Here is a 47500-nt window from a genome sequence, read left to right on the forward strand (position 1 = left end):
GTAACTATAACGGTCCTAAGGTAGCGAAATTCCTTGTCGGGTAAGTTCCGACCCGCACGAAAGGTGTAACGATTTGGGCACTGTCTCAACCAGAGACTCGGTGAAATTATAGTACCTGTGAAGATGCAGGTTACCCGCGACAGGACGGAAAGACCCCGTGGAGCTTTACTGTAGCCTGATATTGAATTTTGGTACAGTTTGTACAGGATAGGCGGGAGCCATTGAAACCGGAGCGCTAGCTTCGGTGGAGGCGCTGGTGGGATACCGCCCTGACTGTATTGAAATTCTAACCTACGGGTCTTATCGACCCGGGAGACAGTGTCAGGTGGGCAGTTTGACTGGGGCGGTCGCCTCCTAAAGTGTAACGGAGGCGCCCAAAGGTTCCCTCAGAATGGTTGGAAATCATTCGTAGAGTGCAAAGGCATAAGGGAGCTTGACTGCGAGACCTACAAGTCGAGCAGGGACGAAAGTCGGGCTTAGTGATCCGGTGGTTCCGCATGGAAGGGCCATCGCTCAACGGATAAAAGCTACCCCGGGGATAACAGGCTTATCTCCCCCAAGAGTCCACATCGACGGGGAGGTTTGGCACCTCGATGTCGGCTCATCGCATCCTGGGGCTGTAGTCGGTCCCAAGGGTTGGGCTGTTCGCCCATTAAAGCGGTACGCGAGCTGGGTTCAGAACGTCGTGAGACAGTTCGGTCCCTATCCGTCGTGGGCGTAGGAAATTTGAGAGGAGCTGTCCTTAGTACGAGAGGACCGGGATGGACGCACCGCTGGTGTACCAGTTGTTCTGCCAAGGGCATAGCTGGGTAGCTATGTGCGGAAGGGATAAGTGCTGAAAGCATCTAAGCATGAAGCCCCCTCAAGATGAGATTTCCCATAGCGTAAGCTAGTAAGATCCCTGAAAGATGATCAGGTTGATAGGTTCGAGGTGGAAGCATGGTGACATGTGGAGCTGACGAATACTAATAGATCGAGGACTTAACCATATAATATGTAGCAATGTTATCTAGTTTTGAAGGAATATGCCTTCATAGTTTGGTGATGATGGCAGAGAGGTCACACCCGTTCCCATACCGAACACGGAAGTTAAGCTCTCTAGCGCCGATGGTAGTTGGGACCTTGTCCCTGTGAGAGTAGGACGTCGCCAAGCAACTAAAAACACAAGTCATTTGACTTGTGTTTTTTTGTATTGTTAAAAAGAACGGGAAAGAAGTAAGGGTGATACAAACACGTTGCCCAAGAGTTAATCATATTATATAAGAGATGGGTGTATATTTTTCTGTAAATTGTTAAGGATTAGAAGTATAAAATAGGTTCACTAAAATAGGGAGGGAAGGCTATGAAATTACAAAGTGAAGTTTGTATTGTTTGTGAGACAAAAAGAAAAGAAGGTATATATGTTTATAATAATTTAATATGCTATGAATGTGAAAAGGATATGGTGAATACAGAGACAGATGATCCGAAATATATACATTATTTAAAGCAGCTTCGAAAATTAGAAGTATCATATTTTTAAATAGGCATATGCCTATTATTTTTTTTGTTCTGTATAATAGATAGAGAATGAATAATAAGGAAGAGATGTAGATGAATCAAAATCGTATGCCTTTATATGAGGCGTTAATAGAGTTTAAAGAAAGAGGGCCGTTATCCTTTCATGTTCCAGGTCATAAGAATGGTTTAAACTTCCCTCAGGAGGCAATAAGAGAGTTTAAAGATATTCTATCTATTGATGTAACTGAGTTAGCAGGACTAGATGATTTGCATAGTCCGTTTGAATGTATAGATGAGGCACAACAATTATTGGCTGAAGTTTATAATACAAAGAGGAGCTATTTTTTAATTAATGGTTCAACAGTCGGGAACTTAGCAATGATTTTGTCTTGTTGTGGGGAACATGATATTGTTCTTGTACAAAGAAATTGCCATAAATCAATTATTAATGCTTTAAAACTTGCGGGAGCAAATCCCATTTTTTTAGATCCATGGATTGATGAAGCTTATAACGTACCGGTGGGAGTTCGTAACGAAATTATTAAGAAAGCAATTGAAAAGTATCCAAATGCGAAAGCACTCATTTTAACGCATCCTAATTATTATGGTATGGGTATGGATCTAGAGGCAAGCATCGCTTTTGCACATGCACATAAAATCCCTGTTTTGGTAGATGAGGCACATGGGGCACATCTGTGCTTGGGAGAACCATTCCCAAAGTCAGCATTAACATATGGTGCAGATATTGTAGTTCATTCTGCACATAAAACATTACCCGCAATGACAATGGGTTCCTATTTACATATAAATAGTCACTTAGTAGACGAAGAGAAGGTTACTACTTATTTAAGTATGCTACAATCTAGTAGTCCATCGTATCCAATTATGGCTTCCTTGGATATAGCACGCTTTACAATGGCGCGTATAAAAGAAGAAGGTCACAGTGAAATTGTTGAGTTTTTACGAAGATTTAAGGAACAATTACGTTCTATTCCCCAAATCGCCATTTTAGAATATCCGTTGCAAGATGAGTTAAAGGTCACCGTACAAACTCGTTGTCAGTTATCAGGGTACGAATTACAGTCTGTATTTGAAAAGGTCGGTATATATACAGAGATGGCTGATCCGTACAATGTCCTATTTATTTTACCCTTACAAGTAAATGAGGGATATATGAAGGTTATAGAGATGATCCGAGTAGCATTGCAACATTATGAGGTGAAAGACAAGAGGGAATCTATTCGTTATACTTATAAAGGTGAATTCTCTCTTTTACCGTATACGTATAAACAACTAGACGGATATGAAACAAAGATAGTATCTATAGAAGAGGCTGTTGGAATGATAGCGGCGGAAATGGTGATTCCGTATCCACCTGGAATTCCATTGATTATGTATGGAGAGAGAATTACTTCAGAGCATAAAGAGCAAATTATGTATTTAGAGAGAGCAGGAGCTCGTTTTCAAGGTAATACGAAATATATGAAAGTGTATGATATAGAAAGTAGGTTTTAGGATGAAGGGATTATTTGTAACAATTGAGGGCCCAGAAGGTTCAGGTAAAACAACGTTAATTAAAAGCTTATTGCCATATTTTGAAAAAAAAGCACAAAAGGTAATGGCGACAAGGGAACCAGGCGGTATTGCAATTTCTGAGGACATTAGGACGATTTTACATAAACAAGAATATACGATGATGGAAGCACGTACAGAAGCGCTTCTTTATGCTGCTGCGCGCAGACAACATTTAGTAGAAAAAGTTATGCCAGCACTTAATGAGAACTACCTCGTGTTATGTGATCGTTTTATAGATAGCTCTTTAGCATACCAAGGCTATGCAAGAGGATTGGGTATGGATAAGGTATTTGAAATAAATCGTTTCGCAACAGAGGACTGTATGCCTAGTTTAACAATTTATCTAGACATTGAGCCTGAGGTTGGTTTGGCTCGGATTGAAAAAGATGCAGGACGTGAAGTAAATCGACTAGATATGGAAGATATCTCTTTCCATAAACGTGTGCGCGAAGGGTATTTACAAGTTGTAGAACGTTTCTCGGATCGTATTGTATTGGTAAATGCTGATCAGCCGATGGAAAAACTTATAGAAGAAGTTGTTCAGATTATAGAAGATAAATTGTTATAATAGAAGGAAAGAATGAAATAAGTGAGGTATGCATTATGACGAAGACGTGGGAGCAGCTTTCTGCTATACAACCCATCGGTGTAAAAATGTTGATGAATAGCATTGCAAAAGAGCGTATATCCCACGCTTACTTGTTAGAGGGAGGGAAAGGGACAGGAAAGTTTGCGACAGCAATTCAAATGGCAAAGAGTTTCCTCTGTTCTGAGCGGAATGGGGTAGAGCCCTGCCATGTATGTACAAACTGTAAGCGAATTGATTCAGGTAACCACCCTAACTTACATATTGTAAAACCAGACGGATTATCTATTAAAAAGCAGCAAATTCATGATTTACAAGAAGAGTTTTCAAAAACAGGATTAGAGGCAAATAAAAAATTATATATTATTGAGCACGCAGATCGTATGACAGCAAATGCGGCAAATACACTTTTGAAATTTTTAGAAGAACCAAGTAGTGATACAACTGCTATTTTACTTACTGAACAAAGTCATCAAATTTTAAATACGATTTTATCTCGTTGTCAAGTCGTTACGTTTAGACCGTTACCTACGGAATCTTTAATTAGAAGATTACAGGATGAAGGGATTACAGCATCTTTATCGACACTTGCTGCTCAACTTACAAATAGTTTTGATGAAGCTTTAGCTTTATGTAGTGATGAATGGTTTGCACAAGCACGAGCTTTAGTGATAAAATTATGTGAAGCGCTCGAAAAAGATAAAACCTCTATTTTTTTTGTACAAGAAAAATGGGGAAAACACTTTGGAGAGAAAGAACAATTACAGCAAGGTTTAGATATGTTACTCCTTATTTATAAGGATTTATTATATGTTCAACTTGGAGAAGAAGATCGTCTTGTTTTTCATGATCAGAAAGAGATGTTTGAATCGTTTTCCTATGCTCAGAAGCGCATTGTATCAGCTCTCTTTAATATATTAGAGGCAAAAAATAGAATCAACGCTAATGTAAATGCGCAGCTTGTGTTCGAACAGTTAGTGTTGCGGTTGCAGGAGGGATGACCGTTTTGTATGATGTAGTAGGTGTTCGCTTTAAGAAGGCCGGAAAGGTATATTACTTTGATCCAAACCAGTTCGATATCTCTGAAAATGAGTTTGTCATTGTAGAAACGGTAAGAGGTATTGAATACGGAAAAGTAGTTATTACCAAAAAACAAGTTGATGAAAACGACGTTGTATTACCGCTAAAAAAGGTTATTCGTATTGCAAATGAAAATGATCGTACCATTGTTGAAGAGAACAAACATGCTGCCAAAGAAGCATATCAAGTCTGTCAACAAAAGGTAGTAGAGCATAATCTTGATATGAAACTTGTAGATGTAGAGTATACATTCGATCGTAATAAGATTATTTTCTATTTTACTGCGGATGGTCGGATCGATTTCCGCGAACTAGTGAAGGACTTAGCCGCAATTTTTAGAACAAGAATTGAACTAAGACAAATTGGTGTTCGTGATGAAGCGAAGATGCTAGGTGGTATTGGTCCATGTGGTCGTATGCTTTGTTGTTCTACTTTTTTAGGGGATTTTGAACCTGTATCCATTAAAATGGCAAAGGATCAAAATTTATCATTAAATCCTGCAAAAATCTCTGGTTTATGTGGTCGCTTAATGTGTTGCTTAAAATATGAGAATGATGAATATGAGGCAGCAAAGGAACAACTTCCTGATTTAGATCAACGTATACAAACCCCGCATGGTACTGGCCGTGTTATCGGATTAAATATTTTAGAAAGATTAATTCAAGTGGAACTAGTAGACAAGGAACGGATAGTAGAATATACGTTAGATGAGTTAGTGAATAAAGGGGTCGTTTCGAGTCAAACCACAGATTAATGAGGTGGGTGCTTGTGGAGAAAAAAGATATTTTTGAATCGGTTTCTAGTATGGAAGAGCAAATTGGACATTTATATAAACAGTTGGGAGAGTTAAAACAGCATCTTGCAGAGTTGTTGGAAGAAAACCAGCATATAAAAATGGAAAATAACAATTTGCGACACCGTTTTGAAGAAGTGCAGAATAAAGAAAAACAAAAAACTCAAAAACGTAAAGAAGTGAAGCCGAAAACAGATATTGGTGAAGGCTATGACAATTTAGCGAGACTGTATCAAGAAGGTTTTCATATTTGCAATCTACATTATGGAAGTGTACGTAAAGAGGGAGATTGTTTATTCTGTCTGTCATTCTTAAATAAAAAGTGAAATTACCTTTCCAATTATAATTGGAAAGGTAATTTTTTATACATGAAATAGGGTAGGTTAAGGGTAAGAAAAGGAGCAGTATATGAATTTATATGAAGATGAACGTTTAGATTACTTATTAGCACAAGACATGAAGATTATACAAAGCCCATCAGTATTTAATTTTTCTTTAGATGCCGTTTTACTTGCAGATTTTGCATGGGTACCAATTCAAAAGGGGAATTTACTTGATTTGTGTACAGGTAACGCGGTTGTTCCCCTTCTATTAAGTACAAGAACAAAAGGAAATATTACTGGGGTGGAAATTCAAGAACGCTTATATGATATGGGAGTAAGAAGCGTTCAATACAATGGGTTGGAGGAAAGAATTCACCTCATACATGGAGATTTGAAAGATATGCCAGAGAAACTTGGGCGTCATCAATATGATGTTGTTACATGTAATCCACCATATTTTCAAACACCTCAAACTTCAGAGAAAAATATGAATGAACATTTAGCGATAGCTCGTCATGAAATTATGTGTACATTAGAAGATGTTGTATCTGTAAGTAGTCAGTTAGTAAAACAAGGTGGGAAAGTAGCGTTTGTACATCGTCCAGGGCGATTACTAGACATTGTCACATTAATGCGTAAATATAAAATTGAACCAAAGCGCGTGCAATTTGTTTATCCTAAGGTTGGAAAAGAAGCAAATACATTGTTAATTGAAGGAATTAAGGATGGAAATGCAGATTTGAAAATTTTACCGCCTCTCGTTGTATATGAGAACAATAACGAATATACAAAGGAGCTACGTTCGATTTTATATGGAGAAGAATAAGCACTTTTTTTATGTGGTAGAGTGCTCTGATGGAAGTTATTATGCTGGATATACAAACCATATAGAAAAGAGAATTCAGACTCATAATAGCGGCAAAGGGGCTAAGTATACACGCGTCAGGCTTCCTGTTGTTTTAAAATATGTAGAGACCCACGATGATAAGCGTACAGCTATGCAAGCGGAGTATTACTTTAAGCAATTAACGAGAAAACAAAAAGAGGCATATATGCAAAAAGGAGAACGCTATGTGGCAACAAAAAAGCTTTCAACAAAATGAAAAGGGAGTTTTATATTTAGTACCAACTCCTATTGGAAATCTAGAAGATATGACATTTCGTGCAATCCGAATTTTAAAAGAAGTTGATTTAATTGCTGCTGAAGATACGAGACAAACGAAAAAACTTTGTAATTATTTTGAAATTGAAACACCTGTTACGAGTTATCATGAGCACAATAAAGAAGTAAGTGGGAAGAAACTATTAGAGAAATTAGAGGATGGAAAGAATGTAGCACTTGTTAGCGACGCTGGTATGCCGTGTATTTCTGATCCAGGTTACGATATTGTCGTTGAGGCAGTAGCTGAGCAATATCATGTAATTCCGCTTCCTGGAGCAAATGCAGCCCTTACAGCATTAATTGCATCCGGTCTTGAAACAAAGCAGTTTTATTTCTATGGTTTCTTGCAGAGAAACAAAAAGGAACGAAAGATGGAGTTAGAAAAGCTTCGTTATGTACAAACTACAATGATGTTTTATGAAGCGCCTCATCGTTTAGACGATACTTTAATTTCGATGCAGGAAGTGTTGGGAAATAGAGAGATTGTATTATGTCGAGAGTTAACTAAAAAATTTGAGGAATTTATTCGAGGGACAATCGAAGAAGCAATTGAGTGGACGAAGCAAAATGAAGTACGTGGTGAGTTTTGTATTTTAGTAGCTGGTTCAACAGAAGAACCTGCTCCAGAAGAACAATGGTGGGAATCTCTTTCGGTATATGATCATATTGAATATTATATAAATGAAAAAAGTATGAATTCAAAAGAAGCGATTAAAACAGTCGCTAAAGATCGAGATTTGTCGAAAAGAGATGTATATCAAATCTATCATGTCGATAAAAAATAAGCTTCTCATAATTGAGAAGCTTATTTTGCTGTTTCGATATAATCTTGAAGTTCGTTTAAGATTTGCTCAGCGCCTTCTTTGCTTAAGATGATTTTACCTTCAGCTAAAGAAAGGTTACCGTCAGATACTTCACCAGTTACTTGGCAAGTCATGTTTGGTTTATATTTCTTTAAGATGATTTTTTCGTCATCAACATAGATTTCAAGAGCGTCCTTTTCTGCAATACCTAAAGTACGGCGTAATTCGATTGGAATTACTACACGACCTAATTCATCAACTTTACGAACAATACCAGTAGATTTCATAATTTTTTTCCTCCTAAATAAATAGTTTATAAGTTTCGAGTCTATTTTTAGATTCGTCATTTTTCGACAAAATACCCTATGGACATATGATACCAATCATTTACATTTCCGTCAATTCTTAAATTCTATATTTTTTAAAAAGATTTATAGATTTCTTATTTCTTATATATAATAGATTGAGAGGAAATTCCACAATTATTTACATTGTTTTCTGAAAAAATAATAAATTCAAAGTGGAGATTGTATATTTTTGTGAAATATGAGCAATAGATGATAAAGATATCGAGCATTAAGACCTAAATTTAAAATTAGGTTGGCGTAAAGAAGATAAGTTAGATTTGGACTGCTCGTAAAAGCCCAATTAATGTGGGCTAATAATTAGTGGGGAGGAACAAAAACCCTACTGATTAAAGTTTCACTTTATATATGAGTTTTTGATATACTGTTTATAAATACATATGAGGTTATTCGGGAGGTCCAAAACAATGACAGAGGAAAATAAGTCCTTTTATATTACTACCCCAATTTATTATCCAAGTGGAAAATTACACATTGGACATGCTTATACGACAGTAGCAGGAGATGCGATGGCACGATATAAGCGTATGCAAGGTTATAATGTGCATTATTTAACAGGAACTGATGAGCATGGACAGAAGATCCAAAAGAAAGCAGAAGAGTTAAATATTACGCCACAGGCATATGTTGATAACATTGTTGCAGGAATTAAAGAACTTTGGGAGAAAATGGATATTTCTTATGATGATTTTATTCGTACAACTGAAGATCGTCATAAAGATGTTGTCGAAAAAATCTTTAAGCAATTAGTAGATCAAGGTGACATTTATCTTGATGAATATGAAGGTTGGTATTCTGTACAAGATGAGACGTTCTATACAGAGCATCAATTAGTAGATCCAATTATGGAAGGCGACAAAGTAGTTGGAGGAAAAAGCCCAGATAGTGGTCATGATGTAGAACTTGTTCGTGAAGAATCTTATTTCTTTAGAATGGGTAAATATGTCGACAGACTATTAAAGTTCTATGAAGATAATCCACATTTCATTCAGCCGGAGTCTCGTAAAAATGAAATGATTAATAATTTTATTAAACCAGGATTAGAAGATTTAGCGGTTTCTCGTACTTCATTTGACTGGGGAGTTCGTGTTCCTGGTAACCCAAAACATGTTATTTACGTATGGGTTGACGCATTATCTAACTATATTACGGCGTTAGGTTATGGAACAGCAAATGAAGAGAAATATAAAAAATTCTGGCCTGCAGATGTGCATTTAGTTGGGAAAGAAATTGTTCGTTTCCATACAATTTATTGGCCGATAATTTTAATGGCATTAGATTTACCTCTTCCGAAGAAAGTCTTTGCTCATGGCTGGATTTTAATGAAGGATGGGAAGATGAGTAAGTCAAAAGGAAACGTAGTAGATCCAGTTACATTAATCGATCGTTACGGATTAGATGCATTACGTTATTACCTACTTCGTGAAGTTCCATTTGGATCTGATGGCGTATTCACACCAGAAGGATTTGTGGAGCGTATTAATTTCGACTTAGCAAATGACTTAGGTAATTTATTAAATCGTACAGTAGCTATGATTGATAAGTATTTTAACGGAGAAATCCCTGCATTTAAAGCAAATGTGACGGAATTTGATGAAACGTTAGTAGCGTTTGCACAAGATACTTTGAAAAAAGTAGAAGAAGCAATGGAGAATATGGAGTTCTCTGTAGCGTTAGGATCTATTTGGCAACTAGTTAGTCGTACGAATAAATATATTGATGAAACACAACCATGGGTATTAGCAAAAGATGAGAATGATCGTGAAAAGTTAGCTTCTGTAATGGCTCATTTAGCAGAAGTACTTCGTCAAACAGGTATTATGCTTATGCCATTCTTAACAGTAGCACCAAGCAAGATGTTTGCTCAGCTTGGCCTTACTGATGAAGCTCATAAATCTTGGGAAAGTCTATCTACAATTGGCTGCATTCCAGCTGGAACAAAAGTAGAAAAAGGAAACCCAATTTTCCCTCGTTTAGAAATGGAAGTGGAAGTAGAGTACATTAAAGAACAAATGAAAAGCTCTGCTCCTAAAGTAGAAGAGAAAAAAGAAGAAGAACCGAAGGCAGAAGAAATTACAATTGATGATTTCTTTAAAGTAGAATTACGCGTAGCTGAAGTACTATCTGCTGAACCTGTGAAAAAAGCAGACAAGTTGTTAAAAATTCAACTAGACTTAGGCACAGAAAAGCGTCAAGTTGTTTCTGGAATTGCAAAATTCTATTCGCCGGAAGACTTAAAAGGTAAAAAGGTTATTTGTGTAACAAACTTAAAACCTGTAAAATTACGCGGTGAATTATCGCAAGGTATGATTTTAGCGGGTGAAGAGAATGGCGTATTGTCATTAGCATCAATTGACCAAAATCTACCAAATGGTACAAAAATCAAGTAATTAAGACAAGAAAAGAGATGTTTCACGTGTAACATGTGTGAAGCGTCTTTTTTCTTTTTTACACTCTCTATTTTTGCATTAAGATTGTAGTATTGTTATCGTTAAGTTATTAAAGAACTTATTTTTGTAGAATAAACTTGATTTCAATATAAAAGGAGTTATGTATTATGTTGTTTGATACACATTCACATTTGAATGCAGAGCAATTCGAAGAAGATTTGCAAGAGGTTATTGCCCGAATGAAAGAAGCGGGAGTTACTTATACAGTTGTTGTTGGTTTTGATGAAGTAACGATAAAAAAGGCGATGGAATTAGCTGAAGCCTATGATTTTATTTACGCTGCGGTTGGCTGGCATCCAGTTGATGCAATCGACATGACAGAAGAACATTTAGCTTGGTTAGAAGAACTTGCTTCTCATCCTAAAGTCGTTGCACTTGGAGAAATGGGCTTAGATTATCACTGGGATAAGTCTCCAAAAGAAATACAGAAAGAAGTATTTCGTAAACAAATTGCATTAGCGAAAAAAGTAAATTTGCCGATTATTATACATAACCGCGATGCAACTCAAGATATTGTTGATATTCTAGAAGAAGAGAATGCAGCTGAAGTAGGAGGCATTATGCATTGCTTTAGCGGTAGCGTAGAAGTAGCAGAGCGATGTGTTGATATGAACTTTTTAATTTCGTTAGGTGGACCAGTTACATTTAAAAACGCTAAGAAACCGAAAGAAGTTGCTACGGAGATTCCATTAGAGAAATTGTTAATAGAGACGGATTGTCCCTATTTAACGCCGCATCCATTTCGCGGGAAACGAAATGAACCGAGTTATGTAAAACTCGTAGCAGAAGAAATTGCGAATTTAAAAGGAATTTCTTATGAGGAAGTAGCAGAAATGACAACTAAAAATGCAAAAGTTTTATTTGGAGTTGAATAAAAAGAACGGGTGAAACCTGTTCTTTTTTATTTTGAGAAACACTAGTAGAAGTAATCAAGAAAATAAATGTGAATGATGAAGTGTTACAATAAGGACAGAGAACAAAGATTTTTCTATTCTATTTTTTAAAATATAAGAATGGGGAAAATAATAATGGAAAAGTCGTCATTTTTTTGTTTTACTAAGTAGAGACGAAATGAGTGTGGAGGCAAGCATGAAAATAAAAGAGATTATCGTTGTAGAAGGTAAAGATGATACAGTTGCGATTAAGCGTGCTGTTGATGCGGATACAATTGAAACGAACGGTTCAGCAATCGGTGATCATGTTATTGAGCAAGTTAAATTAGCGCAGCAAAAAAGGGGCGTTATTATTTTCACAGATCCGGATTATCCTGGAGAGCGTATTCGAAAAATTATTTCTGACAAGGTTCCTGGCTGTAAGCATGCTTTTTTACCGAAGGAAGAAGCGCTTGCTAAAAGGAAAAAGGGTGTTGGGATTGAACATGCTTCTAATGAGTCGATTCGCCGTGCTCTAGAGAATATACATGAAGAAATGGAAGCTTACACAAGTGAAATTAGTTGGAGTGATTTAGTCGATGCAGGCTTAGTGGGCGGAGAAATGGCAAAGAGCCGCAGAGAAAGAATGGGTAAGCTATTAAAGATTGGTTATACAAATGCAAAACAGTTACATAAACGATTACAGATGTTTCAAGTTTCAAAGGAATCATTTGCAGAAGCTTATAAGCAAGTAATACAGGAGGAAAAAAAATGAAGGATATCGCAACGCCAAATCGTACAAAAGACATTGTTGAAAAGTATGGATTTTCATTCAAAAAAAGTTTAGGACAAAACTTTTTAATTGATACAAATGTATTAAATCGTATTGTCGATCATGCAGAAATTGGTTCAGAAAGTGGTGCAATTGAAATTGGACCAGGTATTGGTGCATTAACAGAGCAATTAGCGAAGCGTGCTAAAAAAGTAGTGGCTTTTGAAATTGATCAAAGACTATTACCAATTTTAGATGAGACGTTAGCGCCATATGGTAATGTTACAGTTATTAATAAAGACGTACTAAAAGCAGATGTACATGAAGTATTTAATGAGCAATTTGAAGAAGGGCAAGATGTAATGGTAGTAGCTAACTTACCATACTATATTACAACGCCAATTTTATTTAAATTGCTTGAAGAAAAGTTACCAGTTCGTGGATTTGTTGTTATGATGCAAAAAGAAGTTGGAGATCGTTTAGCTGCTAAACCTGGAACAAAAGAGTATGGTTCTTTATCGATTGCCATTCAGTACTATACAGAGGTTGAAACAGTTATGACTGTACCGCGTACAGTGTTTGTACCACAGCCAAACGTTGATTCTGCAATTATCCGCCTTCTAAAGCGTCCTAAACCGGTTGTAGAGGTGACAGATGAAACGTTCTTCTTTGAAGTAGTACGAGCAAGTTTCGCACAGCGCCGTAAAACTTTAATGAATAATTTATCAAATAATTTAAATGGTTTCCCGAAAGATAAGGAGTTATTGGATCGAATTTTAACAGAAGTAGGAATTGATCCAAAGCGAAGAGGCGAAACGCTATCTATTGAAGAGTTTGCAACATTAAGTAATGCATTAGTTCTTCATAAATTATCATAAGAATATGAAAGGGACAGTTCAAGTTGAACTGTCCCTTTTGTCACCTTTCTCTCTCTAAATTCATACTTTAAAAACAGGTAAGATGGCCTAATGAGTTTGGAGGTAGGAGAATGGTTTTACATGTTGGAGAATTAGTGGAACGATATTCTCATAAGAGGGATATTCTTTTTCGTATTATAGAAATAAAAGGCGAGATAGCTATATTGTTTGGAGAAGAAATTAGACTGGTGGCGGATGCGCCACTTGAAGATTTAATTAGTATAGATCAAAGAGAACATAAAAAAAGGGTGAAGCGTGAGAAAGAAACAATGGAGCGCACGTATCGTTTGTTTCAACAAGATTATGTACTGATGAAACAAAGGCATGAACATACTTCAACTGGTGGATACACAAGTGAGGTAAATTATTTTCAAATGCCGGGACGTGTATTGCATATAGATGGAGACCCTTTATATTTGCGCAAGTGCTTAGATTTATATAATAAAATTGGCGTTCCTGTTCAAGGTATTCATTGTAAAGAAACGGAGATGCATGAAAAAGTAGTAGACTTAATAGATCACTTTCGCCCAGACATTCTCGTTATTACAGGACATGATGCATATACAAAATCAAAAGGAGTGAAGGGAGATTTAGCGGCATATAGGCATTCAAGGCATTTTGTACAGGCTGTTCGTGAAGTGCGAAAAAAATATCCATCATTGGATCAACTTGTTATTTTTGCTGGGGCATGTCAATCACATTTTGAGGCACTAATTCGTGCAGGGGCCAATTTCGCTAGTTCACCATCTAGAATTAATATTCATGCACTAGATCCTGTATATGTAGTTGGTAAAATTAGTTTTACTTCATTTATGGAGAGAGTCAATGTATGGGATGTCGTACGTAATACAATTACTGGTGAAAAGGGACTAGGTGGAATTGAAACGAGAGGGATTTTACGAACGGGATTACCTTTTCAACATTACGAAGAGTAAGCAGGATACATATGTATCTTGCTTTTTGTATGGAAGGATTTAAATGAATTTGGATAAAAAGAGGTAAGAACGTAAAGACTACGTAATGATACTTTTACAATATAGTATTTCTTCTATCTATTCAAACGCAGGATGATATTAGCTGTGAATTGCGGTTAATAATTAGGATAGATATATCGTGCTTTAAGTGTTCAATCTAAATTACAGCGAGGTGTAGCGAAGTATATGTCAAAACGTTTAGATGAAATTAAAAGCGAATTAGATCACCATCTTGGACAGCGACTTATGTTAAAAGCAAATAGTGGAAGAAGAAAAACTGTGGAGCAATCAGGTGTACTAGCAGAAACATACCGTTCCGTTTTTGTTGTACAATTGGATCAACAAGAAGATGCGTTGCAACGTGTATCTTATAGTTATGCAGATGTTTTAACAGAGACAGTAGAGTTAACATTTTATGGAGACCCTCATAATGAGGTCATTTTATAATCCATATATCATTACATATATTCCCATAAATGAAAAGCTATATTATTTTGCATACTAACTATACCGTAGCAAAATAAGGAGGGACTCTGCATTGAGTAGACGAAGAGGTGTCATGTCAAACCAATTTAAAGAAGAGCTAGCAAAAGAGCTTGGCTTTTATGATGTTGTTCAGAAAGAAGGATGGGGCGGAATTCGTGCGAAAGATGCTGGTAACATGGTGAAACGTGCTATAGAAATTGCAGAACAGCAATTAATGAAACGAAACCAGTAGTTGTAAGATACTTTCTGTGCTACGGTAGCCGAGGAGACATTCCTCGGCTTTTTGTACTCTAAAAGGTGCCATCATTTTACATAAGTAGTTTCATTCTGAATGCTTTTCGTTATAATTAGGGAAGTGTCATCGTCTTACTATAAATTTATGGTAAAATAAACGATAAAAGATTGAGTACATAGAGTGGGTGAATAGATTGAAGCTACTAGTGAAAGCACCAGCAAAGATTAATCTGTCGTTAGATGTACTGGGAAAAAGACAAGACGGATATCATGAAGTGAAAATGATTATGACAACCATTGATTTAGCAGATCGTCTAGAACTAACGGAATTAGCAGAAGACCGTATTGAAATTTTATCCCATAATCGGTATGTCCCAGACGACCAACGAAATTTAGCTTATCAGGCAGCGAAATTATTAAAAGAGAAGTTTAATGTAAAAAAAGGTGTATCTATTACTATTGAAAAAACGATTCCAGTAGCAGCTGGATTAGCAGGTGGAAGTAGTGATGCAGCAGCGACATTACGTGGTCTTAATAAATTATGGAATTTAGGGCTTACAATTGATGAGTTAGCAGAGCTTGGTGCAGAAATTGGATCAGATGTATCGTTCTGTGTATACGGAGGCACAGCAATTGCCACTGGAAGAGGAGAGAAAATTGAGCATATAAAGACTCCGCCTTCTTGTTGGGTTATTTTAGCGAAACCACATATAGGTGTATCTACTGCTGATGTGTATGGAAATTTAAAGTTAAATCGAGTTACACATCCAAATGTAGATAAAATGGTTGATGTCATAAATTCTGGTGATTATAAAGGAATTTGTGATACTGTTGGTAACGTTTTAGAAGATGTAACATTTGGAATGCATCCTGAAGTTGCCCGTATTAAATCACAGATGAAGCGATTTGGAGCGGATGCTGTATTAATGAGTGGAAGTGGTCCAACTGTATTTGGACTTGTACACCATGATTCACGAATGCATCGCATTTATAACGGATTAAAAGGATTTTGTGAACAAGTCTATGCGGTACGTTTATTAGGAGAGCGAGAAACGCTTGAATAAAGACGTATAATACGTTATGATTTGTTTAGAATATTCGTGATTTGAGGTGAGAGTATGAAAATTAGAAGAAGTACAAGATTAGTCGATATGACTTATTACTTGCTACAAAACCCTCGTCAGCTAGTATCTCTCACTTTTTTTGCTGAAAGGTATCAATCGGCTAAGTCTTCCATTAGTGAAGATTTAGTTATTATTAAGCAAACGTTTGAACAACAAGGGGTCGGCACATTGCAAACGATACCAGGAGCAGCAGGAGGAGTGAAATATATACCGTATATAAGTGAAGAAGAGGCAGATCTAATTATTGATGAGCTTTGTGGCTTATTTGAAAACCCAGATCGTATTTTGCCTGGCGGTTACTTATACATGACAGATTTATTGAGTAATCCTCGCCATATTAATGGCGCAGGTCGTTTGTTTGCTTCTGTTTTTGCTAGGCAACCAATTGATGCAGTTATGACGGTGGCAACGAAGGGGATTCCACTTGCTTATGCAGTGGCAAATTACTTAGATGTACCAGTTGTAATTGCAAGGAAAGATAATAAGGTAACAGAAGGTCCGACTGTTAGTATTAACTATGTGTCGGGTTCTTCTAAACGAATTCAAACAATGACGTTAGCAAAACGCAGTCTTCCAGAAGGGTCGAATGTTTTAATTATTGATGACTTCATGAAAGCTGGCGGAACAATTCAAGGTATGATGAGTATGCTAGAAGAATTCAAGGCTAATGTTGTTGGTATTGGTGTATTAGTAGAATCCACAGATATTGAAGAACGACTAATTAATAATTTTGTATCATTAATTCGTCTATCGGAAGTTGATGTGAAAGAAAAAACGATTCAAGTGGAAAAAGGGAATTATTCTCTTGCACCATTTGATGAAGGGCTTGTAGAGGCGGAATAAAAGATAGAGCAGATAGCTCTATCTTTTTTATTTTATTTATAGATTATAAAATAGATGGACAAACTGCCTTTCGTACACTATTTTTAAAGAGTAAAATAAATAATAAAAGGGTGAAAAGTATGAAAGTTGTTCAAACAAGCAAGGCACCACAAGCAATTGGACCTTATTCACAGGGGATTATTGTAAATAACATGTTCTATAGCTCAGGACAAATTCCATTGATGGCAAATGGGGAGCTTGTAACAGGAGATGTAACAGTACAAACAGAACAAGTATTTCAAAATTTACAAGCGGTATTAGAGGAAGCAGGTGCTTCATTTGATACAGTCGTAAAAACAACAGTATTTTTAAAGGACATGGATGATTTTAATGCTGTGAATGAAGTGTATAGCTCTTATTTCTCTACTCATAAACCAGCTCGATCTTGTGTGCAAGTAGCAAAATTACCGAAAGATGTTTCCGTTGAAATTGAAGTAATCGCCCTAGTTAAGTAACCTTTTGTAAGCGATAACCTCCACTAATCTCTATATTCAACTACTTTAAAAATTTTTATCTTAAAAATTTTTAAAAAATTAAAGGGAAAATAGAAAATTTGTGGAATTTATACAAATATATCGCTTATTTAGAAAAGGGTGGTGAACACAAGATGGAAGTGACTGACGTAAGATTACGCCGCGTAAACACAGAAGGCCGCATGAGAGCAATTGCCTCTATTACTCTAGACCATGAATTTGTTGTTCATGATATTCGTGTAATTGATGGTAATAATGGATTATTTGTAGCAATGCCAAGTAAACGTACTCCAGATGGAGAGTTCCGTGACATTGCACATCCAATTAATTCTGGTACACGCTCTAAAATTCAAGATGCGGTTTTAACAGAGTATCATCGTTTAGGCGAGTTAGAAGAGGTTGAGTTTGAAGAAGCAGGTGCTTCGTAAAATTCGAATGAAAAGGGCTTTTGACAAAAAGCCTTATAATTTTGTAGCAAACTCCTGTAAGCATTTACAGGGGTTTGTTTTTTTGGCTTTATATTTGGAAACTGTATAATTTATTAACATAAAAAGAAGAAACTACTAATTTTTTCAAAATCATTTTAAATAGTATAGCTTATTTCTTAAAAAAGATACTAAAGAGTAAAACATCTTATAAGAATTATGGTAAAATTTAATAGTTAAAATGTGTTTCTTGAAATATATGATGATTTAGGATAATATCTTTAATGGATAAATAGGTTGCGATGGAGGGTCTATATGTCAAACAGATTTGCAGTGATTCTAGCTGCAGGTAAAGGCACACGTATGAAGTCTAAGCTATACAAAGTGCTGCATCCTGTATGTGGAAAACCTATGGTACAACACGTAGTCGATCAAGTATCTCAATTAGGATTGCAGAAACTTGTAACGGTTGTTGGACATGGTGCTGAAATGGTACAAGAACAGCTAGGGAACGTAAGTGAATTTGCATTACAAGCAGAACAACTTGGTACAGCACATGCTGTAGATCAAGCTGCAAGTGTACTTGCAAATGAAGAAGGAACAACTTTAGTTATTTGTGGTGATACGCCTCTAATAACTGCTGAAACAATGGAAGCATTACTTCAGCAACATAAAGAAGCAGGAGCAATGGCGACGGTGCTAACAGCATACATAGAAGAGCCTGCTGGATATGGCCGTATTGTTCGTAATGAGAATGGTCATGGTCATGTTGAAAAGATTGTTGAGCATAAAGATGCAAATGAGAAAGAATTAGCTATTAAAGAAATCAATACAGGTACGTATTGTTTTGATAATAAGGCTTTATTTGCTTCACTTTCTAAAGTTTCAAATGATAACGTGCAAGGTGAATATTACCTTCCAGATGTTATTGAGATTTTAAAAAATGAAGGTCATATCGTATCAGCTTATCAAACAGAGCAGTTCGATGAAACGTTAGGTGTTAACGACAGAGTCGCTCTATCGCAAGCGGAAATTATTATGAAAAACCGTATCAACCGAAAGAACATGGTAAATGGTGTTACAATTATTGATCCAAGTAACACTTATATTTCTGCTGATGCAATTATCGGTAGCGATACAGTTCTTCATCCAGGAACAATTATTGAGGGGAACACTGTAATTGGTTCTGATTGTGAAATTGGACCGCATACAGTAATTCGCGATAGTGAAATTGGAGATCGTACGACAATTCGACAATCTACTGTACATGATAGTAAGCTTGGTACAGAAGTATCGGTTGGTCCATTTGCACATATTCGCCCAGATTCAGTTATTGGAGACGAAGTACGCGTTGGAAACTTCGTGGAAATCAAAAAAACTGTCTTTGGTAATAGAAGTAAAGCTTCACACTTGAGTTATATCGGGGATGCACAAGTTGGAGAAGACGTGAATCTTGGTTGTGGTTCAATTACGGTGAACTATGACGGTAAGAATAAATTCAAAACTGTGATTGGTAATGGGGTATTTATTGGATGTAATTCAAACCTTGTTGCTCCAGTAACAGTTGAAGATGGTGCTTATGTGGCGGCAGGCTCTACAATTACAGAGAATGTTCCATCAAAAGCATTATCGGTAGCACGTGCACGTCAAGTTAACAAAGAAGACTATGTTGATCAATTGCTGAATAAGAAAAAATCATAATAATGTGGAGGGTTAATCTAGATGTCGACTCAATATCTAAATTCTAATTTGAAAGTATTCTCTTTAAACTCTAATAAGGAACTTGCTGAGCAGATTGCAAAGCATATTGGAGTAGGACTAGGAAAATGTTCTGTTGATCGTTTTAGTGATGGAGAAGTTCAAATTAACATTGAAGAAAGTATCCGTGGTTGCGATGTATTCATTATTCAATCTACAAGCTTCCCAGTAAACGAACATATCATGGAATTACTTATTATGATCGATGCATTAAAACGTGCATCTGCGAAAACAATTAATATTGTTATTCCTTACTATGGTTATGCGCGTCAAGACCGTAAAGCGCGTTCTCGTGAACCAATTACATCGAAACTTGTAGCAAACTTGCTTGAAACAGCAGGTGCAACTCGTGTAATCACTCTAGATTTACATGCTCCACAAATTCAAGGGTTCTTTGATATCCCAATCGACCACTTAATGGGTGTACCGATTCTTTCTGATTACTTTGAAACAAAAGGTCTTAAAGATATCGTAATCGTGTCTCCTGATCATGGTGGTGTAACTCGTGCGAGAAAAATGGCAGATCGTCTAAAAGCGCCAATCGCTATTATTGATAAGCGTCGTCCTCGCCCGAACGTTTCAGAGGTAATGAACATTATCGGTAATATTGAAGGCAAAACAGCGATTTTAATTGATGACATCATTGATACAGCTGGTACAATTACATTAGCAGCAAACGCTCTTGTTGAGAACGGTGCTTCTGAAGTATATGCTTGCTGTACACACCCAGTATTATCTGGTCCAGCAATTGAGCGTATTCAAAATTCAAACATTAAAGAGTTAGTTGTAACGAACTCTATCGTATTACCAGAAGAGAAGAAAATCGACAAAGTACATGAACTTTCAGTTGCTCCATTAATCGGAGAAGCAATCATTCGTGTATACGAAGAAGAATCTGTGAGTGTATTATTCAATTAATTGGATAGAATGAGACGTAACCAAAATTGGTTACGTCTTTTCGTATCGAAAAAAGAAAGTAGTGGTACAAGAATGAAATTGATAGTAGGACTTGGGAACCCAGGTAGAGAATATGAATTAACAAGGCATAATATTGGATTTATGGCCATTGATGAACTTGCGAAGCGTTGGAACATTTCTTTGAATGAACAAAAATTTAAAGGTGTATTTGGTGCAGGGTTTGTTAATGGAGAAAAGGTAATCTTATTAAAGCCGCTAACATACATGAATTTATCTGGGGAAAGTATTCGTCCACTTATGGATTATTATAAAATTGATGTTGAGGACTTCGTTGTTATGTACGACGATTTAGACATTCCTGTAGGTAAATTGCGTCTTCGCATGAAAGGTAGTGCTGGTGGACATAATGGTGTAAAGTCAACGATTTCGCACTTAGGAACACAAGAATTTCAACGTATCCGTATGGGAATTGATCGCCCGAAAAATGGAATGAAGGTAGTCGATTATGTATTAGGACGCTTTACATCTGAAGAGATTCCGGATGTTAACCATTCTATTGAAAAAGCAGCGGATGCATGTGAAGAGTGGCTAAATAAGCCTTTTCTTCAAATCATGAATACTTTCAATAGTTAAAAATGAGATTGGGAATATTTCTCTTTTGTTTTACCCATACTAGTAGTAATTGAATTTTTAGGAGGCTAGTATGGAAGGGTATTATTATTGCAGACACTGCGGAGGTAATGTAGGCTCCATTAACGCAGAAAAAGTATATAGCGACGTTTTATTTCAACTAACGGAGCAAGAAGTAGTAGAAATGATTCATTTTCATGAGAATGGAAATATATATATAAAAACGATTTGTGAATCGTGTCAAGAAACGCTCGCATCTTATCCTGAGTATTATGAGTATGAAAAATTTCTGCAATAAAATGTTGTCGCTTTGGCATGTCCAAAGCATTTTTCTGTTTTCCTTTTCCAAAATATTTGCATAAAATAGAATGACTTGCTCTTTATGTTGAGAGGAGTTTTAAAAATGATAGGTTTATTAGAGCAATTTTATAAAAATGAAGAGATACAATCGGTTATTAATGGGTTAGAAGATGGGTTAAAAGAACAACTTATATCAGGGATGGCAACGTCTTCTCGTTCATTATTAATGGCGGCTTTATATAAAAAAACAAAAAAATCACAATTAATCGTGACACATAACTTATACCAAGCACAAAAAGTACATGAAGATTTAGTGGCGTTACTTGGTGAAAAAGATGTGTGGTTATATCCAGTGAATGAACTGATAGCATCGGAAATTGGAGTTGCAAGTCCAGAATTGAAAGCGCAACGTATAGAAGTGTTAAATCGCTTGGCTGCGGGAGAGAATGGAATCATTGTAGCGCCAGTGGCAGGATTGCGTAGATTTTTACCAATAAAAGAATTGTGGAAGCAAAAGCAAGTTGAAATCAATCTAGGGCAAGAGATTGATTTAGATGCGCTCTTGCATACTTTACATCATATTGGCTATGAACGTAAGTCGATGGTAGAAGCTCCAGGGGAGTTCAGTTTGCGTGGGGGAATATTAGATATTTATCCTTTAACTGAAGAACTACCATTTCGTATTGAATTCTTTGATACAGAAGTCGATTCTATTCGATTATTTGATGTGGATGAACAGCGTTCTCAAGGTAAAAAAGAAAACGTTAGGTTTGGTCCGGCAACAGAGTTTTTATTTTCACAGGAAGAATTAAAATCAGGAATTCAGCATCTTGAAGAAGGCTTGACTAAGACGATGCAAAAACTTTCTGATGATAAACTAAAGACTAAAGTGCTTGAGACGGTAAGTCATGAAATTGAGATGTTGAAAAACGGGCAAAGTATAGAACAGATGTTTAAATACTTATCTATTTTCTATAAAGAACCTGCTAGTCTGATAGATTATTTACCAGAAGATGGTGTTGTAATTTTAGATGAGATTTCCCGTATTCAAGAAACAGCATCACATCTTGAAACAGAAGAGGCGGAATGGTATATATCACTTCTTGGTGAAGGAACAATTATTCAAGATTTATCTTTCTCTCACCCATTCGAGGGGTTTCTTCATCATAAAAAAAGAAGTTTTTTATATTTAACGTTATTCTTGCGTCATATCGCACACACACATCCGCAAAATATTGTTAATGTAACATGTAAAACAATGCAAGATTTCCATGGACAGATGAATTTGTTAAAAACAGAAATTGATAGATGGAATGAAGGGCATTTTACGACTGTTGTACTCGGAACAGATGATGAACGTGTGAAAAAATTACAACATATTTTAAGTGATTATGATATTGAGGCAGATATTGTAGAAGGTACAGATATTTTATTGCCTGGAAGGTTACAAATTGCTGTAGGTGATTTACATGCAGGATTTGAAATGCCGATGCAAAAGCTTGTTGTCATTACTGAAAAGGAGCTTTTTCATAAGAAAGTTAAAAAATCACAACGTAAACAAAAGCTATCGAATGCTGAACGTATTAAAAGTTATTCGGAATTAAAAGTTGGAGATTATGTAGTTCATGTAAATCATGGTATAGGTAAATTTTTAGGTATTGAGACATTAGAGATTAATGGTGTTCATAAAGATTATTTAAATATTAAATATCAAGGTAATGATAAGCTATACGTTCCAATTGAACAAATTGATCAAGTTCAAAAATATGTAGGATCTGAAGGTAAGGATCCGAAAGTTTACAAATTAGGTGGGAATGATTGGAAAAAGGTTAAAACGAAAGTTGAAAAATCTGTACAAGACATTGCGGATGACCTAATTAAACTATATGCTGAGCGCGAAGCTTCAAAAGGCTATGCATATACGCCAGATACGGCAGAACAACAAGAGTTCGAATCATCTTTCCCATACCAAGAGACAGAGGATCAGTTACGTTCTATTGACGAGATTAAAAAAGATATGGAACGCGGACGCCCGATGGATAGGCTCCTTTGTGGTGATGTAGGGTATGGGAAGACTGAAGTGGCTATTCGTGCGGCATTTAAAGCGATTATGGATGAAAAACAAGTTGCAATTTTAGTACCGACAACGATTCTTGCGCAGCAACACTATGAAACAATTCGAGAGCGTTTTCAAGATTATCCAATCAATATAGGCTTATTAAGTAGATTCCGTACGAGGAAACAACAAAATGAAACAATTAAGGGCTTAAAGGATGGAACAGTAGATATTGTAATCGGAACACATCGTATTTTATCTAAAGATGTTACTTATAAAGATTTAGGGCTTCTTATTATTGATGAAGAACAAAGATTTGGTGTGACACATAAAGAAAAAATTAAACAATTGAAGGCGAATGTTGACGTATTAACATTAACGGCAACTCCGATTCCGCGGACGCTTCATATGTCTATGCTTGGTGTGCGCGACTTATCTGTTATTGAGACACCACCAGAAAATCGTTTCCCAGTCCAAACGTATGTAGTCGAGTATAATCCAGCGTTAATGCGAGAGGCGATAGAGCGAGAGCTTGCAAGAGGTGGTCAAGTTTACTTCCTATATAACCGTGTAGAGGATATTGAAAGAAAAGCAGATGAAATTTCGATGTTAGTTCCAGATGCCCGCGTAACGTACGCACATGGGAAAATGAACGAAAGCGAATTAGAGTCTGTTATGCTATCATTTTTAGAAGGACAGCATGATGTTCTTGTAAGTACAACAATTATTGAGACGGGTGTAGATATTCCGAATGTAAATACGTTAATTGTATTTGATGCAGATCGTATGGGATTATCACAGTTGTATCAGCTTCGTGGGCGTGTTGGACGTTCTAATCGTGTTGCATATGCATACTTTGCATATAAACGTGACAAAGTGCTGTCAGAGGTTGCAGAGAAGCGTCTACAAGCAATTAAAGAGTTCACGGAACTTGGATCTGGTTTCAAAATTGCGATGAGAGATTTATCTATTCGTGGAGCAGGTAATTTGTTAGGGGCAGAACAGCATGGATTTATTGATTCTGTCGGATTTGATCTATATTCTCAAATGTTAAAAGATGCAATTGAACAGCGTAGAGGAACAGATGGGACTGAAAATATAGTTAATGTTGAAATTGACTTAGAGGTAGATGCATACTTACCAGATGCTTATATTTCAGATAGTAAGCAAAAAATTATGATGTATAAACAATTTAGAGGTGTTTCTGCAATTGAGGATATTGAAGAATTGCAGGAAGAAATGATCGATAGATTTGGCGATTATCCACAAGAAGTTGGTTATTTATTACAAATTGCAAATATTAAAGTGTTGGCAATGAAAGAACAAATTGAATTAATTAAGCAGAATAAATTTGAAGTAACATTCCTGTTTTCTGAACAAGCAAGTCAAAATATTGATGGTGGAAAATTATTCATGCTCGGAAATAGTTTTGGACGTATGATTGGTTTAGGAATGGAAGGATCACAATTGAAAATTGTTATGAAAACAAATGGCTTAGAGACATCGAAGTGGTTAACGATTGCTGAAAATTTATTAAAAGGCTTACCAGATGTAAAAAAAGAAGTAATAAATGCCTAAAATAAGATAAAAAAATACAATTCGACGTGCATAGAAGAACTAATGTGTAAAATACTATATCTAACAGTTGGTGATTTTTACATGAACAGGTAAATTCACCACTTTGATCATCAGTAGAAAGTGAGGCAGCATTAGAATGAAAGCAACTGGAATCGTACGTCGAATTGATGATTTAGGCAGGGTCGTAATCCCGAAGGAAATTCGTAGAACTTTACGTATTCGAGAAGGAGACCCACTAGAAATATTTGTTGATCGCGATGGAGAGGTAATTTTAAAGAAGTATTCTCCAATTAGTGAGCTAGGTGATTTTGCAAAAGAATATGCTGATGCTTTATATGACAGCTTAGGACATAATGTGCTTGTGTGTGATCGAGATTCTATCATCGCAGTATCAGGCGTATCGAAAAAAGAATACTTAAATAAAAGTGTTGGCGATTTAATTGAAAAAACGATGGAAGAACGAAAGTCTGTTATTATGACGGATGAAAGTGATATTTCCATTATTGATGGTGTAACAGAAAAGGTTCATTCTTATACAGTTGGACCAATTGTTGCAAACGGAGATCCGATTGGAGCCGTCATTATTTTTTCAAAAGAAGCTATTATAAGCGAGATCGAGCATAAAGCGGTTAATACTGCTGCCAGTTTCTTAGCGAAACAAATGGAACAGTAAGGGTATATTGATTTTAGAAGTAGCAATCTTTCCTAATTATGATCTTTCTTTTTGAGAAATCAATTATTTGGAGATATATGTATATTGAATGAAGGTAGCACTTTGCTACCTTTTTTCGTTGAATATTTTTAACGTGTAGGAACTCATTATTACCCGTGTTGGGAAGGGAGTTTGTTCTTTTCTTTATGATATAATACGAGAGGTGAGAATAGAAAAAGGAGTTTTCTTGTATGGAAGCGAAGAAGTATCAAGCCTTTTGGCGTGGGGCTATTATATTAACGATTGCAAGTTTCGTTACAAAAGTATTAAGCGCTTTTTACCGTATTCCATATCAAAATATAGCGGGGGATATTGGGTTTTATATTTACCAACAAATTTACCCGTTTTATGGATTTTGTTTAATTTTAGCTACTTATGGATTTCCTGTTATCATTTCGAAAATGGTTGCAGAACGATTAGAGCGGGGAAAACAAAAAGAAGCAGAAGAAATTATTTGTGTATCTTTTTGGTTCTTATTAGGAATTGGTTTTATAGGCTTCTTTACATTGTTTTTTGGGGCCGAAACAATTGCGGTAGCTATGGGCGATATACACTTAGATAAGTTACTACGTGTTATTTCATTTTCATTCTTATTGATGCCATTTTTGTCTGTAGCAAGAGGGTATTTTCAAGGATTTAATAATATGATGCCAACGGCTGTTTCGCAAGTAATAGAACAAACAATTCGAGTTTCTATTATTGTATTTTTATCGCTATTCCTAATTGCTCACGGATTTGATTTATATACAGTTGGTGCAGGGGCTATGTTAGGCTCAATTGCGGGAGGTCTTATTGGGATTATTGTACTTATATTGTATATGCGTCAAGATTTTCGTTCTATATTCTTCAAAAGTGCAGCGAGAATTAAGGGTAAAAGGAAAATAGTTAAAATCCTTTTTTGGCAGGGGTTAGCGATTTGTGTTAGTAATTTAGTGCTTATTTTTATACAGATGGCTGATTCAGTGTCCTTTTACAGCTTACTTATTGGTGCGGGAGAACAGGCTGAAAATGCAAAGGTATTAAAGGGTGTTTATGATAGAAGTATTCCGCTAATGCAATTAGGTACTGTTGTGACGACTTCTTTCTCGTTGTCACTTATTCCGATTATTACAGCGGCGAAGGAAAGAGGAGATCTTTCCTTTATTCAAGAAAAGGTAAAGTTAGCAGTGAAAATAACATGTGTTATTGGACTTGCAGCAGCTATTGGACTAACTTGTATTATTCAACCTACGAATATTATGTTGTTTGAAAACAGTGATGGATCAGATGTTTTATCTATTTTATCGTTATCTATTTTATTTAGTTCATTGTCAATTACGACAGCTTCTATTTTACAAGGATTGGGGCAAACGTTTAAGCCAGCATTATTTGTTGTATTTGGAGGTTGCTTAAAGTTAGCGTTAAATTATATATTCATGCCTTATTTTGGTGTGAAAGGTGCAGCCTTTGCGACTTTATGTGCGTTAATTATAATCTCTGGACTAAATACTTTGTTGCTTACGAGAGCTGTATCAGGGTCACTTATCAATAAGCGAAATATGTTAGGGATAGTAATTAGTGGTATCTGTATGGGATTTGTATTAATGATGTTCACACGTGTGTTACAGATGTCTGGATTAGTAATTGATACGGAACATAGAGGAAGCGCGACACTTGAAGCGTTGTTAGGTGTAGCCATTGGCGGATTGACATATATGTTTTTTATTTTGAAATTACGTGTATTTACAAAAAAAGAATTAGGAACCGTTATGAAACAAGAGAAAAAAGAAGGTTCATTGAAGAAGAGTGGATAGAGGTGACTGGTTGTGAGTGGAATCATTACTATTTTAGGTTTAGGAGCTGGTGAATTAGATCAGCTAACGATGGGTGTATATCGAAAAATAAAAGAAGCAGACCATCTGTTTGTTAGAACGAAAGAACATCCAGTTATAGAAGAATTGGAGAAAGAAGGCGTACAATATACGTCTTTTGATGCTGTATATGAAGCACATGATACGTTTGAAATTGTATATGAAACAATTGCGAATAAATTGCTAGAACAAGCTGAAGGTACAGAAATTATCTATGCTGTTCCCGGGCATCCACTTGTAGCAGAAAGAACAGTTCAGCTACTGTTGGAAAAAGGAGAAGTTTCAAATGTTGAAGTGCGAATTGAGGGGGGACAAAGTTTCCTTGATCCTATGTTTGCAAGTCTAAAGATTGATCCGATTGAAGGATTCCAATTACTTGATGCTACATCATTTGAAAGAGGGCAATTAGAACTGCGTCAACATTTAATCTTTTGCCAAGTATATGATGCATTCGTTGCATCTGATGTAAAATTAACATTAATGGAGATGTTACCAGATGATTATGAAGTGTATATCGTAACAGCTGCAGGAACTTCATTTGAACAAGTAAAGAAGGTACCGTTGTACATGTTAGATCATGAAACGGAATTGAATAATTTAACGAGTGTGTACGTGCCGCCAGTTCAGGAGCGTGCGTCCTTGTATCAACAGTTTGATGTTCTTAGAGAAATTATTGCGGAACTTCGTGGTCCAAATGGTTGTCCGTGGGATAAAAAGCAAACACATCAATCATTAAAGAAATATTTAATTGAGGAAGCTTATGAAGTGTTGGAAGCAATCGATGAAGAGGATGATGATCACTTAGTAGAAGAATTAGGTGATATATTATTACAAGTTATGCTTCATGCTCAAATCGGAGAAGATGAAGGTTGGTTCTCTATAGATGATATCATTCGAACTCTATCTGAGAAAATGGTTCGTCGCCATCCGCATGTGTTTGGAAATACGGATGTAAACAGCGCTGATGAAGTGATTGCAAATTGGGAAGAAATTAAAAAACAAGAAAAAGGATTCGTGAAAGAATCTGTTTTAAATGGCGTTCCCAAAAGTTTGCCGCAGTTACTACGCGCCTATGAAATTCAGAAGAAAGCTGGTAAGGTTGGATTTGATTGGGTTGATGTGCAACCGATGATAGAGAAAGCTTTGGAAGAATGGCAAGAGTTCCAACAAGAGGTTACAAATATGGATGAGAAAAAGATGCTGGGTGAGTTTGGTGATTTACTATTTGCATTTGTTAATATAGCTCGTCATTACAAAATAGATCCAGAAGAGGCGTTACGTTCAACTAATGAGAAATTTACTGGTCGTTTTTTATACATGGAGGCAAAAGTAGCTGAAATGAATAAAGAGATGAAAGATTTATCATTAGAACAGTTAGATGTTTTATGGGAAGAAGCGAAACAGACAGAGCGCTAATAGGGGGATTTGATATGCGTCTAGATAAGTTTTTAAAAGTATCACGTTTAATTAAAAGAAGAACATTAGCGAAAGAAGTAGCTGATCAAGGAAGAATATCTATTAATGGTCAAGTGGCAAAAGCAAGTTCTGATGTGAAAGTAGCTGACGAATTAACAATTCGTTTTGGTCAAAAAATAGTGACTGTGAAAATAAATGAATTAAAAGAAACAACTAAAAAAGAAGATGCAGCAAATATGTATAGCTTAGTTCGTGAAGAAAAAGTAAAAGCGGAAGAAGGCTTGTTCTAAAATCATTTATCCCCTCATACATTACTATTAGCTAGTAAAAACCTATGGGGGGATTTACGTGAATAATGGTTACTCACCTACGTCTTCTAATCAACAAAATGTTTCTGTAGAGCATGACATTATTATGCGTGGCAGGCGTATAATTGATATTACCGGTGTGAAGCAGGTAGAGAGTTTTGATAGCGAAGAGTTTTTACTAGAGACCGTAATGGGTTTTTTAACAATTCGTGGTCAAAATTTACAAATGAAAAATTTAGATGTGGAAAAAGGTATTGTGTCGATTAAAGGGAAAGTTAATGAGATGCTGTATATTGATGAAAATCAAGGGGAAAAAACTAAAGGTTTCTTTAGTAAGTTGTTTAAATGAGCTTAACAATTCAGTTGTATACAATGCTTTCAATGATTGGAATGGGTGCTTGGATTGGAGCGTCTTTAGATACATATCAACGTTTTTTAAAGCGCCAAGAACGTAAACGTTGGCTTGTATTTATACATGATATATTATTTTGGATTGTCCAAGCATTATCCGTCTTTTATGTATTGCTTCTCGTAAATGAAGCTGAGCTACGTATATATGTGTTTTTGGCATTATTATGTGGTTTTGCGGCATATCAAAGCTTACTGAAGGCACTATACATGAAGCTGTTAAATTTTCTCATCTATATTTTTATGCAAACAACATATTTTTTTGTTCGAATTATACAGCTACTCATGATAAAACCTGTTATTATTATAGCGCAGCTATTTATTGCATTTATATTATTCTTATTTCGTATACTGCTTTCAATTGGACATGTGTTATGGAAAATGGTGATTTGGATATTACTTTTCATATGGAAAGTTTTTTTCTGGCCTGTTCGATTTATTGCTTCGCTCATATGGAAACTTCTCCCTAATCGTGTTAAACTTTTTATAGTGAAACATATAGGGTTCCTGCAATATATAGCAAAATTGAAGGGACATATCTTCCAACTATGGGAGCATATAAAAAAGAAGTTAGGGGGACCTCGGAAATGAGGGAACTGAGACAAAGAACAATCGAAAAACAGAGTCCAAATCCTGTTAAAGAGCATATAATACAAACGGATGAGAACAGGAAGCGACTTTATCGCCGTTTAGCGGTTTTTCTTGTCTTTACTTTTACAATTATTGCGAGTATTAGTGTAACGTTTTATCAACAAAACAGTTCCATTAAAGCAAAAGAAGCAAAAGTTAAGGACATGAAAAAAGAACTGGATTCATTAACGAATAAAGAAAAAAGTCTAAAAGACGAAGTTCAAAAGTTAAATGATGAAGAGTACGTATTAAAGATTGCTAGAAGGGATTATTTCTTCTCTGGTAAAGGGGAGATAATTTTTCCTGTTTCTAAGTAGAGTATGTCTTATTGACACTATATTTTAGGATTATATATAATAAAGTAAAATTTGACTTTTTAACCACTAAGGAGGAGCATTTTTTTTATGTCAATCGAGGTAGGCAGCAAGTTACAGGGTAAAGTAACAGGTATTACAAATTTTGGGGCTTTTGTGGAGCTGCCAGAGGGCTTAACGGGTCTTGTTCATATTAGTGAAGTTGCTGATAACTATGTAAAAGATATTAACGATCACTTAAAAGTGGGCGACCAAGTAGAAGTAAAAGTTATTAATGTTGAAAAAGATGGAAAGATTGGTTTATCTATCAAAAAAGCGAAAGAACGTGAAAAAACAGAAGGAGATCGTCCACGCGGTGAATACCAACGCGGTGGTGATCAACAACGTTCTGGACGTCCACAACGTAATAATCGCTCTTTCAACAGAGATAATCGCGGTGGCGGTAACGACCGAGCTCCGAAAGAAACATTTGAGCAAAAGATGGCACGCTTCTTAAAAGATAGCGAAGATCGTTTAACTTCTTTAAAGCGTAACACAGAGTCTAAACGTGGTGGCCGTGGCGCGCGTCGCGGATAATAAGGACGTTTAGTTTTTAACATATAGAGAGGTACCCAGAGTGATGGCTCAGGGTGCTTTTTTATATGTTAAAAATATTTTTAAAAAAGTTTTTGAGATGTGTTGACTTTAATTAGTATCTGATGTAAGATAATAATTGTCCGTTAAATAAGACGACATGGCGGTGTAGCTCAGCTGGCTAGAGCGTACGGTTCATACCCGTGAGGTCGGGGGTTCGATCCCCTCCGCCGCTATATTTAATTTAACGGCCCGTTGGTCAAGTGGTTAAGACACCGCCCTTTCACGGCGGTAACACGGGTTCGAATCCCGTACGGGTCATCTAAAAAGATCATGCAAATTTGCATGATCTTTTTTTGTTAAATAAATTAAGATATACAACACTTCTACAAAATCACCCTATATTTTCTGAATATTTAATTAAAATCTTAAAAATAACTTACATACCGTGTATATCTGTAGAGTTATTTCGAATAAAAAGTCGAACGATTATAAAAGTGAAAACTGTTGTTTTGACAAAAAAACCAACAATCATCTTTTATAATGACAGTAATTAAACTATGCAGGTGGTGTTAAAAATATGCCTAAAGCAGGAAGGAATACTATGAATACAAGTGCATTGGCAATGAATGAGAGTCAGCTTGGAGGAATAAAGTGGACGAGTAAGTTGCGAATGAAATTTGAGCAAGTTTTCTTTAGATGGGGATTTATTATTGTTGTTATTGGTTTTCTTTTGGGACGAGCATATATATTAACAAATATTTTACCGTTTGCACTGCCATTTTTTGCTGCTGTTTATGTTATGAAGCGGGATAAGATGCCGCTAGCATTTTTAGCTCTAATGGGAGGAGCTCTTTCGGTATCGATAGATAATTTGTTTTTTACCTTTGCATCTATCTTTACCTTCTTCATTTATAATATCTTCTTTAGTCGATTTACACGTAAAACTGTTGGACTTGTTCCATTTCAAGTATTTATCTCCGCATTAACCGCACACTTAGTTGTTGTATATTTTGCGCAACAAACTGTCACCATGTACGATTTACTCGTTAGTACCATTGAGGCTGGGCTTAGTTTCGTATTAACTATGATATTTTTACAAAGCGTCCCGCTTTTAGTGGAAAGGAAAGGAAAACAACAGGCATTAGAGACGGAAGAAATTGTTTGTTTGATTATATTACTAGCATCTGTTTTAACGGGTACAACAGATTGGTTTGTATATGATGCTTCTATTCAACATATTTTTACAAGGTATTTAGTGCTAGTATTTGCATTTATTGCAGGTGCTGCCACAGGATCCACAGTAGGGGTTGTAACAGGACTAATATTAAGTTTAGCAAATGTGTCTAGCTTGTCTCAGCTTAGCCTTCTTGCTTTCTCTGGATTGCTTGGTGGATTGTTAAAAGAAGGGAAGCGTTTAGGTGTTAGTTTAGGTTTATTAATTGGGACAAGCTTAATTACATTATATGTGGACAAACAGACAAATATTGTAACAACTTTAATTGAGTCAGGTGTAGCGATTGTTATCTTCTTATTAACACCGAAGCTTGTTTTGGATCGTATTGCTAAATTTATGCCAGGTACACAAGAGCATTCGCAAGACCAACAACAATATTTAAGAAGGATGCGTGATGTTACAGCAAATAAAATCAACCAATTTGCAAATGTATTTGCTGCTTTATCTAATAGCTTTTCTGTATATGGGTATGTAGAGGAAGAAGATAAAGAGACAGAAGCAGATTTGTTTTTGAGTACAATTACTGCGAAAACATGTCAAACATGCTTTAAAAAGGATCAATGCTGGGTAGTGAATTTTGATAAAACGTACGATTATATGAAACAAATAATGAATGAAACGGAAGAAGGAACCCTGCAACATAATCGTAAATTAGTTCGTGAGTGGGACAAGCATTGTGTGAGAGGGAAAAAAGTGACGGATTTAGTAGCGGGTGAATTAGATCACTTCTATGAGGGACAAAAATTACGAAAACAAATGAAGGAAAATCGTAGAATAGTAGCGGAGCAACTATTAGGTGTATCAAAGGTTATGGAGGATTTTGCTAAGGAGATACAACGAGAGCGTGAAAATCATCAAGTGCAGGAAGAACAGATTATGCAAGCATTCCGTGATTTTGGTGTCGAAGTAGAGCATGTTGATATTTATTGTTTAGATAGAGGAAGTATTGATATTGAAATGTTAATTCCAGTTGCATCTAATGAACATGGTGAATGTGAAAAGTTAGTTGCACCGATGCTTTCGGATATCCTTAAAGAAAATATTGTCGTTAAACATGAAGAAAAGTCTTCTTATCCAAATGGCCATAGTTTAATATCATTTGGTTCGGCGAAGACGTATTCTCTTGATACAGGATTGGCTACAGCTGCAAAAGGCGGTGGATTTGTTTCGGGTGACTCTTATGCGATGATGGATTTAAGTGTTGGTAAATATGCACTTGCAATTAGTGATGGTATGGGGAATGGGCAAAGGGCTCATATGGAAAGTAAGGAAACGGTGAAATTATTACAAAAAATACTCCAATCGGGCATTGATGAAGAAATAGCAATTAAGTCTATCAATTCAATTCTTTCTTTGAGAACGACAGAAGAGATGTTTACGACGTTAGATTTAGCTATGGTAGATTTGCGGGATGCGAGTGCAAGGTTTTTAAAGATTGGATCAACGCCGAGTTTTGTTAAACGCGCAAATAATATTTTGAAAATTGAAGCAAGTAATTTGCCGATGGGAATCATTGAAGATGTTGAAGTTGATGTGGTGGGTGAACAATTAAAAACGGGCGATATTCTTATTATGATGAGCGATGGGATTTTTGAAGGAGCACAGCATGTGGAGAATCATGAATTGTGGATGAAACGAAAAATTAAAGAATTGCAAACCGAAGACCCGCAAGAAATTGCTGATATCATTATGGAAGAAGTGATTCGCTCTTGTGATGGTTATATAAATGATGATATGACTATTGTAGTGGCAAAAGTGAAGAAAAATATGCCGAAGTGGGCTACGATTCCGATTGTAGGAATGCAGGCGCAGTAAAATGTAAGTGGAATGTTTATCTATAATTTGATTTTAAAAACCTAGGTGAATACCTAGGTTTTTTTGTGGAAAAAGGTAATGTTATTAATTTTGTGAATATACACGGAGGATGTAAGATAAAAATGTAATTTTTGTATATCTTTTTTTTGCACAATGTTTGTAAAAGTTGTACCATTGTAGACAAGGCAACTAACGTTGCTGTTCTTGTTTAATGAAAGGTGATTACGAAGTTGAAAGATACATTTGTTGAAAAAGTAGATGACTTTGTAAAGCAGCATGATGTATTAAAGAATGATTCAACAATTGTTGTGGGAGTTTCTGGTGGTCCTGACTCGTTAGCGCTTTTATATTATTTATTAGAAAAAAGAGCGGAAAAACAGTTGGAAATTGTAGTAGCTCATGTGGATCATATGTTTAGAGGTGATGAATCTCATGAGGATTTACGGTTTGTGCAGGGCCTTTGTGAAGAACTGGGAATTATTTGTGAAACGATAAGGATTAATGTATCACAATATCAACAGCAATACGGAATGAATGCACAGGTTGCTGCTAGAGAATGCAGATATGCATTTTTGGAAAGAATAATGAAGAAATATGATGCAAGATATGTTGCTCTTGGACATCATGGAGATGATCAAGTCGAGACAATTTTAATGCGTCTTGTAAGAGGGAGTACTCCGAAAGGATATGCAGGAATTGCAGTGAAGCGTCCTTTTCATAATGGGTATTTAATTAGGCCGTTACTTGGGGTAACGAAGGAAGAAATTGTTGATTACTGTAATAAGCTAAATTTAATGCCACGTATAGATCCGAGTAATAAAAAGGAAGTATATACAAGGAATCGATTACGTAAATATGTCCTTCCTCATTTGAAAGAAGAAAATCCACAAGTGCATGAGAAATTCCAAAAATTTAGCGTGCAGATGCAAGAGGATGAGGCTTATTTGCAGGAATTAGCTTTTGAGAAAATGAATAAAGTAATTACAAAAAAAAGTGATAAACAAATTAGCTTATCAATTCCTGCCTTTGAATCCATGTCTATGCCTTTACAAAGAAGAGGGATTCAACTAATATTAAACTATCTTTATGAATATAAGATTCCATCTTCTCTTTCTTCCATACATATTGACAAGGTGATTGAGTTTTTTAAGCGGACACAACCTTCAGGTTCACTTGATTTTCCAGGTGATTTGAAAATTGTTCGTACATACGAGGAGTGTAGCTTTAGATTTAAACAAGAAATTGTTTCTCCTTTTTTACAAGATTTATCAGTACCCGGGACCATTACGCTATTGAACGGGGATGAATTTGTAACAGAGGTGAGCGAAGATATACCAAGTAACATGAATGAAACAGTATTTGTTGCTAAGTATAATGATATATCATATCCACTTCGTATTCGTTCTAGGGAAAATGGAGATCGCATGTCAATACAAGGTATGAATGGCACGAAAAAGATAAAAGCTATTTTTATCGAAGCAAAAGTACCGAAAGAAAAAAGAGAAGAATGGCCGGTCGTTTGTGATGCAAGTGGGACCATTATTTGGGTACCCTTGTTGAAGCGGTCTGCATTTGCAATTTCGAAAGAGATGGCAAAGAAGGATAAATATATGATTATTCACTACAAAAGCAAGGAGTCTTCCGGGAGGATAATGAAATGATGAATCAAGATATCGAAAAAGTATTAATTTCTGAAGAGCAAATACAAGAAAAGGTGCGCGAACTAGGTGCAATTGTTGCAGAGGATTATAAAAACACAGTACCTCTTGCGATTGGTGTATTAAAAGGCGCAATGCCATTCATGGCAGATTTATTAAAGAGAACAGATACATATCTTGAAATGGATTTTATGGCTGTATCTAGTTACGGTCACTCTACAGTTTCAACAGGCGAAGTGAAAATTTTAAAAGATCTTGATACTTCTGTAGAAGGTCGCGATATTTTAATCGTCGAAGATATTATTGATAGTGGTCTTACACTAAGCTACTTAGTAGACTTATTCAAATATCGTAAAGCGAAGTCTGTAAAAATTGTTACATTATTAGATAAGCCAACAGGCCGTAAGGTTGATCTGAAAGCGGATTATGTTGGATTTACTGTTCCACATGAATTTGTAGTAGGATATGGATTAGATTATAAAGAGCAGTACCGTAATCTTCCTTATGTAGGCGTATTAAAACCAAGCGTTTACTCAAATTAATTAAATATAGGCTTCACAATTGTATAGGAAAGTTTTTCTATGTTACGATTTACTATAGTGTTTATGCCGTGAGAGGAGGTTAGGAATGAATCGTATCTTCCGTAATACCATCTTTTATTTACTGATATTCTTAGTAGTAATTGGAATCGTGAGCTATTTTAATGGTTCGACACAAAAAACGACATCAGTTAGCTACGACAAATTCATTACTAAACTAGAAAGCGGTGAAGTGCGTAATGTGCAACTTCAACCGAAAAATGGTGTATTTGAGGTAAAAGGACAATTCAATAACTCTAGCCAAGGAGAACAATTTGTTACTTATGCACCAAATACTGAGGAATTACAAAAGAAAATTAATGATAAAGCGAAAGGTGCCGAAGTTAAGTATCAACCAGCAGAAGAAACAAGTGCCTGGGTAACATTCTTTACTTCAATCATTCCGTTTGTCATCATCTTCATTTTATTCTTCTTCTTATTAAACCAAGCTCAAGGCGGCGGTAGCCGTGTTATGAACTTCGGGAAAAGTAAGGCGAAGTTATATAATGATGAAAAGAAAAAAGTTCGTTTCAGAGATGTTGCTGGTGCGGATGAAGAGAAACAAGAACTTGTTGAGGTAGTTGAATTCTTGAAAGACCCTCGTAAGTTCTCTGAAGTTGGTGCTCGTATTCCAAAGGGTGTCCTATTAGTTGGACCTCCAGGTACAGGTAAAACTTTATTAGCACGTGCTGTTGCAGGTGAGGCTGGCGTTCCATTCTTCTCTATCAGTGGTTCTGACTTCGTAGAGATGTTTGTGGGTGTCGGTGCATCACGTGTACGTGATTTATTTGAAAATGCAAAGAAAAATGCTCCTTGTATCATTTTCATTGATGAAATTGATGCAGTAGGGCGTCAACGTGGCGCAGGTCTTGGTGGTGGCCATGATGAGCGTGAGCAAACGTTGAACCAATTACTTGTTGAAATGGATGGATTCGGTGCAAACGAAGGTATTATTATCATCGCTGCGACAAACCGTCCTGATATTCTTGATCCAGCATTATTACGTCCAGGTCGTTTTGACCGTCAAATTACAGTAGATCGTCCAGATGTAAATGGCCGTGAAGCTGTACTGAAGGTGCATGCTCGTAATAAACCGCTTGATGAGAATATCAACTTAAGAGCAATTGCAACTCGTACGCCAGGATTCTCTGGTGCTGATCTTGAAAACTTATTAAACGAAGCTGCTTTAGTAGCTGCGCGTCAAGATAAGAAGAAAATTGATATGAGTGACATTGATGAAGCAACGGATCGCGTTATTGCAGGTCCGGCTAAGAAAAGTCGTGTTATCTCTGAAAAAGAACGTAATATCGTTGCTTTCCATGAAGCGGGTCATACTGTAATTGGTGTTGTTCTTGATGAAGCTGATGTCGTTCATAAAGTAACAATTGTCCCTCGTGGTCAAGCTGGTGGATATGCAGTAATGCTTCCGAAAGAAGATCGTTACTTCATGACAAAGCCAGAGTTACTTGATAAAATCACTGGTTTACTTGGTGGTCGAGTAGCTGAGGAGATTGTATTTGGTGAAGTGAGTACAGGTGCTCACAACGACTTCCAACGTGCGACGGGCATTGCAAGACGTATGGTTACAGAATTCGGTATGAGTGATAAGCTTGGACCAATGCAATTTGGTAGTTCGCAAGGTGGTCAAGTGTTCTTAGGAAGAGACTTCCATTCAGAGCAAAACTACAGTGATGCAATTGCACACGATATCGATGTAGAAATGCAAACGATTATGAAAGAATGTTATGCTCGTGCAAAAGACATTCTTACTGAAAATCGTGATAAGCTAGATCTTATTGCAAAAACGTTACTTGAAGTAGAAACGTTAGATGCTGAGCAAATCAATCATTTATGTGATTACGGCAGATTGCCAGAACGTCCAACATCTTCAGATGATGTGAAAGTAAACATCAACATGAAGAAAGACGATGAAGATAAAGAAGATAAGTAAGAAACGAAGGAGTGACTATCGTCACTCCTTTTTTGTTTGTTAAAACCTTTGTTAATTACTATTGAGAACTTAGTGGATAAAGTAATTTAAGTAAAACTAGTATTAAAAATTGAAATAGAGAGCAATCTTTTTGTAAAATGATGAGGATAGGAAAGCTGATTATATAAGTATGTGTGATATGATGTTTTTATAAGTTTTATACATACTGCACAAATATAGATTAAATAAGATAAGTGGTGAGAATATGATTTTTGTATTGGATGTAGGGAACACAAATGCTGTACTAGGTGTGTTTGAAGAGGGGGAACTTCGTCAGCATTGGCGCATGGAAACAGATCGTCATAAGACAGAAGATGAATATGGAATGCTTGTAAAGCAATTGCTTGAGCATGAAGGTCTTTCGTTTGAAGATGTGAAAGGTATTATTGTGTCTTCAGTCGTACCACCAATTATGTTTGCTTTAGAGCGCATGTGTGAAAAATATTTTAAAATTAAACCGCTTGTAGTAGGGCCTGGGATAAAAACAGGGCTAAATATTAAATATGAAAATCCGCGTGAAGTAGGCGCAGACCGAATTGTAAATGCAGTAGCAGGAATCCACTTATATGGAAGTCCGCTTATTATTGTTGATTTTGGTACGGCTACTACATATTGTTATATTAACGAAGAAAAGCATTATATGGGTGGAGTTATTACGCCAGGAATTATGATTTCAGCAGAGGCTTTATATAGCAGAGCAGCAAAACTTCCTCGTATCGAAATTACAAAACCAAGCAGTGTAGTTGGGAAAAATACAGTAAGTGCGATGCAATCGGGTATTCTTTATGGTTATGTTGGACAAGTGGAAGGTATTGTTAAGCGTATGAAAGAAGAAGCTAGACAAGAACCTAAAGTTATTGCAACAGGTGGATTAGCAAAATTAATTTCCGAAGAATCGAATGTAATTGATATTGTAGATCCATTTTTAACGTTAAAAGGTTTATACATGTTATATGAACGTAATGCAAATTTACAGCATGAGAAAGGTGAATAAATACGTATGAAAGATTATTTAGTAAAAGCGTTAGCGTTTGATGGAGAAGTGCGTGCGTATAGTGTACGTACAACAAATACAGTAAGTGAGGCGCAAAGACGTCATGATACATGGAGAACAGCTTCAGCGGCACTAGGGCGTTCTTTAACTGCGGGTACAATGATGGGCGCAATGTTAAAAGGTGAGCAAAAGTTAACGATTAAGGTAGAAGGTAACGGTCCGATTGGTCCTATCTTAGTAGATGCTCATGCAAATGGAGATGTACGTGGTTATGTAACGAATCCGCATGTTGATTTTGAAGGAACAGAACAAGGGAAGTTACGTGTATATCAAGCGGTAGGTACAGAGGGGTTTGTAACTGTAATTAAAGATATTGGAATGCGTGAGCCGTTTATTGGTCAATCTCCAATCGTTTCAGGAGAATTAGGAGAAGACTTTACGTATTATTTTGCAGTTTCTGAACAAACGCCTTCTTCTGTAGGTGTTGGTGTTCTTGTAAATGGAGATGATAGCATATTAGCGGCAGGTGGATTCATCCTTCAAATTATGCCGGGTGCGCAAGATGAAACGATTTCATTTATTGAAGACCGTTTACAAAAGATTCCACCTGTATCAACGTTGATTGAACAAGGACTTTCTCCGGAAGAGCTACTATATGCAGTTCTTGGAGAAGATAAAGTAAAAGTATTAGAAACAATGGATGTTCAATTTAATTGCACATGCTCACGCGAGCGTATTGAGAGTGTATTAATTAGTTTAGGTAAAACAGAGTTAGAGCAAGTTCGTGAAGAAGAGGAAGAGACAGAAGTTCACTGTCATTTCTGTAATGAACGATACAAGTTCTCTAAAGAAGATATTACAAATTTAATCGAGAATTTGTAATAAGGGAATTAAGAGGAGCAATCCTCCAAATGAATTGACAAACAGGGAATTTTCTGACAAAATCTAAATATAGATAAAACCAATAAAAATACTCGGTGTTAGGAGTGACAGGAATGCGAGTGGCACAATCAGTTTCAGAATTAATCGGGAAAACGCCGATCGTTAAGTTGAACCGCATCGTAGAATCAGACAGCGCAGATATATACTTAAAATTAGAATTTATGAATCCGGGGAGTAGCGTTAAAGATCGTATCGCATTAGCTATGATTGAAGATGCTGAAAAAAATGGATTATTAAAAGAGGGCGATACAATCATTGAGCCGACAAGTGGTAACACAGGAATTGGTTTAGCGATGGTAGCGGCTGCTAAAGGATATAATGCAATCTTAGTAATGCCAGAAACAATGAGTATTGAGCGTCGTAATTTATTACGTGCTTACGGTGCGGAATTAGTATTGACTCCAGGGCCTGAAGGAATGGGTGGAGCAATTCGTAAAGCGACTGAATTAGCAAAAGAGCATGGCTACTTTATACCACAACAGTTCAAAAACCAATCGAATCCAGAAATTCACCGTTTAACAACAGGTCCAGAAATTATTGAACAAATGGGCGACCAATTAGATGCGTTTATTGCAGGTATTGGTACAGGTGGAACGATTACTGGTGCTGGTGAAGTACTGAAGGAAGCGTATAAAGATATTAAAATTTATGCAGTAGAACCTGCAGATTCACCAGTATTATCTGGTGGGAAACCAGGTCCACATAAAATTCAAGGAATTGGGGCGGGATTTGTTCCAGAGACGTTGGATGTAGAAGTATATGATGAAATTATTCAAGTGAAAACAGAGCAAGCATTTGAATATGCGAGAAGAGTGGCTAAAGAGGAAGGTATTTTAGTTGGTATCTCTTCAGGCGCAGTTATTTATGCAGCAACAGAAGTTGCGAAAAAGTTAGGTAAAGGGAAAAAGGTACTTGTTATTATCCCGAGTAACGGTGAACGTTATTTAAGTACACCACTTTATCAATTTGAATCATAATTAAACGCGATTGAAAAAGCATCCTTGAAAAAGGGTGCTTTTTCTTTTGGGATTGGAAATAGGAAAAGAGTGAATGACTAGAAAACTTCATGTAAAATAAGAGGTAGTATAATTAAATTATTTTCACTAGCCTTCGAGTATAATCAATCTCTATATAAATAACTTATGTAGTTTGAGCTGGTTAATCTAAGAGGGTGGGATAAAAGAAGACGGGGTGTTGATATGCAACGAAGAAAATCTTTAGCGCTTTCTATTCCATATCAGTTAGATTTCTTTAAGCAATATAAATTTCTTTCTCAGGGTAAATCGCAACATATTTTGTTAGAAAGCGGCCGTGGCGGTCGTTATAACATTGTAGGGCTGAACCCAGTAGCGGTAATCCGAGGGAAGGATGAAACGTTACATATAAGTGAAAGTGGTAAGGAAACAATAAAACGAGGGAATCCGTTAGATTTAATGCAAGAATATATGGAACAATGGAAGACGGACTATAACCCAGAGTATCCGCCTTTTCAAGGTGGTGCAATTGGCTATTTCAGTTATGACTGTATCCGTTATATTGAAAAGCTGCCTTCTCTTGCGGAAGATGATATTAATATACCTGACATCTTCTTTTTATTATTTGATGACGTATTTGTCTATGATCAAAAAGAACAAGTGTTATGGGTTATTACGCATTATGTAGATAAATATGAAGAGGCAAAAGAACGGCTAAATGAGTGGAAGAGTCTTTGGATGACAGAAGCGCCTGAAGTGACTGTGCCCTTTGAAAGTCCTGAAAAGAAAAGTGAAGCAGTTGCTTTTACTGAAGCCGGCTTTATGAAGGCGGTTGAATGTATTCAAGAATATATTGGGGCGGGTGATGTGTTCCAAGTAAACTTGTCGACGAGACAAGAAAGAACGTTACAGACACACCCACTAGAAATTTATACAAGTCTTCGTGAAATTAATCCATCTCCATATATGGGTTACCTGGAGCTTGGGGATTTTCAAATTGTTAGTGGATCGCCAGAGTTGTTAATTAAGAAACAAGGAACTGAAGTAAGTACAAGACCAATTGCTGGAACGAGATCTAGAGGCGCGGATGAGCAAGAGGATGAAGAATTAGCAAGAGAATTAATTGAGAACGAAAAAGAAAGAGCAGAGCATGTAATGCTTGTGGATTTAGAAAGAAATGATTTAGGACGTGTTTGTAAATATGGCACTGTAGAAGTAGATGAATTTATGGTAATTGAGAAATACTCACATGTTATGCATATTGTTTCTAATGTGCGTGGTGAGGTGGAAGAAGATAAAGATGCTTTTGATTTAGTGAAGGCTGTATTCCCTGGGGGAACAATTACTGGTGCCCCGAAAATACGTACGATGGAAATTATTGAGGAATTAGAACCTGTTCGAAGAGGGATTTATACAGGTTCAATCGGTTGGATTGGTTATTCTGGAGATACAGAATTGAATATTGTAATTAGAACACTTCTTGCTAAAGATGGAAAAGCTCATGTACAAGCAGGGGCGGGAATTGTAATTGATTCAAATCCAGAAAATGAATATAAAGAGTCGTTAAAAAAGGCGATTGCTTTATGGCGTGCAAAAGAACGTAGCGAAGAAACGGTTAGGTGAGAGAAATGATATTAATGATTGATAATTATGATTCTTTTACATTTAATTTAGTGCAGTTTCTTGGAGAACTTGGACAAGAGCTCGTTGTTAAACGTAACGATGAAGTGACCATTTCAGATATTGAGAATATGAAACCAGATTTTCTAATGATTTCTCCAGGTCCATGTAGTCCTAATGAAGCGGGGATTAGTATGGAAGTTATTAAATACTTTGCTGGAAAGATTCCGATTTTTGGAGTTTGTCTAGGGCATCAATCCATTGCACAAGTGTTTGGTGGAGAGGTTGTCCGTGCAGAACGATTAATGCATGGGAAAACGTCGCTTATGCATCATGATGGAAAGACGATTTTTTCGGATATTCCTAATCCGTTTACTGCGACGCGCTATCATTCCCTTATTGTTAAGAAAGAGACGTTACCCGATTGCTTAGAGGTAACATCTTGGACAGAGGAAGGAGAAATTATGGCACTTCGTCATAAGACATTGCCGATAGAGGGTGTGCAATTCCATCCGGAATCTATTATGACTTCTCATGGGAAAGAGTTGTTACAGAATTTCATTTGTAAATACAGTCCAAGTGCAACATTATGTTAATTTACGTAAATGGTCAGTATGTAGAAGCAAGTGAAGCGAAAATTTCTCCTTATGATCATGGTTATTTATATGGTCTTGGAGTTTTTGAAACGTTTCGTATTTATAATGGTCATCCTTTCTTATTGGATGATCATTATGACCGTTTAATAGAAGCGCTGGATACATTGCAAATTAAATGGACAATGACAAAAAATGACGTGATGCTTATTTTGAAAGATTTACTCGCTAAGAATGAATTGAAGCATGCATATGTACGTTTTAATGTATCAGCGGGTATAGATGAAATAGGATTACAAACGGAAATGTATGAAGAGCCTTCGGTTATTGTTTTTATAAAACCTTTAACAGCTCCAGGAGATGTAGTGGAAAAAGAAGGTGTTATTCTAAAACAAGTGCGAAATACACCGGAAGGAACATTTCGTCTGAAGTCTCATCATTATTTAAATAATATTTTAGGGAAGCGTGAAATTGGAAATGTTGTGAGTAAGGAAGGTATTTTTCTTACTGAAGCAGGTTATGTTGCAGAGGGTATTGTTTCCAATCTATTTTTTGTGAAAGGTGATGTTTTATATACACCTTCGTTAGAGACAGGGATTTTAAATGGTATCACTCGTGCGTTTATTATAAAGAGTGCTGAAGAATTAAATATAGAAGTAAAGGAAGGTTTCTTTACAAAAGATGAGCTACTTTCAGCGGATGAAGTCTTCGTAACAAACTCCATTCAAGAAATTGTTCCGCTTTATCGTATAGAAGCGCAGGATTTCCCGGGTAAAGTAGGAGTGGTTACAAAAAGTTTAATGTACCTTTATGGAATGCAAAGAGAGAAATTATGGAGCAGAAATGAATTACGAAGAGGAGATGTGTAGTTTGAAGTGGGATTATGATTTACGCTGCGGCGAATATACATTGAATTTAAATGAAAAGACATTAATTATGGGGATTTTAAATGTAACACCAGATTCGTTTTCTGATGGTGGGAGTTACAACGAGGTAGATGCTGCGGTACGTCACGCAAAAGAAATGCAAGGTGAAGGTGCTCATATTATTGATATTGGTGGCGAATCTACTCGCCCGGGTTTTGCTAAAGTATCAGTAGAAGAAGAAATAAAGCGAGTTGTCCCGATGATTCAAGCAGTTTCAAAAGACGTAAAATTGCCTATATCTATCGATACATATAAAGCTGAAGTTGCAAAGCAAGCAATTGAGGCTGGTGCTCATATTATTAATGATATTTGGGGAGCGAAGGCGGAGCCAAAAATTGCTGAAGTCGCAGCTCATTACGATGTACCCATCATTTTAATGCATAACCGCGATAACATGAATTATCGTAATTTAATGGCGGATATGATTGCTGATTTGTATGACAGTATTAAAATTGCTAAAAATGCTGGTGTGCGAGATGAGAATATTATTTTAGATCCAGGTATCGGTTTTGCTAAAACACCTGAGCAGAACTTAGAGGCGATGCGTAATTTAGAACAGTTAAATGTGCTAGGTTATCCGGTTCTCTTAGGTACTTCGAGAAAGTCCTTTATTGGGCACGTATTAGATTTGCCAGTAGAGGAACGCCTTGAGGGAACGGGAGCTACTGTTTGTCTTGGTATTGAAAAGGGCTGTGAGTTTGTTCGTGTCCATGATGTGAAAGAAATGGCGCGTATGGCTAAAATGATGGATGCGATGATTGGTAAGGGGGTAAGGTAATTGGATAAAATTTATATCCATGATATGGAGTTTTATGGTTATCATGGCGTGTTCCCAGAGGAGAATAAATTAGGTCAGAGATTTAAAGTTGACTTAACGGTGGAGTTGGATTTAAAGCGTGCAGGGGAAAGTGATGACTTAGAGCATTCGGTCAATTATGGAGAGCTTTTCGAATTATGTAGAAAAGTTGTTGAGGATAGAAAGTATAAGCTTGTGGAGAGTATCGCTGAAAATATTGCTGCAGATATATTAAAACAATATGAAAGTATTTCGCGCTGTACAATTAAGGTAATTAAGCCGGATCCACCGATACCGGGTCATTATCGTGCTGTAGCAGTAGAAATTACGAGAGAACGTCCATGAACAATATAGCTTACATTGCATTAGGGTCAAATATTGGAGAGCGTTATACGTATCTAACCGAAGCGATTCAGTTTTTAAATAAAAATCCTTATATTCAGGTTGATGATATTTCATCTGTATATGAAACTGAGCCAGTTGGCTATACTGACCAAAGTTGCTTTTTAAATTTAGTTATAAAAATTTCTACCAATTTATCACCACAAGAATTATTGAAAGTAACACAAAAAGTAGAAAATGACCTAGGAAGAAAAAGGGAAATTAGGTGGGGGCCGAGGACTATCGACCTTGACATTTTACTTTATAATCAAGAGAATATTGAAGCAGAGAATCTTATTGTTCCGCATCCGCGGATGTTTGAAAGAGCTTTTGTTATCGTTCCGTTGTTAGAAATTAATCAAGACATAAAACAAAACATTTCATGTTCACAAGTAGAAGAAATGAAAAGGCGAGAGGGAGTAACGGTATGGAAGCAGAAAAATGGGGAAGACGCATTCGTGCTTTTCGAAAGCTAAAAGGTTACACACAAGAAGGTTTTGCTAAAGCACTAGGGGTATCTGTATCTGTTTTAGGTGAGGTTGAGAGAGGGAATAGATCGCCTTCTCAAGATTTTGTAGTAGAAGTTGCTAAGGCATTAAATGTTTCGATAGAGGAATTAATGCCAAAGTGATTGTACAGGAAGGAGTAGATTGATTGTTAAAGATTGCAAATATCGAGATGAAAAATCCGGTTGTACTAGCACCGATGGCGGGAGTGTGTAACTCTGCATTCCGTTTAACAGTAAAAGAATTTGGTGCCGGATTAGTTTGTGCTGAAATGGTAAGTGATAAGGCAATATTACTTAATAATAAAAGAACATTAGATATGTTATATATCGACGAGAGAGAAAAGCCATTAAGTTTACAAATTTTTGGTGGAGAGAAAGAAACTCTTGTAGATGCTGCGAAATATGTAGATAAATATACGACAGCAGACATAATTGATATTAATATGGGTTGTCCAGTGCCGAAAATCGTTAAATGTGATGCTGGAGCAAGGTGGCTTTTAGACCCGAATAAAATATATGAAATGGTAGCAGCGGTTGTAGATGCTGTTGAAAAGCCGGTTACAGTTAAAATGCGTATCGGTTGGGATGAAGAACATATTTTCGCAATAGAAAATGCTAGGGCTGTTGAGCGTGCTGGTGGCCAAGCTGTGGCGGTTCACGGACGTACACGAGTGCAAATGTATGAAGGAAAAGCGGATTGGGATATTATTAAACAAGTAAAACAATCTGTAAATATCCCGGTTATCGGAAATGGTGATGTCGCAACGCCGCAAGATGCAAAGCGTATGCTTGATGAAATTGGTGTAGATGGTGTTATGATTGGTCGTGCTGCTCTTGGAGATCCGTGGATGATTTATCGTACGGTAAAGTATTTGGAGACAGGTGAATTAATGCCGGAACCAACAGTGCGCGAGAAAATTGATGTATGTATGTTGCATCTAGATCGTCTTATCGACTTAAAGAATGAAAGTGTCGCTGTAAGAGAGATGAGAAAACATGCAGCTTGGTATTTAAAAGGTGTTCGTGGTAATGCGAGTGTACGTAATGGTATTAATGCTTGTAACACACGGGAAGACCTTGCGAATGTGTTAGGTACATTTGTAGAAGAAGTGGAAGCGAAACAACAAACAATTTACGTTGGTTAATAATGGACATAGGAGATTGACATTCTTCTATACACTTCCTATAATTACGTGAAAGAAAGAAGAGCTGCCAGTTAGTTGCTGGCAGTTTTTCTAGTT

General features: G+C 36.4%; 49 protein-coding genes, 2 tRNA genes and 2 rRNA genes (1 of these 53 only partly in view). 52 read left to right on the forward strand and 1 reads right to left on the reverse strand.

The features are described 5' to 3' along the window. The 11 genes from N2V80_RS00165 to rsmI form a co-directional block, all read left to right on the forward strand. Positions 1-989 (forward strand): 23S ribosomal RNA (locus tag N2V80_RS00165) (it extends 1932 nt beyond the left edge of the window). A 48-nt stretch (positions 990-1037) separates the two neighbouring features. Next, a 5S ribosomal RNA gene (rrf, locus tag N2V80_RS00170) occupies positions 1038-1153 on the forward strand. Positions 1154-1342: 189 nt separating this feature from the next. Further along, positions 1343-1522 (forward strand): sigma factor G inhibitor Gin, encoded by a 180-nt coding sequence (locus N2V80_RS00175; RefSeq protein ID WP_000776279.1) that lies wholly within the window; start codon positions 1343-1345, stop codon positions 1520-1522. A gap of 71 nt (positions 1523-1593) precedes the next feature. Then, positions 1594-3015, forward strand: a complete 1422-nt coding sequence (locus N2V80_RS00180; RefSeq protein WP_001075296.1) for an aminotransferase class I/II-fold pyridoxal phosphate-dependent enzyme — start codon at positions 1594-1596, stop codon at positions 3013-3015. A 1-nt stretch (position 3016) separates the two neighbouring features. Then, on the forward strand, positions 3017-3643 hold the full coding sequence (tmk, locus tag N2V80_RS00185; protein WP_000677214.1) for a dTMP kinase: 627 nt from the start codon (positions 3017-3019) through the stop codon (positions 3641-3643). A gap of 35 nt (positions 3644-3678) precedes the next feature. Next, positions 3679-4662, forward strand: a complete 984-nt coding sequence (gene holB, locus N2V80_RS00190; RefSeq protein ID WP_000169563.1) for a DNA polymerase III subunit delta' — start codon at positions 3679-3681, stop codon at positions 4660-4662. Positions 4663-4667: 5 nt separating this feature from the next. Continuing rightward, the gene (locus N2V80_RS00195; RefSeq protein WP_000272429.1) at positions 4668-5495 is read left to right on the forward strand and encodes a PSP1 domain-containing protein; all 828 of its coding nucleotides are present in this window, start codon (positions 4668-4670) and stop codon (positions 5493-5495) included. Between the two features lie 14 nt (positions 5496-5509). Beyond that, positions 5510-5860 (forward strand): DNA replication initiation control protein YabA, encoded by a 351-nt coding sequence (yabA, locus tag N2V80_RS00200; RefSeq protein WP_000412063.1) that lies wholly within the window; start codon positions 5510-5512, stop codon positions 5858-5860. A gap of 82 nt (positions 5861-5942) precedes the next feature. Further along, positions 5943-6683 (forward strand): tRNA1(Val) (adenine(37)-N6)-methyltransferase, encoded by a 741-nt coding sequence (locus tag N2V80_RS00205; protein ID WP_001055367.1) that lies wholly within the window; start codon positions 5943-5945, stop codon positions 6681-6683. After that, on the forward strand, positions 6670-6960 hold the full coding sequence (locus N2V80_RS00210) for a GIY-YIG nuclease family protein (protein ID WP_000414350.1): 291 nt from the start codon (positions 6670-6672) through the stop codon (positions 6958-6960). The genes N2V80_RS00205 and N2V80_RS00210 overlap by 14 nt, the downstream gene beginning before the upstream one ends. Continuing rightward, complete coding sequence (gene rsmI, locus N2V80_RS00215) at positions 6929-7804, forward strand: 16S rRNA (cytidine(1402)-2'-O)-methyltransferase (RefSeq protein ID WP_000267821.1); 876 nt, start codon at positions 6929-6931, stop codon at positions 7802-7804. Before N2V80_RS00210 ends, rsmI begins: the two co-directional genes overlap by 32 nt. 20 nt (positions 7805-7824) lie before the next feature. On the opposite strand, the gene N2V80_RS00220 is transcribed toward rsmI, so the two are convergent. Then, positions 7825-8109: an AbrB/MazE/SpoVT family DNA-binding domain-containing protein gene (locus tag N2V80_RS00220; protein ID WP_000843036.1), complete on the reverse strand. Its 285-nt coding sequence runs from the start codon at positions 8107-8109 to the stop codon at positions 7825-7827. Between the two features lie 485 nt (positions 8110-8594). Between N2V80_RS00220 and metG the strand changes: the two genes are divergently transcribed. From metG to dusB, 41 genes are all read left to right on the forward strand, one after another. Beyond that, a complete protein-coding gene (gene metG, locus N2V80_RS00225) occupies positions 8595-10577 on the forward strand; it encodes a methionine--tRNA ligase (RefSeq protein WP_000134132.1) in 1983 nt (660 codons plus the stop codon). A gap of 167 nt (positions 10578-10744) precedes the next feature. Beyond that, positions 10745-11512, forward strand: a complete 768-nt coding sequence (locus N2V80_RS00230; protein WP_000895843.1) for a TatD family hydrolase — start codon at positions 10745-10747, stop codon at positions 11510-11512. A 214-nt stretch (positions 11513-11726) separates the two neighbouring features. After that, positions 11727-12284, forward strand: coding sequence for a ribonuclease M5 (gene rnmV / locus N2V80_RS00235; protein ID WP_000692835.1), 558 nt, complete (start codon positions 11727-11729; stop codon positions 12282-12284). Then, entirely contained in the window at positions 12281-13159 is an 879-nt protein-coding gene (rsmA, locus tag N2V80_RS00240) for a 16S rRNA (adenine(1518)-N(6)/adenine(1519)-N(6))-dimethyltransferase RsmA (RefSeq protein ID WP_000651548.1), read from the forward strand. The genes rnmV and rsmA overlap by 4 nt, the downstream gene beginning before the upstream one ends. A gap of 110 nt (positions 13160-13269) precedes the next feature. Continuing rightward, a complete protein-coding gene (gene yabG, locus N2V80_RS00245; RefSeq protein WP_000242868.1) occupies positions 13270-14133 on the forward strand; it encodes a sporulation peptidase YabG in 864 nt (287 codons plus the stop codon). Between the two features lie 225 nt (positions 14134-14358). Further along, positions 14359-14619, forward strand: coding sequence for a biofilm formation stimulator Veg (gene veg, locus N2V80_RS00250; protein WP_000044347.1), 261 nt, complete (start codon positions 14359-14361; stop codon positions 14617-14619). A 91-nt stretch (positions 14620-14710) separates the two neighbouring features. Beyond that, positions 14711-14890 (forward strand): acid-soluble spore protein SspF, encoded by a 180-nt coding sequence (sspF, locus tag N2V80_RS00255; protein WP_002094215.1) that lies wholly within the window; start codon positions 14711-14713, stop codon positions 14888-14890. A gap of 196 nt (positions 14891-15086) precedes the next feature. Continuing rightward, a complete protein-coding gene (gene ispE, locus N2V80_RS00260) occupies positions 15087-15956 on the forward strand; it encodes a 4-(cytidine 5'-diphospho)-2-C-methyl-D-erythritol kinase (protein ID WP_000772104.1) in 870 nt (289 codons plus the stop codon). Between the two features lie 54 nt (positions 15957-16010). Continuing rightward, the gene (gene purR / locus N2V80_RS00265; protein ID WP_000702466.1) at positions 16011-16859 is read left to right on the forward strand and encodes a pur operon repressor; all 849 of its coding nucleotides are present in this window, start codon (positions 16011-16013) and stop codon (positions 16857-16859) included. Positions 16860-16978: 119 nt separating this feature from the next. Then, positions 16979-17353, forward strand: coding sequence for a RidA family protein (locus tag N2V80_RS00270; protein ID WP_000869811.1), 375 nt, complete (start codon positions 16979-16981; stop codon positions 17351-17353). 152 nt (positions 17354-17505) lie between these two features. Then, positions 17506-17799 carry a septation regulator SpoVG gene (gene spoVG / locus N2V80_RS00275; protein ID WP_000454041.1) on the forward strand — a complete coding sequence of 98 codons (294 nt, stop codon included), beginning with the start codon at positions 17506-17508 and terminating at the stop codon, positions 17797-17799. Between the two features lie 312 nt (positions 17800-18111). Beyond that, complete coding sequence (gene glmU, locus N2V80_RS00280; protein WP_061655187.1) at positions 18112-19497, forward strand: bifunctional UDP-N-acetylglucosamine diphosphorylase/glucosamine-1-phosphate N-acetyltransferase GlmU; 1386 nt, start codon at positions 18112-18114, stop codon at positions 19495-19497. A gap of 21 nt (positions 19498-19518) precedes the next feature. Next, positions 19519-20472 carry a ribose-phosphate diphosphokinase gene (locus tag N2V80_RS00285; protein WP_000107420.1) on the forward strand — a complete coding sequence of 318 codons (954 nt, stop codon included), beginning with the start codon at positions 19519-19521 and terminating at the stop codon, positions 20470-20472. A gap of 72 nt (positions 20473-20544) precedes the next feature. Then, complete coding sequence (gene pth / locus N2V80_RS00290; RefSeq protein WP_000767702.1) at positions 20545-21105, forward strand: aminoacyl-tRNA hydrolase; 561 nt, start codon at positions 20545-20547, stop codon at positions 21103-21105. 70 nt (positions 21106-21175) lie between these two features. Beyond that, complete coding sequence (locus N2V80_RS00295) at positions 21176-21400, forward strand: anti-sigma-F factor Fin family protein (RefSeq protein ID WP_000399438.1); 225 nt, start codon at positions 21176-21178, stop codon at positions 21398-21400. 105 nt (positions 21401-21505) lie between these two features. Beyond that, a complete protein-coding gene (gene mfd / locus N2V80_RS00300; protein ID WP_061655188.1) occupies positions 21506-25036 on the forward strand; it encodes a transcription-repair coupling factor in 3531 nt (1176 codons plus the stop codon). A 136-nt stretch (positions 25037-25172) separates the two neighbouring features. Further along, entirely contained in the window at positions 25173-25709 is a 537-nt protein-coding gene (gene spoVT / locus N2V80_RS00305) for a stage V sporulation protein T (protein WP_000648302.1), read from the forward strand. Between the two features lie 230 nt (positions 25710-25939). Continuing rightward, on the forward strand, positions 25940-27541 hold the full coding sequence (locus tag N2V80_RS00310) for a putative polysaccharide biosynthesis protein (RefSeq protein WP_000387590.1): 1602 nt from the start codon (positions 25940-25942) through the stop codon (positions 27539-27541). Positions 27542-27553: 12 nt separating this feature from the next. Further along, the gene (gene mazG / locus N2V80_RS00315) at positions 27554-29014 is read left to right on the forward strand and encodes a nucleoside triphosphate pyrophosphohydrolase (RefSeq protein WP_000014241.1); all 1461 of its coding nucleotides are present in this window, start codon (positions 27554-27556) and stop codon (positions 29012-29014) included. Between the two features lie 14 nt (positions 29015-29028). After that, complete coding sequence (locus N2V80_RS00320; RefSeq protein WP_001234876.1) at positions 29029-29304, forward strand: RNA-binding S4 domain-containing protein; 276 nt, start codon at positions 29029-29031, stop codon at positions 29302-29304. A gap of 58 nt (positions 29305-29362) precedes the next feature. Beyond that, positions 29363-29671, forward strand: coding sequence for a sporulation protein YabP (gene yabP / locus N2V80_RS00325; protein WP_001059104.1), 309 nt, complete (start codon positions 29363-29365; stop codon positions 29669-29671). After that, on the forward strand, positions 29668-30321 hold the full coding sequence (gene yabQ / locus N2V80_RS00330) for a spore cortex biosynthesis protein YabQ (protein ID WP_000059777.1): 654 nt from the start codon (positions 29668-29670) through the stop codon (positions 30319-30321). The genes yabP and yabQ overlap by 4 nt, the downstream gene beginning before the upstream one ends. Next, on the forward strand, positions 30318-30677 hold the full coding sequence (gene divIC / locus N2V80_RS00335; RefSeq protein ID WP_001208739.1) for a cell division protein DivIC: 360 nt from the start codon (positions 30318-30320) through the stop codon (positions 30675-30677). The genes yabQ and divIC overlap by 4 nt, the downstream gene beginning before the upstream one ends. An 87-nt stretch (positions 30678-30764) precedes the next feature. Next, entirely contained in the window at positions 30765-31250 is a 486-nt protein-coding gene (locus N2V80_RS00340; RefSeq protein WP_000021451.1) for a S1 domain-containing RNA-binding protein, read from the forward strand. Positions 31251-31409: 159 nt separating this feature from the next. Then, a tRNA-Met gene (locus N2V80_RS00345) sits at positions 31410-31483 on the forward strand. A 13-nt stretch (positions 31484-31496) separates the two neighbouring features. Next, positions 31497-31568, forward strand: a tRNA-Glu gene (locus N2V80_RS00350). Between the two features lie 259 nt (positions 31569-31827). Further along, on the forward strand, positions 31828-34299 hold the full coding sequence (gene spoIIE / locus N2V80_RS00355) for a stage II sporulation protein E (RefSeq protein ID WP_001123552.1): 2472 nt from the start codon (positions 31828-31830) through the stop codon (positions 34297-34299). A gap of 230 nt (positions 34300-34529) precedes the next feature. Further along, the gene (gene tilS, locus N2V80_RS00360) at positions 34530-35960 is read left to right on the forward strand and encodes a tRNA lysidine(34) synthetase TilS (protein ID WP_000655458.1); all 1431 of its coding nucleotides are present in this window, start codon (positions 34530-34532) and stop codon (positions 35958-35960) included. Next, positions 35957-36499, forward strand: coding sequence for a hypoxanthine phosphoribosyltransferase (hpt, locus tag N2V80_RS00365; protein ID WP_000981844.1), 543 nt, complete (start codon positions 35957-35959; stop codon positions 36497-36499). The genes tilS and hpt overlap by 4 nt, the downstream gene beginning before the upstream one ends. A gap of 85 nt (positions 36500-36584) precedes the next feature. After that, positions 36585-38486 (forward strand): ATP-dependent zinc metalloprotease FtsH, encoded by a 1902-nt coding sequence (ftsH, locus tag N2V80_RS00370; RefSeq protein ID WP_001079672.1) that lies wholly within the window; start codon positions 36585-36587, stop codon positions 38484-38486. Positions 38487-38730: 244 nt separating this feature from the next. Then, a complete protein-coding gene (locus N2V80_RS00375; RefSeq protein WP_000578368.1) occupies positions 38731-39519 on the forward strand; it encodes a type III pantothenate kinase in 789 nt (262 codons plus the stop codon). Positions 39520-39525: 6 nt separating this feature from the next. Further along, positions 39526-40401, forward strand: coding sequence for a redox-regulated molecular chaperone HslO (gene hslO, locus N2V80_RS00380; protein ID WP_000656372.1), 876 nt, complete (start codon positions 39526-39528; stop codon positions 40399-40401). A gap of 113 nt (positions 40402-40514) precedes the next feature. After that, positions 40515-41438 (forward strand): cysteine synthase A, encoded by a 924-nt coding sequence (gene cysK / locus N2V80_RS00385; protein ID WP_001261719.1) that lies wholly within the window; start codon positions 40515-40517, stop codon positions 41436-41438. Positions 41439-41660: 222 nt separating this feature from the next. Continuing rightward, entirely contained in the window at positions 41661-43058 is a 1398-nt protein-coding gene (gene pabB / locus N2V80_RS00390) for an aminodeoxychorismate synthase component I (protein ID WP_001189719.1), read from the forward strand. A 5-nt stretch (positions 43059-43063) separates the two neighbouring features. Then, on the forward strand, positions 43064-43651 hold the full coding sequence (gene pabA, locus N2V80_RS00395) for an aminodeoxychorismate/anthranilate synthase component II (RefSeq protein WP_000602296.1): 588 nt from the start codon (positions 43064-43066) through the stop codon (positions 43649-43651). Next, on the forward strand, positions 43645-44517 hold the full coding sequence (gene pabC, locus N2V80_RS00400; protein ID WP_000909873.1) for an aminodeoxychorismate lyase: 873 nt from the start codon (positions 43645-43647) through the stop codon (positions 44515-44517). The genes pabA and pabC overlap by 7 nt, the downstream gene beginning before the upstream one ends. Beyond that, positions 44492-45352 carry a dihydropteroate synthase gene (folP, locus tag N2V80_RS00405; RefSeq protein ID WP_061655189.1) on the forward strand — a complete coding sequence of 287 codons (861 nt, stop codon included), beginning with the start codon at positions 44492-44494 and terminating at the stop codon, positions 45350-45352. The genes pabC and folP overlap by 26 nt, the downstream gene beginning before the upstream one ends. Beyond that, on the forward strand, positions 45353-45715 hold the full coding sequence (gene folB, locus N2V80_RS00410) for a dihydroneopterin aldolase (RefSeq protein ID WP_000358062.1): 363 nt from the start codon (positions 45353-45355) through the stop codon (positions 45713-45715). Further along, positions 45712-46227: a 2-amino-4-hydroxy-6-hydroxymethyldihydropteridine diphosphokinase gene (folK, locus tag N2V80_RS00415; RefSeq protein WP_001059447.1), complete on the forward strand. Its 516-nt coding sequence runs from the start codon at positions 45712-45714 to the stop codon at positions 46225-46227. The genes folB and folK overlap by 4 nt, the downstream gene beginning before the upstream one ends. After that, positions 46179-46382, forward strand: coding sequence for a helix-turn-helix domain-containing protein (locus tag N2V80_RS00420; protein ID WP_000387024.1), 204 nt, complete (start codon positions 46179-46181; stop codon positions 46380-46382). The genes folK and N2V80_RS00420 overlap by 49 nt, the downstream gene beginning before the upstream one ends. 23 nt (positions 46383-46405) lie before the next feature. Next, entirely contained in the window at positions 46406-47404 is a 999-nt protein-coding gene (gene dusB / locus N2V80_RS00425; protein WP_000912251.1) for a tRNA dihydrouridine synthase DusB, read from the forward strand. Positions 47405-47500 lie beyond the last annotated feature (96 nt).

The organism is Bacillus sp. FSL W8-0640, assembly GCF_038007725.1.
GTDB classification, from domain to species: Bacteria; Bacillota; Bacilli; order Bacillales; family Bacillaceae_G; genus Bacillus_A; species Bacillus_A cereus.

What these genes read in the sequence shown, in the direction of transcription:
- N2V80_RS00175 (WP_000776279.1), top strand. Translation starts at nt 1,343, where the DNA reads ATGAAATTACAAAGTGAAGTTTGTATTGTTTGTGAGACAAAAAGAAAA.
- N2V80_RS00180 (WP_001075296.1), top strand. Translation starts at nt 1,594, where the DNA reads ATGAATCAAAATCGTATGCCTTTATATGAGGCGTTAATAGAGTTTAAA.
- tmk (WP_000677214.1), top strand. Translation starts at nt 3,017, where the DNA reads ATGAAGGGATTATTTGTAACAATTGAGGGCCCAGAAGGTTCAGGTAAA.
- holB (WP_000169563.1), top strand. Translation starts at nt 3,679, where the DNA reads ATGACGAAGACGTGGGAGCAGCTTTCTGCTATACAACCCATCGGTGTA.
- N2V80_RS00205 (WP_001055367.1), top strand. Translation starts at nt 5,943, where the DNA reads ATGAATTTATATGAAGATGAACGTTTAGATTACTTATTAGCACAAGAC.
- N2V80_RS00210 (WP_000414350.1), top strand. Translation starts at nt 6,670, where the DNA reads ATGGAGAAGAATAAGCACTTTTTTTATGTGGTAGAGTGCTCTGATGGA.
- rsmI (WP_000267821.1), top strand. Translation starts at nt 6,929, where the DNA reads ATGTGGCAACAAAAAAGCTTTCAACAAAATGAAAAGGGAGTTTTATAT.
- N2V80_RS00220 (WP_000843036.1), bottom strand. Translation starts at nt 8,109, where the DNA reads ATGAAATCTACTGGTATTGTTCGTAAAGTTGATGAATTAGGTCGTGTA.
- metG (WP_000134132.1), top strand. Translation starts at nt 8,595, where the DNA reads ATGACAGAGGAAAATAAGTCCTTTTATATTACTACCCCAATTTATTAT.
- N2V80_RS00230 (WP_000895843.1), top strand. Translation starts at nt 10,745, where the DNA reads ATGTTGTTTGATACACATTCACATTTGAATGCAGAGCAATTCGAAGAA.
- rnmV (WP_000692835.1), top strand. Translation starts at nt 11,727, where the DNA reads ATGAAAATAAAAGAGATTATCGTTGTAGAAGGTAAAGATGATACAGTT.
- rsmA (WP_000651548.1), top strand. Translation starts at nt 12,281, where the DNA reads ATGAAGGATATCGCAACGCCAAATCGTACAAAAGACATTGTTGAAAAG.
- yabG (WP_000242868.1), top strand. Translation starts at nt 13,270, where the DNA reads ATGGTTTTACATGTTGGAGAATTAGTGGAACGATATTCTCATAAGAGG.
- veg (WP_000044347.1), top strand. Translation starts at nt 14,359, where the DNA reads ATGTCAAAACGTTTAGATGAAATTAAAAGCGAATTAGATCACCATCTT.
- purR (WP_000702466.1), top strand. Translation starts at nt 16,011, where the DNA reads ATGAAAATTAGAAGAAGTACAAGATTAGTCGATATGACTTATTACTTG.
- N2V80_RS00270 (WP_000869811.1), top strand. Translation starts at nt 16,979, where the DNA reads ATGAAAGTTGTTCAAACAAGCAAGGCACCACAAGCAATTGGACCTTAT.
- spoVG (WP_000454041.1), top strand. Translation starts at nt 17,506, where the DNA reads ATGGAAGTGACTGACGTAAGATTACGCCGCGTAAACACAGAAGGCCGC.
- glmU (WP_061655187.1), top strand. Translation starts at nt 18,112, where the DNA reads ATGTCAAACAGATTTGCAGTGATTCTAGCTGCAGGTAAAGGCACACGT.
- N2V80_RS00285 (WP_000107420.1), top strand. Translation starts at nt 19,519, where the DNA reads ATGTCGACTCAATATCTAAATTCTAATTTGAAAGTATTCTCTTTAAAC.
- pth (WP_000767702.1), top strand. Translation starts at nt 20,545, where the DNA reads ATGAAATTGATAGTAGGACTTGGGAACCCAGGTAGAGAATATGAATTA.
- N2V80_RS00295 (WP_000399438.1), top strand. Translation starts at nt 21,176, where the DNA reads ATGGAAGGGTATTATTATTGCAGACACTGCGGAGGTAATGTAGGCTCC.
- mfd (WP_061655188.1), top strand. Translation starts at nt 21,506, where the DNA reads ATGATAGGTTTATTAGAGCAATTTTATAAAAATGAAGAGATACAATCG.
- spoVT (WP_000648302.1), top strand. Translation starts at nt 25,173, where the DNA reads ATGAAAGCAACTGGAATCGTACGTCGAATTGATGATTTAGGCAGGGTC.
- N2V80_RS00310 (WP_000387590.1), top strand. Translation starts at nt 25,940, where the DNA reads ATGGAAGCGAAGAAGTATCAAGCCTTTTGGCGTGGGGCTATTATATTA.
- N2V80_RS00320 (WP_001234876.1), top strand. Translation starts at nt 29,029, where the DNA reads ATGCGTCTAGATAAGTTTTTAAAAGTATCACGTTTAATTAAAAGAAGA.
- yabQ (WP_000059777.1), top strand. Translation starts at nt 29,668, where the DNA reads ATGAGCTTAACAATTCAGTTGTATACAATGCTTTCAATGATTGGAATG.
- divIC (WP_001208739.1), top strand. Translation starts at nt 30,318, where the DNA reads ATGAGGGAACTGAGACAAAGAACAATCGAAAAACAGAGTCCAAATCCT.
- N2V80_RS00340 (WP_000021451.1), top strand. Translation starts at nt 30,765, where the DNA reads ATGTCAATCGAGGTAGGCAGCAAGTTACAGGGTAAAGTAACAGGTATT.
- spoIIE (WP_001123552.1), top strand. Translation starts at nt 31,828, where the DNA reads ATGCCTAAAGCAGGAAGGAATACTATGAATACAAGTGCATTGGCAATG.
- hpt (WP_000981844.1), top strand. Translation starts at nt 35,957, where the DNA reads ATGATGAATCAAGATATCGAAAAAGTATTAATTTCTGAAGAGCAAATA.
- ftsH (WP_001079672.1), top strand. Translation starts at nt 36,585, where the DNA reads ATGAATCGTATCTTCCGTAATACCATCTTTTATTTACTGATATTCTTA.
- N2V80_RS00375 (WP_000578368.1), top strand. Translation starts at nt 38,731, where the DNA reads ATGATTTTTGTATTGGATGTAGGGAACACAAATGCTGTACTAGGTGTG.
- hslO (WP_000656372.1), top strand. Translation starts at nt 39,526, where the DNA reads ATGAAAGATTATTTAGTAAAAGCGTTAGCGTTTGATGGAGAAGTGCGT.
- cysK (WP_001261719.1), top strand. Translation starts at nt 40,515, where the DNA reads ATGCGAGTGGCACAATCAGTTTCAGAATTAATCGGGAAAACGCCGATC.
- pabB (WP_001189719.1), top strand. Translation starts at nt 41,661, where the DNA reads ATGCAACGAAGAAAATCTTTAGCGCTTTCTATTCCATATCAGTTAGAT.
- pabA (WP_000602296.1), top strand. Translation starts at nt 43,064, where the DNA reads ATGATATTAATGATTGATAATTATGATTCTTTTACATTTAATTTAGTG.
- pabC (WP_000909873.1), top strand. Translation starts at nt 43,645, where the DNA reads ATGTTAATTTACGTAAATGGTCAGTATGTAGAAGCAAGTGAAGCGAAA.
- folP (WP_061655189.1), top strand. Translation starts at nt 44,492, where the DNA reads ATGAATTACGAAGAGGAGATGTGTAGTTTGAAGTGGGATTATGATTTA.
- folK (WP_001059447.1), top strand. Translation starts at nt 45,712, where the DNA reads ATGAACAATATAGCTTACATTGCATTAGGGTCAAATATTGGAGAGCGT.
- N2V80_RS00420 (WP_000387024.1), top strand. Translation starts at nt 46,179, where the DNA reads ATGGAAGCAGAAAAATGGGGAAGACGCATTCGTGCTTTTCGAAAGCTA.